Origin of the sequence: Megasphaera sp. UBA4233, assembly GCF_002395615.1 — a bacterium.
GTDB classification, from domain to species: domain Bacteria; phylum Bacillota; class Negativicutes; order Veillonellales; family Megasphaeraceae; genus Megasphaera; species Megasphaera hexanoica.
This window is the reverse complement of record NZ_DGXL01000027.1, coordinates 1-57,671: the sequence shown is the minus strand read 5'-3', so window position 1 is coordinate 57,671 and position 57,671 is coordinate 1. Positions and strand designations below refer to the sequence as shown.

At 49.7% G+C, this 57,671-nt stretch carries 48 protein-coding genes, 2 CRISPR repeat arrays and 1 other annotated feature (1 of these 51 running past the window's edge); of the genes, 7 read left to right on the top strand and 41 right to left on the bottom strand.

Annotation, left to right across the window (positions count from 1 at the left end; all coding sequences use genetic code 11):
* Positions 1 to 1,550: a CRISPR direct-repeat array (repeat unit 28 nt; unit sequence TTTCTAAGCTGCCTATACGGCAGTTAAC); it reaches 101 nt to the left of the window's first position.
* Positions 1,551 to 1,679: 129 nt separating this feature from the next.
* The 6 genes from cas6f to cas1f form a co-directional block, all read right to left on the bottom strand.
* Complete coding sequence (cas6f, locus tag B2U90_RS10110) at positions 1,680 to 2,261, bottom strand: type I-F CRISPR-associated endoribonuclease Cas6/Csy4 (RefSeq protein ID WP_292017701.1); 582 nt, start codon at positions 2,259 to 2,261, stop codon at positions 1,680 to 1,682.
* Positions 2,262 to 2,266: 5 nt separating this feature from the next.
* A complete protein-coding gene (gene csy3, locus B2U90_RS10105; protein WP_059077312.1) occupies positions 2,267 to 3,289 on the bottom strand; it encodes a type I-F CRISPR-associated protein Csy3 in 1,023 nt (340 codons plus the stop codon).
* Positions 3,290 to 3,291: 2 nt separating this feature from the next.
* Positions 3,292 to 4,257, bottom strand: a complete 966-nt coding sequence (csy2, locus tag B2U90_RS10100) for a type I-F CRISPR-associated protein Csy2 (protein WP_292017700.1) — start codon at positions 4,255 to 4,257, stop codon at positions 3,292 to 3,294.
* Positions 4,254 to 5,453, bottom strand: a complete 1,200-nt coding sequence (locus B2U90_RS10095; RefSeq protein ID WP_292017699.1) for a type I-F CRISPR-associated protein Csy1 — start codon at positions 5,451 to 5,453, stop codon at positions 4,254 to 4,256. Before B2U90_RS10095 ends, csy2 begins: the two co-directional genes overlap by 4 nt.
* 202 nt (positions 5,454 to 5,655) lie before the next feature.
* Positions 5,656 to 9,015: a type I-F CRISPR-associated helicase Cas3f gene (cas3f, locus tag B2U90_RS10090; RefSeq protein WP_292017698.1), complete on the bottom strand. Its 3,360-nt coding sequence runs from the start codon at positions 9,013 to 9,015 to the stop codon at positions 5,656 to 5,658.
* Entirely contained in the window at positions 9,012 to 9,989 is a 978-nt protein-coding gene (cas1f, locus tag B2U90_RS10085; protein WP_170087730.1) for a type I-F CRISPR-associated endonuclease Cas1f, read from the bottom strand. Before cas1f ends, cas3f begins: the two co-directional genes overlap by 4 nt.
* A gap of 202 nt (positions 9,990 to 10,191) precedes the next feature.
* A CRISPR array of direct repeats spans positions 10,192 to 11,001; the repeat unit is 28 nt; unit sequence TTTCTAAGCTGCCTGTGCGGCAGTTAAC.
* A 561-nt stretch (positions 11,002 to 11,562) separates the two neighbouring features.
* On the opposite strand from cas1f, the gene B2U90_RS10080 reads away from it, so the two are divergent.
* Positions 11,563 to 12,279, top strand: coding sequence for a hypothetical protein (locus tag B2U90_RS10080; protein ID WP_292017697.1), 717 nt, complete (start codon positions 11,563 to 11,565; stop codon positions 12,277 to 12,279).
* Positions 12,280 to 12,351: 72 nt separating this feature from the next.
* Here the strand turns inward: B2U90_RS10080 and B2U90_RS10075 are convergent, their stop codons facing one another.
* The 10 genes from B2U90_RS10075 to B2U90_RS10030 all read right to left on the bottom strand — a co-directional run bounded on the left by B2U90_RS10075 (position 12,352) and on the right by B2U90_RS10030 (position 25,720).
* Entirely contained in the window at positions 12,352 to 13,254 is a 903-nt protein-coding gene (locus B2U90_RS10075) for an NAD(P)-binding domain-containing protein (protein WP_150824291.1), read from the bottom strand.
* A gap of 1 nt (position 13,255) precedes the next feature.
* Entirely contained in the window at positions 13,256 to 14,053 is a 798-nt protein-coding gene (locus tag B2U90_RS10070; protein ID WP_170087708.1) for a ribonuclease HII, read from the bottom strand.
* A complete protein-coding gene (gene ylqF, locus B2U90_RS10065; protein ID WP_059077319.1) occupies positions 14,053 to 14,919 on the bottom strand; it encodes a ribosome biogenesis GTPase YlqF in 867 nt (288 codons plus the stop codon). Before ylqF ends, B2U90_RS10070 begins: the two co-directional genes overlap by 1 nt.
* 154 nt (positions 14,920 to 15,073) lie before the next feature.
* On the bottom strand, positions 15,074 to 16,981 hold the full coding sequence (thrS, locus tag B2U90_RS10060; protein ID WP_075582161.1) for a threonine--tRNA ligase: 1,908 nt from the start codon (positions 16,979 to 16,981) through the stop codon (positions 15,074 to 15,076).
* A 38-nt stretch (positions 16,982 to 17,019) separates the two neighbouring features.
* Positions 17,020 to 17,236: a binding site (T-box leader), on the bottom strand.
* A gap of 181 nt (positions 17,237 to 17,417) precedes the next feature.
* Positions 17,418 to 18,425, bottom strand: coding sequence for an electron transfer flavoprotein subunit alpha/FixB family protein (locus B2U90_RS10055; protein WP_075582160.1), 1,008 nt, complete (start codon positions 18,423 to 18,425; stop codon positions 17,418 to 17,420).
* A 21-nt stretch (positions 18,426 to 18,446) separates the two neighbouring features.
* Positions 18,447 to 19,262: an electron transfer flavoprotein subunit beta/FixA family protein gene (locus B2U90_RS10050; protein WP_292017696.1), complete on the bottom strand. Its 816-nt coding sequence runs from the start codon at positions 19,260 to 19,262 to the stop codon at positions 18,447 to 18,449.
* Positions 19,263 to 19,332: 70 nt separating this feature from the next.
* Positions 19,333 to 20,484: an acyl-CoA dehydrogenase gene (locus B2U90_RS10045; RefSeq protein WP_059077323.1), complete on the bottom strand. Its 1,152-nt coding sequence runs from the start codon at positions 20,482 to 20,484 to the stop codon at positions 19,333 to 19,335.
* 440 nt (positions 20,485 to 20,924) lie between these two features.
* Positions 20,925 to 21,536, bottom strand: coding sequence for an NUDIX hydrolase (locus B2U90_RS10040; protein WP_059077324.1), 612 nt, complete (start codon positions 21,534 to 21,536; stop codon positions 20,925 to 20,927).
* A 54-nt stretch (positions 21,537 to 21,590) separates the two neighbouring features.
* The gene (gene leuS / locus B2U90_RS10035; RefSeq protein ID WP_113856195.1) at positions 21,591 to 24,077 is read right to left on the bottom strand and encodes a leucine--tRNA ligase; all 2,487 of its coding nucleotides are present in this window, start codon (positions 24,075 to 24,077) and stop codon (positions 21,591 to 21,593) included.
* Between the two features lie 74 nt (positions 24,078 to 24,151).
* A complete protein-coding gene (locus B2U90_RS10030; protein WP_292017695.1) occupies positions 24,152 to 25,720 on the bottom strand; it encodes a glycosyl hydrolase family 18 protein in 1,569 nt (522 codons plus the stop codon).
* Positions 25,721 to 25,836: 116 nt separating this feature from the next.
* Here B2U90_RS10030 and lgt point away from each other — a divergent pair, with 116 nt between their 5' ends.
* Positions 25,837 to 26,631: a prolipoprotein diacylglyceryl transferase gene (gene lgt / locus B2U90_RS10025; RefSeq protein ID WP_075582158.1), complete on the top strand. Its 795-nt coding sequence runs from the start codon at positions 25,837 to 25,839 to the stop codon at positions 26,629 to 26,631.
* Between the two features lie 205 nt (positions 26,632 to 26,836).
* Here lgt and sufU read toward each other — a convergent pair whose 3' ends face one another.
* From sufU to B2U90_RS09980, 9 genes are all read right to left on the bottom strand, one after another.
* A complete protein-coding gene (gene sufU, locus B2U90_RS10020; protein WP_059077328.1) occupies positions 26,837 to 27,274 on the bottom strand; it encodes a Fe-S cluster assembly sulfur transfer protein SufU in 438 nt (145 codons plus the stop codon).
* 14 nt (positions 27,275 to 27,288) lie between these two features.
* The gene (locus B2U90_RS10015) at positions 27,289 to 28,509 is read right to left on the bottom strand and encodes an aminotransferase class V-fold PLP-dependent enzyme (RefSeq protein ID WP_075582157.1); all 1,221 of its coding nucleotides are present in this window, start codon (positions 28,507 to 28,509) and stop codon (positions 27,289 to 27,291) included.
* A complete protein-coding gene (locus B2U90_RS10010) occupies positions 28,472 to 29,608 on the bottom strand; it encodes a SufB/SufD family protein (protein WP_170087711.1) in 1,137 nt (378 codons plus the stop codon). The genes B2U90_RS10015 and B2U90_RS10010 overlap by 38 nt, the downstream gene beginning before the upstream one ends.
* Before the next feature lie 15 nt (positions 29,609 to 29,623).
* Positions 29,624 to 30,988 carry a Fe-S cluster assembly protein SufB gene (gene sufB / locus B2U90_RS10005; RefSeq protein WP_206085032.1) on the bottom strand — a complete coding sequence of 455 codons (1,365 nt, stop codon included), beginning with the start codon at positions 30,986 to 30,988 and terminating at the stop codon, positions 29,624 to 29,626.
* 104 nt (positions 30,989 to 31,092) lie between these two features.
* On the bottom strand, positions 31,093 to 31,839 hold the full coding sequence (gene sufC / locus B2U90_RS10000; RefSeq protein ID WP_059077332.1) for a Fe-S cluster assembly ATPase SufC: 747 nt from the start codon (positions 31,837 to 31,839) through the stop codon (positions 31,093 to 31,095).
* Between the two features lie 186 nt (positions 31,840 to 32,025).
* Complete coding sequence (locus B2U90_RS09995; RefSeq protein WP_154662689.1) at positions 32,026 to 32,187, bottom strand: hypothetical protein; 162 nt, start codon at positions 32,185 to 32,187, stop codon at positions 32,026 to 32,028.
* 4 nt (positions 32,188 to 32,191) lie between these two features.
* Positions 32,192 to 33,586, bottom strand: a complete 1,395-nt coding sequence (gene scfB / locus B2U90_RS09990; RefSeq protein WP_292017694.1) for a thioether cross-link-forming SCIFF peptide maturase — start codon at positions 33,584 to 33,586, stop codon at positions 32,192 to 32,194.
* A gap of 65 nt (positions 33,587 to 33,651) precedes the next feature.
* Positions 33,652 to 33,792: a six-cysteine ranthipeptide SCIFF gene (gene scfA / locus B2U90_RS09985; protein ID WP_059077334.1), complete on the bottom strand. Its 141-nt coding sequence runs from the start codon at positions 33,790 to 33,792 to the stop codon at positions 33,652 to 33,654.
* Between the two features lie 65 nt (positions 33,793 to 33,857).
* Entirely contained in the window at positions 33,858 to 34,253 is a 396-nt protein-coding gene (locus B2U90_RS09980) for a hypothetical protein (protein ID WP_059077335.1), read from the bottom strand.
* A 278-nt stretch (positions 34,254 to 34,531) separates the two neighbouring features.
* On the opposite strand from B2U90_RS09980, the gene B2U90_RS09975 reads away from it, so the two are divergent.
* The 3 genes from B2U90_RS09975 to B2U90_RS09965 all read left to right on the top strand — a co-directional run bounded on the left by B2U90_RS09975 (position 34,532) and on the right by B2U90_RS09965 (position 37,131).
* Complete coding sequence (locus B2U90_RS09975) at positions 34,532 to 35,710, top strand: cation diffusion facilitator family transporter (protein WP_059077336.1); 1,179 nt, start codon at positions 34,532 to 34,534, stop codon at positions 35,708 to 35,710.
* A gap of 158 nt (positions 35,711 to 35,868) precedes the next feature.
* On the top strand, positions 35,869 to 36,357 hold the full coding sequence (locus B2U90_RS09970) for an HD domain-containing protein (RefSeq protein WP_075582154.1): 489 nt from the start codon (positions 35,869 to 35,871) through the stop codon (positions 36,355 to 36,357).
* Positions 36,358 to 36,402: 45 nt separating this feature from the next.
* Positions 36,403 to 37,131: an NAD-dependent protein deacylase gene (locus B2U90_RS09965; RefSeq protein WP_059077338.1), complete on the top strand. Its 729-nt coding sequence runs from the start codon at positions 36,403 to 36,405 to the stop codon at positions 37,129 to 37,131.
* A gap of 108 nt (positions 37,132 to 37,239) precedes the next feature.
* On the opposite strand, the gene B2U90_RS09960 is transcribed toward B2U90_RS09965, so the two are convergent.
* The 8 genes from B2U90_RS09960 to B2U90_RS09925 all read right to left on the bottom strand — a co-directional run bounded on the left by B2U90_RS09960 (position 37,240) and on the right by B2U90_RS09925 (position 48,087).
* Entirely contained in the window at positions 37,240 to 38,631 is a 1,392-nt protein-coding gene (locus B2U90_RS09960) for an amino acid permease (RefSeq protein WP_075582153.1), read from the bottom strand.
* A gap of 193 nt (positions 38,632 to 38,824) precedes the next feature.
* A complete protein-coding gene (locus B2U90_RS09955; protein WP_059077340.1) occupies positions 38,825 to 41,191 on the bottom strand; it encodes an endonuclease MutS2 in 2,367 nt (788 codons plus the stop codon).
* Between the two features lie 49 nt (positions 41,192 to 41,240).
* Positions 41,241 to 43,439 carry a DUF3656 domain-containing U32 family peptidase gene (locus tag B2U90_RS09950; protein ID WP_292017693.1) on the bottom strand — a complete coding sequence of 733 codons (2,199 nt, stop codon included), beginning with the start codon at positions 43,437 to 43,439 and terminating at the stop codon, positions 41,241 to 41,243.
* Positions 43,440 to 43,665: 226 nt separating this feature from the next.
* Complete coding sequence (locus B2U90_RS09945; RefSeq protein ID WP_059077342.1) at positions 43,666 to 44,874, bottom strand: acyl-CoA dehydrogenase family protein; 1,209 nt, start codon at positions 44,872 to 44,874, stop codon at positions 43,666 to 43,668.
* Positions 44,875 to 45,376: 502 nt separating this feature from the next.
* Entirely contained in the window at positions 45,377 to 46,465 is a 1,089-nt protein-coding gene (locus B2U90_RS09940; RefSeq protein WP_292017692.1) for an iron-containing alcohol dehydrogenase family protein, read from the bottom strand.
* Positions 46,466 to 46,477: 12 nt separating this feature from the next.
* Positions 46,478 to 47,014 (bottom strand): gamma carbonic anhydrase family protein, encoded by a 537-nt coding sequence (locus B2U90_RS09935; RefSeq protein WP_292017691.1) that lies wholly within the window; start codon positions 47,012 to 47,014, stop codon positions 46,478 to 46,480.
* A gap of 80 nt (positions 47,015 to 47,094) precedes the next feature.
* Positions 47,095 to 47,736 carry a sugar O-acetyltransferase gene (locus B2U90_RS09930; protein ID WP_170087715.1) on the bottom strand — a complete coding sequence of 214 codons (642 nt, stop codon included), beginning with the start codon at positions 47,734 to 47,736 and terminating at the stop codon, positions 47,095 to 47,097.
* A 12-nt stretch (positions 47,737 to 47,748) separates the two neighbouring features.
* Positions 47,749 to 48,087, bottom strand: coding sequence for a hypothetical protein (locus B2U90_RS09925; protein ID WP_292017690.1), 339 nt, complete (start codon positions 48,085 to 48,087; stop codon positions 47,749 to 47,751).
* Between the two features lie 92 nt (positions 48,088 to 48,179).
* Here B2U90_RS09925 and rnhA point away from each other — a divergent pair, with 92 nt between their 5' ends.
* Positions 48,180 to 48,869, top strand: coding sequence for a ribonuclease HI (rnhA, locus tag B2U90_RS09920; RefSeq protein WP_292017688.1), 690 nt, complete (start codon positions 48,180 to 48,182; stop codon positions 48,867 to 48,869).
* Here the strand turns inward: rnhA and B2U90_RS09915 are convergent.
* The 8 genes from B2U90_RS09915 to B2U90_RS09880 form a co-directional block, all read right to left on the bottom strand.
* Positions 48,866 to 49,360, bottom strand: a complete 495-nt coding sequence (locus tag B2U90_RS09915) for a hypothetical protein (protein ID WP_113856208.1) — start codon at positions 49,358 to 49,360, stop codon at positions 48,866 to 48,868. The two genes, rnhA and B2U90_RS09915, sit on opposite strands and share 4 nt — an antisense overlap.
* Before the next feature lie 91 nt (positions 49,361 to 49,451).
* Positions 49,452 to 50,405: a 2-hydroxyacid dehydrogenase gene (locus B2U90_RS09910; RefSeq protein WP_292017687.1), complete on the bottom strand. Its 954-nt coding sequence runs from the start codon at positions 50,403 to 50,405 to the stop codon at positions 49,452 to 49,454.
* Positions 50,406 to 50,574: 169 nt separating this feature from the next.
* Complete coding sequence (locus B2U90_RS09905; protein WP_292017685.1) at positions 50,575 to 51,513, bottom strand: NAD-dependent epimerase/dehydratase family protein; 939 nt, start codon at positions 51,511 to 51,513, stop codon at positions 50,575 to 50,577.
* Between the two features lie 121 nt (positions 51,514 to 51,634).
* A complete protein-coding gene (locus B2U90_RS09900; RefSeq protein WP_292017684.1) occupies positions 51,635 to 52,423 on the bottom strand; it encodes an HD domain-containing protein in 789 nt (262 codons plus the stop codon).
* A gap of 66 nt (positions 52,424 to 52,489) precedes the next feature.
* A complete protein-coding gene (gene nth, locus B2U90_RS09895) occupies positions 52,490 to 53,128 on the bottom strand; it encodes an endonuclease III (RefSeq protein ID WP_059077350.1) in 639 nt (212 codons plus the stop codon).
* Positions 53,125 to 53,958, bottom strand: a complete 834-nt coding sequence (gene larE / locus B2U90_RS09890) for an ATP-dependent sacrificial sulfur transferase LarE (protein WP_292017683.1) — start codon at positions 53,956 to 53,958, stop codon at positions 53,125 to 53,127. Before larE ends, nth begins: the two co-directional genes overlap by 4 nt.
* Complete coding sequence (locus tag B2U90_RS09885) at positions 53,955 to 54,776, bottom strand: ADP-ribosylglycohydrolase family protein (protein ID WP_059077352.1); 822 nt, start codon at positions 54,774 to 54,776, stop codon at positions 53,955 to 53,957. Before B2U90_RS09885 ends, larE begins: the two co-directional genes overlap by 4 nt.
* Before the next feature lie 124 nt (positions 54,777 to 54,900).
* Positions 54,901 to 56,352 carry a nicotinate phosphoribosyltransferase gene (locus B2U90_RS09880; protein ID WP_059077353.1) on the bottom strand — a complete coding sequence of 484 codons (1,452 nt, stop codon included), beginning with the start codon at positions 56,350 to 56,352 and terminating at the stop codon, positions 54,901 to 54,903.
* A 219-nt stretch (positions 56,353 to 56,571) separates the two neighbouring features.
* On the opposite strand from B2U90_RS09880, the gene B2U90_RS09875 reads away from it, so the two are divergent.
* Positions 56,572 to 57,474 (top strand): DMT family transporter, encoded by a 903-nt coding sequence (locus B2U90_RS09875; protein WP_292017682.1) that lies wholly within the window; start codon positions 56,572 to 56,574, stop codon positions 57,472 to 57,474.
* Positions 57,475 to 57,671 lie beyond the last annotated feature (197 nt).

The window sequence follows — 57,671 nt, the reverse complement described above, 5'->3', positions numbered from 1 at the left end:
CGGCAGGGGCGTATTTTTTTTTTCTAAGCTGCCTATACGGCAGTTAACGTACAAGCCGTTCTACGATATGACATGCTGATTTTCTAAGCTGCCTATACGGCAGTTAACATTTATACTTTTTGGATGGAATACCACATATATTTCTAAGCTGCCTATACGGCAGTTAACTCGCTAAAAACAGATGGTCTAAAAACAGTTTTTTTCTAAGCTGCCTATACGGCAGTTAACGTTATGTAACGGCCAGAAAGTGGTATTTTGCCTTTCTAAGCTGCCTATACGGCAGTTAACTAGTGATACGTGCTGTTAATAAAAGGCCGCTATTTCTAAGCTGCCTATACGGCAGTTAACAACGGGCGTTGAAACTAGGGAGTGCTTTAGCTTTTCTAAGCTGCCTATACGGCAGTTAACTATATATCATTCTAAGCCAGTTATCTTCCGTATTTCTAAGCTGCCTATACGGCAGTTAACTGCTCCTCACATCTTTTCAGCCTCCCGTAGAATTTCTAAGCTGCCTATACGGCAGTTAACTGAACTGCTGATACTGCAATTGGTACTGTACCTTTCTAAGCTGCCTATACGGCAGTTAACAGATACCCGACTAATTGTATGTCATGACTAAATTTCTAAGCTGCCTATACGGCAGTTAACGCTAGATGCTCACGACATGGACGGCTGCAACTTTTCTAAGCTGCCTATACGGCAGTTAACAAAAACGCCTTTTGGAATTATCAAAACCTGCCTTTCTAAGCTGCCTATACGGCAGTTAACGGCATATATTGCGACATATGTCTAAAAGTCCTTTTCTAAGCTGCCTATACGGCAGTTAACAAAGCAAGCGTAAAGCATTTACACGATATTATTTTCTAAGCTGCCTATACGGCAGTTAACTGTTAAAAACGAAAATAGGAAGTTCTCAATTAATTTCTAAGCTGCCTATACGGCAGTTAACGATTTGAAGTACGAAGAATGCGAACGACTGGTTTTCTAAGCTGCCTATACGGCAGTTAACTATGTGGTCATCGGCACATCGTTGCCGTACTTTTTCTAAGCTGCCTATACGGCAGTTAACAATCTGGCAGAGTGCCATGTTGACACCCATAGATTTCTAAGCTGCCTATACGGCAGTTAACCCGAACAGGTCCACGTTGCAGACAACCTGTATTTTCTAAGCTGCCTATACGGCAGTTAACGTACCGGACAAGGAATATCTTCTTGTGTATCTTTTCTAAGCTGCCTATACGGCAGTTAACGACTCAAATCCATAGCTGCCCTGCTCCATTTATTTCTAAGCTGCCTATACGGCAGTTAACAAAAACAAGTCTGCTATCTTTTTATCCGTGTATTTCTAAGCTGCCTATACGGCAGTTAACTTCCAGTTAATATATGTGTAAAATGGGATAATTTTCTAAGCTGCCTATACGGCAGTTAACAGAAACGCCTTTTGGAATTATCAAAATCAACCTTTCTAAGCTGCCTATACGGCAGTTAACGACAGCGGATAGCAAGCAAATATGGAGCATATTTTCTAAGCTGCCTATACGGCAGTTAACGTAGGCTTTTATGCGAATATCCTGATGCTACCTAAGCTTGCATCAGTCTACTCTTATTTAACCAAAATTTTATGCGCTTGTCAAAACCCTTGATTTACAAGGCTTTCCGATACATAGTAAAAACTTTGGTCAGAAATCAGGAACAGACGATTTCTTGCTGAATCCATAGGCAGAAAAACCGTTGCATGGCTGCTCTACAGCTTCCTGTTTCTGGATGAACAGGCTGAAACAATGGTGATTGGTCATGCTCTCCAGCTGGATATACGGGTAGCGATTCTTACTGACAGCCGTGGGAAAAAGTTTTTGCGCTTCTTCTATTGAAATACCGTGTCGCTTTGCATAGCGTCTAGCTTTCTGCATAACCGTAGCTTCCGGCTGATATCGGCTGTATGTCACGTATCCCTTACATTTTCTGATAGGGACCTGACGGATTGTCGTAATCTTCACGTAATCTGGGACAAAACGCATCAGTGCATCGGTCAGATTCAAACGCTGCAGATCTGATTCTTCTGGAGCGAGCAAACGAAGTCGATGACCCAGTGTCAGATTCTCCTCGGAATACTCAGGAAAGGCGACACCACATCGGATTATCCCCTGTTCATCCTTGCTGTTGACAAGTGCCAAATGAACTTGCCGGAAGACTCTGGACCAAAGGAAGGAAGCGGATATGTCTTCTGTGAGCTGTAATATAATATCTTGGAAGAACCACATACCTATCATTCCTTTCCGCTTGCGCCAAATACGCCGCCGCGAATCAGCATAGCCATGACGTAATGAGCAGCTTCCGGACTGTCAAAATCAGCACCCAGTGAATACTTATCAAACAGCGTATAAAAATCGCATTTTTCTTTTGGATTGCGGAACGCCTTGCCAAGATTCGTCACAGCCCCATATGGTTCTACAGAAATGGGACCTACACCGTTTCCCGTTTCATATTCGTTATACCAGGTATCAATCGTGCGAATTGCATTGCCGAGCTTCTGAGAATGCATTGCTGCCGTACCGTTCACTTCATATAACACTTTGCTCTTCTTACCTTTCCCTTTGTCAAGAATGAGCTCTTCACTTGGATAGACTTCCTGTCCCTTGCCAATCTTAGCAAACGCCGTGACTTCCAACAGCAAGTACGGAAGCTTACCATCCAGTGCCGACTCAAGCTGTTCCGATAAGGCTTCAACCTTTTCGTCAACATGATCAAAATCCTTCAGGGAATAATCATATGAATGAAACAGCCACTGCGTATTTCCAGATTTTACCTGCACTTCCAATTCTTCTGCGCCGACGCGATTTCTCCAAAGAAATCGCCCGTTAGCAAGATTCAAAGCATATCGTTTGGCTAATTCGCCAAATCCATATTGCTCAACATAGCGCTTCCCCATTTTCAAGATTTCTTCCTTGTGGTTTTCCACATTGCAGGCTGCGGGAACAGCTGCACCCGGCAGGACTTTCATCGTAAAAGTGACCTTTAGCGTATCCTGTTCCATGGTCAACGATGCTGCATCAACAGTCTGCAGATTCGGCTTTTCGACTTCTGCATTGAGCTTTGCAGGATCATTGGCAACTGCCGATTTCAGGCGATTGGAAATCGTGCCGCGAACAGATTTTTCATGCAACGGCAGGGCGGTCGCTTGTGTCTGCCGATTTTCCCAAGTTGTCCCATACATCAAACCATCTGAGAGAACGATTTTTTTCTCAAAAGATAGTACGGTTGCTAACCCTTTCGTGCTTGATTTTGCCATGATTAATCCTCTCCTTTAGCCTCTTCATCTGATTCCATCTGCTCATTCACACAGACGTATAAACCTTTATCCTCATCATAATGGTACTGCCACATCATATCATCCACACAATCAAACCGATGTGCCATCTTGAACTCGCCGAGGGTCAGCACAGGTTCTGCAAAGCGATGCAACGTACTCGCATCGCGCTGATTCGCAACGTGGCCAAGTGGTGTCAGCCCTTTAAATCCTGTAACAATCGGCACCAACCAGCCTTTTTCCTTGCGCGGCTGTACATTCCATGTATCGTGTTCGTCATCGTATTCATAGTGCAGAGCCAGCAAATCCAGCATCGCCTGCAGGGTATCTTGATGATTGAGTTCTTCCTGTCTTTGTTGCAACAACTGGCGACGCTCTATTAGGACATATCCCGGCATGAGACTGCGAATGGCACGACGTTTGTCTTCCTCATTTTTTTCATCCACCAAGAGGATTCTGGAGTGGCGCGTCGAAGTTAAATTTATAGCGTCTTGTATCGGCGAAAAACCAAGGACATCTCCGCCGGCAATCTTCATCCTCTCCAAAGCCTCTTTAACCTTCTCCTCAAAAATCGGAAAGTCGCCCGGCATGAGCCCATCGATTTCGATAAGAAGTGACACATTCAAATGGACTCTCGCTTCTTCAATAAATGGTGGCCGCTCAAAGGAAGCACCTTTTTTTCGCAAGGGATTCGCAGTGATAATCACTGAGTTCACATAGTCACCTGGTCCCTTATAGGTCTGTAAATCAAAGTCATGACAGGAGACAGCCAATTTCTTCAAGCGAATGCCTGACAGCGCTTCATGCTGACGAAGCTTTCTTTCAAGCGCGTGCATGGCACCTAACCACGCTGTCATGGCGGGGAAGCCAATCGTGAGAGGGCTGCTGAATGCATTCGCATTATGAATCTTGACCTGCCGCAACAGCAAATACGTTTTGATTCTATTCATCCTTCTCTCACCTCCTGCTTCAGGACGCTCTCCAACGTCGATGCAAAGGAGTGCAGCTCTGCATTCGAAAGCGAAATCTCTTTCCGCTTCTCTATGCGACAGAACCTCCCGTAGGCATTTACGAGCCAGCGAGAAAAATCCAAGCAAACCGGCCAAATCCAATCCGTATCGGCTTGCCGCTGTCTTCCATAGGCTTCATCCAGCCAAGTTGCCTGCTCATCTGACAGCTCGGTTTCCTTGCTCCATCCAGCAGGAAGGATCTGCAGACGATTTGCTTCGTACAAAATAGCTTCAACAAAATCCAGGATAATATCCTCCCGCCGCTTTCGCATTGCAAGATTGTGACGCTGATCGCGAAAGAGAGCATCGAGATCAGATAACGTGTCACTGAATCTGCGCCAATAAAGCGAATCAGAGAAGAAATTTCTCTTCGGCAACTTTATTTTGCGTCCACTAAGTATTGGTGGTTGTGAAGGCAAAATATCTACTCCAAGGGATGTATTCCGACAACTCATGTTTTGCGGCTGTGATCCCCCAAATGCAGCACGTGTGATATCCGGAAATATGAAATATGATTCTCCATAATGTTCTGACTTTTTATCACGGCACCTTCTCTGTGAGCGTGATGCAGTTTCAACCTGCTCCGTTAAAGAAAACATCATCGACACGGGCGGGATGACTGTCAACAAATGATAGTCATCTTCACCTGTCGGAAAGTACACTTGCCGCAAACGAGTATCCGTCATCTGTGGCACTTCCTGTGGCCGAATCTTAAGGATTTTCTCTCGCAGCGGTTCATACTCAACCCCCAAAGATTCAATCTCTTTGCGAATGAACGGTGAATCTTCACGGAAGTATTGCCATGCCGTCTTTGCCGCAAGATCTGCTTTTTGCTCTTCTGCCGTTTCTTTTTGAGAGAATTTTCCTACCAAGAATGAAGCAAACGCCATATAGGCGGCACCGCCATTCACGATCAAATCATCTTCGGCTGTCATGTCGGTTGTTGTCAAATATCCCTGGCCAACAGGCTGACTCGTATCGTGTACGCTGATGGCAACATCCGGATTGGTATAGCGAGCAATATGTGATACAGTTCTACAGCGCTCTAAATTCTGTAGATTCTTTTGTATCCACTCTGCCGGGGTCTGTTCTTTCTTTGCCGCTTTATCGGTGATGTAAGTTGCTATGGATCCCATATTTATCCCTCCTTTATTTTTATTATACCACATTTTTTAATTTCCTCAAGATTTTAATATGGATTTATTAATACAATCCTAAAGAAAAATCATATGAGCTGCCTATACGGCAGATTATGCTTCCTCAGGATTTAAATATTTACTAAGCTGCCTGTGCGGCAGATATTATCAAATTCATTATAGCAGAAACAGATTCGACTGACTATCCCTTTCTTTCATTCAATAAGGTATGGAACGCTCCAAGCTGGTCATCATACCAGTATGTCCTGCCGGATTCATCTGCATAGGCCGGAAGAGTCAGCTGACCGTATCGTTCTGATATCCGCTGCAGAACCTCTTCCTCGTCTTCATCGTCATACGATTTTCTGGCAACTTGAGCCTGAAGCGACGCCATATAATCACGTGGCAGCCAAAAGCGCTCCCTATGCGCATCTAGTTTCTCCTTGGGATATGGTTTCAAATTGTACATATCCCCGCAAAGCACGTATTCGCCGCTGTTTCTTTCGTAAAAGCCCAGCATTCCCTTGCTCGCATCGTATCGATAGCACAGGTCTCTATCAGGAACACCTGCACGGAACGGGCACAGATACTGTGCTTGGCCCGTCATCCACCAGCCAGTCTGCTGCCAACCACCCACTTGGTCCGGATATTCGTCATCGAGTCTACGCCAGTCCGCCAGTCTCTGATGCTCCAAATCGATCAGCCTCGAATGTGGACGAAGCGGTTTTGGAATCTGTACACGGGGAATGGCATCGATATGGTTCCAATTATCATCTGGAATCAGATCGTTCATATCATGACTATCCAACAAATAATCCGGATTTTTTTCGAAGCCCGGTCTGCAAAAGACAGCGTTCCTCCCAGAATCAACCATCCCCCTCCAATTAAATTCCATGACACCGATATTCGGGACCGATACATCTTGCAGACACGGACGGTGACGATGGACGCGCCCTGCCAGCTGAATAATCGAGCGATATGAAGAAGGTTCTACGACAGCCCAATCAAAATCATGGTCGCGTCCGATTTCTTCTACTGGAGTAGCCACCACCAAGAAAATACACCGCTTCATCTGGCCATGGTCCAAATGGCGGCGAAGGACAACATCTTGAAATGTCACCTTTGCGCCGCGTTCTTGCTTGCGGCGCAAGACATGGTCAAGATACACTTCCTGCTCATGGCGAAGCAGCAAAACCTGGCGACTATGATAACACATAATGAAAACTGCTGTATCCTCCGGCCAATCAGCCGACAACAGGGAAAGTGTCATATTGACGCATGGATTGATATTCGCAAATCGCATGAGACCAAAAGATACTTTCTTGCCCGTCTTCTCATCTACTACATGATGAGCGTCATGCAGTTGCAGGACGGCTTGCTTAGCTGCTGCAACATACGATTGCCATGATGTTTCTTTCGTTGTCTGCGGCTGGCAAGGAATCACGAACGCCTTCCGCTTTACGACCTGCATCTGTAAATTTTTGACGCGTTGCTCAACAAATTTCTCATGAGCAAACCCGTACTGCTTTGACTGCTGCAGTGGTATCACAGCGGATGCAGAACGGAATTCATCGACCCAGACAGCGTTTATCGTCTTGGCGCGATTCGAGAATGCATTGTAGCTGCACAGGCCATCCTGATAGGCTTGATACAGCCCTTGTGCCAAGTCCGGTGGAATCGTTGCAGAAGACAGGATGACATTGCGTCCGAGCATGCCCGCTAAATGGACGAGCCGGGCGACGGCTGTCAAATCTTCCGGCGAGAAATCATCTACTTCATCGATGACGAGATCCGATGACATCATCCGAAGGAAAGGCAGCAAGCCTTTTCCGCCGCGCGTCACCTCTGTCGCACGGATAATCTGATCGATGGTCGCAACAAGTATGGGTTTGAACAGGAAAGCACCATTTTTCTTCGCCTGCGGATTCTTACGCCCATCCAGGTAAATATCCAGATACTTCAACTGCTCATGCGTGAAATTATCTTCAAAAGAAATCATGTCTTCCAGGAGTTCTTCTTCCCCAGATCCGCCGATTTCGCAACGAGATGATTCTTTCCCCGGATCCGCATCATCCACTTTCTGTTTCTGGTGATACAGTTCTGCAATGGCCTGAGACCCAATGATTACGGCCAATTCATCTTTTGTCAAATGCATACGTTCCCGATATTCACTACCCGTCTGGAGTGTCAACGAGCGCAGCCCCAGAGCTAACGTATATCGCATAGTCTTGCCATCTGGTGACAAGGCCTGCATCAATTTGGCATTGGCCGTGGTCTTGCCGCAGCCTGTACTTGCCATATTCAAGATAAACCAAGCTTGTTCTATCCCATCCTGTTTGGTCGATTGGATTTTGCGGACTGCCTTGTCCTGCCACTGATAGGGTGCCTTCGCAGGTGTGAAGCGCACGGTATCAGCCACATCCATCTCACTGGCAAAGAGTGGCAACTGGTGCGCGATATTGACAGCTTGCGCAGCCACCCGAATCAAATGGGAGGATAGTTTATCACAGAGCTTATCTCCATCCGTATTGGCATATAAAACCTTCTTCTGCTCATCGACCGGTACATCTGTCTGACACTTCTGGGAAGAAACGAAATGATCTGCCAGCATCAAGGCTTCCCGCGCATATAAAAGAAGTGGACGCAGAGCTGAGTTCGCTTCCAAGCATAGCTGCTGCAACTGTGCTTTTTCCCGAAGCAGCCGTGCCAGCCACTTTTTGATCGCTTTATTCCAATCATCATCCAGCAAGAACCCTTTCGAAAAGGAAAAACAGGAATTTCTCTTTTCTGGAATGACGCCTTCATACCCCCATCCAGCTTTGACGGCCGAAAAAAGCCCTTCCAGCGACAGGGGCGGCTTCTCTGCACACATTTTACACTCCATATCATTCCGCGTCACGGGCATACGGTGATGGGACAGGATGAGCCAAGCGATTATACGCATGATGGGCGGCATACTCGGCAATGAATGTGCCTGTTCGCCCTGTTTCTTCATCTCATTCTTCAAGGTCGTCTTTTTCAGCTTTCCCTCCAAAAAAAGGCGTATCCAGGCATCATCATTCTGCGTGTCTCCACTGATATTTGCTATAGCTGCTAACAATTGACAAGAAACCCACTCATGACGATACGGGTCTTTCTCCATCGATGACGACCGGAGTTTTTGCTGGAAGTGATCCGAGGCTTTGCCCCAATCGTGAAAAAGTGCTGCCACAGATACCAGTGCTTTGAGCACAGACAAATACGGCCAACCGCCTTCCCATTCCTTGTGCAGGATATTTTTTCGCGTTGTATTGACAGGCACCCTTCCATCTTCATTGAATTTATCGCGGTTCCCTACTACCCAGAGAAGCTGGCTGCGATTGCGCGAGCGGATCCATCGACAAGACACTGCCGTACTTTTCGTCGCACTCCGGCGCAAGAGCGTCCTGACTTCCTGTACGCCTTCCTGGGTCATAATGGTCTGCCACGTATCATTGCCGATGCGGTCTGCAAATTGATCCAATATACGGCGAACCGTCAACAAGGCTTTCTTTTCACTGCGGCTAGTAAACAGTACCATCATGATACAGGTCCCTCCTTTCCCCACAGCTGACTTACGCGCTTCACTTCGTCAAACAAAAAGTCAAGAACCTTGTGTTCCGTGAATTTCTGCAGGCAATACGAACGAAATTCCTGATCTCGAAGATCATCTTCGGCGCAGATGAATGCGCCCGGCAGGACAATGGCATCTTTTACGAGATCTGCAACATCGAAGACCAGGGCACCGCGCCGCGTCTTCCCGTGCATGACGGCAAAGCCATGTGGTATCCCCAAGACCCATAGGGTGACCGCAGCCAAGCCATAGGCCAAGTAATTACCATGATTCAGGAAGATATTGGCCTTGTCACCCGCAGGGGCATCATGAAGGCGAACAAAATCCGTCCTATTGACACATCCACTCGCATATTTATAAAGTGCTTTCGTAAAGACTGCCTCGCCTGCCAGCAGCTGTTGGATATTCACAGATTGTCGAATCACCCGGTGGAATCGATGCATGGCTGATTCGATTTCATCGTCATCTGCATAAAAACCCCAGCTCTGCAAGTCCCGGTCCTTCTGCCAGACCCGCTCGATGAACTGGCATCGCTTCAATTGGAACTCTTTCGCTGCCGCTAACCGCTTCTCTGCCTGGAACCAAAAGGAGAGCCATCCCTGCACATATTCCGTTGGCCGGTATTCGCTCTGAGGGCTGAGCCATTCGATTTCCACACCGGAAAGCAACGGCGTTCCCCCATTGCCGCAAAACCCGACCAGGACGCCCGCCATAGCTAACATCCGCATAGCGGCCTGCGTGATGGATGTACCTGTTCCCAACAGCAGCACCGTCGTATTAGCAATCGGTATATTCCAGTACTGATTTTCCCGCTTCCCTTCTGTCAGATAAAGTACACGTCCATCTTTCTGCATGACTCGGCACTTTTCCAGGTAATAGATATTGGCCCTTTTGGAATGTAGAATAACTTTTAAACTCGATGCTTCAATTTCTGCTTTTGTCATGACATCACCTTCATTATTTCGTATAATAATTCGTTCATTACATTTCAAAAGTGCCATAAAAATCACACACAGCCAGCGTTCTTGTGCATAGGAACTGTCCCAGATAACACATCCTAGGGTATTTCCACATGACCATAGCAGGCACGCCCCTACCATACAAAACTTGGTTTGCAATAGCACAAAATTAATTGCCATCGATAACTTTCTAAGCTGCCTGTGCGGCAGTTAACCATAGATAACAGAGAGAGCCTAAACGAAAAAATTTCTAAGCTGCCTGTGCGGCAGTTAACCTATGGTGGCAACAACCTATCAGGGCGCGTTTTTTCTAAGCTGCCTGTGCGGCAGTTAACGATTTAATTATAAATTTTTTGATGAATACCAAATTTCTAAGCTGCCTGTGCGGCAGTTAACATTTTACAATTTCCCGGGGGGATTGCGATTACTTTCTAAGCTGCCTGTGCGGCAGTTAACTCCCACCAGTTGTGAACCGCATCATAGATAAATTTCTAAGCTGCCTGTGCGGCAGTTAACTACGCGACGTGTTGATGGCGGCAGACGCTACTTTTCTAAGCTGCCTGTGCGGCAGTTAACCATCAAAAGATGTATTGTTATACAGGCGTATATTTCTAAGCTGCCTGTGCGGCAGTTAACTGTCAGCTGTTGGAATGATCCCCGGTTATCCATTTCTAAGCTGCCTGTGCGGCAGTTAACAATAGGCGATGGGATAGCATAATATTTGGAAATTTCTAAGCTGCCTGTGCGGCAGTTAACGCCGAACTGTTTTATCTGGCCTAACGGCTTCCTTTCTAAGCTGCCTGTGCGGCAGTTAACGATAAAATCGCAAAGTCGGCATGGAAAGATAATTTTCTAAGCTGCCTGTGCGGCAGTTAACTTTTAGAGAAAGCCGGCATCGTAGAGGACGATTTTCTAAGCTGCCTGTGCGGCAGTTAACATCATCCAGCGTGAAATCAGACGAGCCGCCGATTTCTAAGCTGCCTGTGCGGCAGTTAACAGTATTCTTTTGTGCGAATATCCTGATTCTATCTAAGCTTGCATCAAGTTACTCTTATTTAACCAAAATTTTATACGCTTGTCAAAAGCCTTGATTTACAAGGTTAGTGTCAAGAAGTTTTCAGTCTTTCCTTTAATGCACGCCTTTATGAAGCTATATAGGGACTCGCTTCATCACTTTACCTTTGGTGCGGTAAAATGCAGCCGTTCTTTCACCTTGCGGTGTGTATGATATACATCCCGCTGGTGCTCATGCCATTTGCCCTCTGCTGCCAGTTCCTGAAATGCCTCATAGCCATATCCCGTTTAATAACTATATCGGGGTTCTTTATTGTTCTGGTGATTTCTGCTACAATAGTTTTCATAGAAGACCCTGATAATAATGAAATCGGTGCAATGGCCTCTCATTATCATCAGGGTCTTCTTTCTTTTTGGCAAGTCTTACCGAGAACTATTTTGCACTATCCCGGAAATCGATAGAAAAATCTGGCCAGTTCTTTGCTTCTTTGTAAAAATCATGTAAAATAGATACAGTTCTCTTTTTTGGGATGGAGGTACCACTATGTATGACAGGGAAATGGAAAAAGCTGCCCGTATGGCCATGGATAAACAGCCGAAGAAGCGGGTTCTGTCTTTTACCTATCAGGATACATCGTATTTTATCAAGCGCAGCCTGTCCAACGGGCGCAACCGCTTTGCCAAGCAGAACGCGCACACGGCCTATCTGACGGAGGTCTATAAAATCGGACTGGTGAACAGCCGGATTCCTCTGGCGCCGGCCATCGTCTTCCTGGGTCCCGATTATTTCGTCATGAAAGCCAGCGGCCGGCCGCTGCAGCGCATCGTAAAGGAATATCCGCAGGACGCGGCCGAAGCCTATCACAAGGCAGGAGTGGCCCTGGCCCAGCTCCATTCATACGGACTGCATCATGGCCGGCCCGCCCTGCGCGATATTGCATGGAATCCCGCTACCCGTTCGATTACCTTTCTCGACTGGGAAAATGAAATGAAATTCTTCCATATCGATGGCCGCGTCCTCGATCTGTTCTTATTCATCCACAGCTATTTCCGTGAAGGATGGCCTGGAAACAATCTGCTGGATCAAGCTATAGAGGGGTATCGCTCTGTTCCGGGATGGGAAGCGCGGCTGAGTGAACTCCAGCACTTCATCACAGGCCACGGCATCGTCTTTGGCATCTGCCGGCACCTGATAAAGACCGGCTGGATCGACGTCGTGTCGGTCAGCAAGGCTGAAGCGTATATACGGGGGCTTTCCTGAGTGTTACGGAAAAGGGACTGGATAAGAACGCATATTTCACAGAAGTATGCTGTCATGCCCAGTCCCTTTTTCTTATTCTTTTGTCTGTACGGTTATACCGGCCAGTTTTTCATAGAAGGTCACCATGCAGCTGTTGTCTTCCCGGCCGCGGCCTTCCTGCATGAGGCTCTGGGTAATCTGCTGTACGATTGGTGCCAGCAGCAGGGGGACGTCCAGTTCCTGTGCCGTTTCCATGACGTGATTGATATCTTTCATCTGACTTTCCAGGAATCCGCCGGGAGCAAAATCGCGGCCATAGATACGGGCTGCTTTTTGTTCCAGTATGGCACTGCCAGCCAGACCACCCCGCACAGCTTCATACACTTTCTTAGGATCCGCACCGGCTTTCTGGGCCAGCACCAGGGCTTCGGAGACGGCAGCGATATTGATGAAACACATGATCTGATTGCACAGTTTCGTCACCGATCCGGCCCCGTTAGGTCCTGTTACGACGGCCGATGAGCCCATGGCCAGAAAGACGTCCCGGACCCCTTCTGCTACCATTTCGTCGCCGCCAATCATGAAAGCCAGCGTGCCGGCTATGGCACCGGGTTCGCCACCACTTACGGGTGCATCGAGGAAGGGACAGCCGGCTTTTTGTGCTAGGGCGGCAAATTCCTGCGATTCGACTGGAGCCACCGAGCTGGAGTCGATGAGGACCGTACCGGGGCGGATGCCGGCCAGTACGCCGTCGGGACCGGTGAGGACATCTTTTACAATGCGCCCGCTGGGGAGCATGGTGATGACCACATCCTGATTCCGGGCCGTTTCCCTGCCCGTCAGTGCCGTGTGGACCCCTTGCTGTTTTAGTTCCGCTATGGCTTTCTGGTTGCCGTGTCCATTGTCTATGATTGTGACATCCATCCCTGCCTTGCACAGGTTGCGGACCATGGGGACACCCATGATGCCCAGTCCGATAAATCCGATTCGTTTCATATCATTCATCTCCTCTGTGAAAGTGAGTCATCGTCCGTATGGGTTCAAAACTACGCCGGTGAATCGGGCAGGGCCCGTAGGTTTCGATGGCCTCTTTGTGTAGTCTGGTCAGATAGCCTTTGTGCACGGCAAAACCGTATTCCGGGTAAGTCTTGTCGTACTGTTCCATGAGCCGGTCCCGGGTCACCTTGGCAATAATCGATGCCGCCGCGATAGATGCGCTGAGGGCATCGCCGTGGACCAGGGACTGATGGGTCACCGTAAGGGCCGGCAGAGGCATGGCATCGACCAGGACGGCTTCTGCCGGGACGGACAGGGTCCGGACGGCATCGTACATGCCCTGTTGGGTCGCGTGATAGATATCAAGGTCATCAATTTCTTTTTCCGATTTGGCGATGCACGAGACGGCGACGGCTTCGGCCATGATTTTGTCGTAGAGCCGTTCCCGTTTGGCCGGCGGTACTTTTTTGCTGTCATTCAGGCCGGGACATTCCCAGAAGGGAGGCAGGATGACGGCAGCGATCATAACCGGTCCTGCGACGGGTCCCCGCCCCGCTTCGTCAATGCCGGCCACGTGATAGATGTTTTCATTATAAAATCTGGTTTCGTAGGTATACATAGAAAGCAGCCGTTCCCGTTCTTTTTCTTCCCGCACTTTGCGGCGCATAAAGGCGGCGGCTTCTTTTTGTACGGACACGCGGGAGTCTTCCTTCATAGCCTGCAGTAGGGCCGGGATGTCGGTCTGTCCGTCTTTCAGCATAGCTTTCAGCTCTGCCAGTTTATAGGCTGCCGTTTCCATTACGCATCCTCCCCGCTGAGTTCTTCTACCCGGTCGAGGGACAGGGCACCAATGCGGCCTTCGCGGAACTCTTTCAGTATGAGCTTGTACGTTTTTTCCATATCGACGGTGCCGCCCGATACGATACAGCCCCGTTTGCGGCCGATGGCTTCGACCGTGGCAAGTGGAGCTTCGTCCAGGCTATCGAGCTTGAACCGGCCTTTTAGTTCTTCCGGATACCACTGACCCAGTTCCCGGATCAGTTCGGAGATAACCGTTTCCATGTCAAAGACCGTATCGGAAATGGCTCCTGTCGCGGCCAGCCGGCAGGCATAGGTCTGATTTTCCAGTTTCGGCCAGAGCACGCCCGGCGTATCGAGCAGTTCCAGCTTGTCTCCCAGATGGACCCATTGCTTGCCCTTGGTTTCGCCGGGCTTATCGGCCGCTTTGGCCACGTTCCGGTGTGCCAGGGTATTGATCAGTGTCGATTTACCTACGTTAGGAATGCCCAGGATCATGGTACGTACCGACCGGGTCCTGAGCCCCCGCATCTTCCACCGTTCCAGCTTGGGAGCGGCCAGCTGGCGTACCTTGCTGAGGAGCTGTTTGACGCTGCGACTGTCTTTGCTGTTGAGAGCCAGCACGAGGCGGCCCTGCTGTTTATAATAAGTCAGCCACTCCGCCACACAGTCCGGATCGGCCAGATCAGCTTTATTCAGAACGACCAGAGACGGCTTCTGCCCGATGAGCTTTGCAATCATAGGATTGGTACTGCTCATGGGAATCCGGGCATCGACCAGTTCGATGACGACGTCGATGACTTTCAGATTGTCTTCGATGAGCCGGCGGGCCTTGGCCATATGGCCGGGAAACCAGTTGATAATCATATATACTACCACCTTTCTATCTTCTATTCTACTGGATTCGGCAAAAACCGTCAAACACCTATCCGAAGATGGTCCGTGCTCTGCCTGATAATCGAAAAAACAGGACCCGCGTGGAGCGGATCCTGTTTTTGTCTATCCTATGCCGTTGTATCGATCAGCCTTTACGGGTTGCCGTTAATTCCTGTACATGGGCAATGAAGTCGTCTACCGGCTGTGCACCGATATCACCTTTGGCGCGGTCGCGGATGGAGAGGGTATTGTTTTCCATTTCCTTATCGCCGATGACAGCCATGTAGGGAACTTTTTCCATCTGGGCCTTGCGGATCTTGTAGCCAATTTTTTCATTGCTTTCGTCTACTTCTACGCGGATACCCATCTTCTTGAATTTCTTGCGCAGTTCCTTGGCATAGGCCAGATGTTTGTCCGAAATGGGCAGTAATTTGACCTGTACCGGAGCCAGCCATACGGGGAAGGCACCGTTGTAGTTTTCAATGAGGATGCCCAGGAAACGTTCGACTGAACCGAAGACGGTACGGTGAACCATGACCGGACGATGTTTCTGGCCATCTTCGCCGATGTAAGTCATGTCGAACCGTTCCGGCATGAGCATATCCAGCTGGATAGTACCGCACTGCCAGGTACGGCCGATGGAGTCTTTGACATGGAAGTCCAGTTTCGGGCCGTAGAATGCGCCGTCACCTTCGTTAATCTGGAAGGGAACGCCTTTTTCTTCGATGACTTCACGCAGCGTCTTCGTAGCCAGATCCCAGATTTCATCAGAGCCCATGGAATCTTCCGGACGGGTGGACAGTTCTACGTGATAATCGAGGCCAAAAATCTTGTAAGCTTTATCAATGAGATCCATGACGCCGGAAATTTCCTGTTTCATCTGGCTCGGCAGCATGAAGATGTGGGCATCATCCTGCGTGAAGCAGCGGACGCGGAACAGGCCGTGGAGGGCACCGTGGAGTTCGTGACGATGGACGAGGCCCAGTTCAGCCATCCGCATGGGGAAATCACGGTAGCTGTGGACGTTGCTCTTGTAGACGAGGATGCCACCCGGGCAGTTCATCGGTTTGATGGCGTACGGTTCATCATCAATAGTGGTGAAATACATGTTTTCCCGGTAATGATCCCAGTGACCAGACTGTTCCCAGAGATGACGGCTCAGGATGGTCGGCGTACTGATTTCGTCGTATTCGGCTTCATCATGGAGTTCGTACCAGAGTTTGAGCAGTGTCTTGCGAAGGACCATGCCTTTGGCGTGGAAGAACGGGAAGCCCGGGCCTTCTTCGTGGAAGCTGAACAAGTCGAGCTGTTTGCCCAGTTTACGATGATCACGCTTTTCGGCTTCTTCCAGCATGTGGAGGTAATCATCGAGGTCAGATTTCTTTTCAAAAGCCGTACCGTAAATACGCTGGAGCATCTTGTTGTGTTCGTCACCGCGCCAGTAGGCACCGGCAACGGTCTGCAGCTTGAAGGCTTTAACAGCGCCCGTAGAAGCTGTATGGGGGCCGGCACAGAGATCGACGAAATCGCCCTGGCGGTAGAGGGAAATTTCAGCGTCTTCCGGCAGGTCCTGGATCAGTTCTACTTTATAATCCTGACCGGCTTCTTTAAAGAGTTTCAGCGCATCTTCACGGGATACGACTTCTTTCGTAAGAGGCAAGTTTTCTTTGACGATCTTGGCCATTTCGGCTTCGATTGCCGGGAAATCTTCCTGTGTGAAGCGGTGTTCTGTATCGAGGTCATAGTAAAAGCCGTTTTCAATGGACGGGCCAATAGCGAATTTTACGCCCGGGAAGAGATGCTGGATAGCCTGGGCCATGACATGGGATGCTGTATGGCGAAGGGTATCTTTGCCAGCCTGATCGTCAAAGGTGAGGAATTCAACAGTCGAACCGTCGGTAATCGGTTCACGCAGGTCTGTTACTTCTCCATTTACCTTTGCGACTAATACTTTTTTTGCCAGGCTGTTGCTAAGCTGTTTGACGGCTTCGGCAAGAGAAATGCCATCGGCAAATACTTTCTTGCTACCATCTTTCAAAATTAATTCTGCCATAAAAAACATCCTCCTTTGTAATACAAAAGCTCCCGTCCTCAAGGGACGAGAGCTTACTCACGTGGTTCCACCCTAGTTCAGCAGACAATACCTGCTGTACTCGAACGCGGTAACGGTGCGACCGGACATCCATACTCTATTCCGGATGCCAGTTCCAAGGCGGTAACAAAGTCGTGTCTTATGGGGTACTCTCACCACCGTACCCTTCTCTGGTATAAAACGAACAACCAGTCATGTCCTTGTCAAAACTGTTTTCTTATCACTAGGTATGCGTAAATTATACGACCGCCTTTGCCGCTTGTCAAGGGGGAATAGGGTTTGAAGTTTGAAGTTTGGGGTTTGATGTTTGGGGTTTGATGTTATTGCCTCAGACAGAAAAAGGACTGTGCATGACAGCCTTTGCTTTCATGCTACAGTCCTTTACCTATCTCAGCTATTAGCCTTTGATTTTTTTGATAGCAGCAGTCAGGAGCGGAACGATCTTGAATGCGTCGCCTACGATACCATAATCGCAAACTTTGAAGATAGGAGCATCTTCATCTTTGTTGATGGCGATAACGCAGTCAGAACCACTCATGCCAGCGAGATGCTGGATAGCACCGGAAATACCGCAGGCAATGTAGATTTTCGGACCTACCGTTTTACCTGTCTGGCCTACCTGATGGAGAGCATCGATCCAGCCAGCGTCAACAGCAGCACGGGAAGCGCCTACAGCACCGCCGAGAACGTCAGCGAGGTCTTTCAGCATGCCAGTGAACGGTTCAGGACCATTCATGCCACGGCCGCCGGATACGATAACGTCAGCTTCTTCGATTTTGATGCCTTCGCCGCCCATTTTGATGAGTTCAACGAATTTGGTCATGAAATCAGCGTCGCTGAGGTTAGCAGTCTTTTCGATAACTTCACCTTTGGCATTAGGATCAGCTTCCGGTTTTTTGAATACGTTCGGGCGAACGGTACCCATCTGCGGGCGGTTGTCCGGGCAAATGATTTCAGCCATGATGTTGCCGCCGAGAGCCGGACGAGTCCAAACGATGGTCTTGCCGTCGTCGTCAACAGCCAGGCCCGTGCAGTCAGCCGTAAGGCCGGTCTGGAGGGAGTTGGCAATACGGGGGCCGAGGTCACGGCCGATGTTCGTAGCGCCTACGAGGAATACATTCGGTTTTTCTTCATGGAAGAAATCGCAAATGACTTTTGCATATGCCGTCGTGTTGTAGTTTTCCAGTTTCGGATCGTCATATACATATACTTTATGTGCACCGTGGGCAATCAGTTCCTGTGCCAGCGGTTTTACATCTTTACCAATCAAGATAGCGCCAACTTCGTCACCGATGGTGTCAGCCAAAACGCGGGCCTGACCCAACAGTTCGAAAGATACGTTGCGCAATTTGCCTTCGAATTGTTCAGCAATGACATAAATGCCTTTGTATTCTGCTAAATCCATTTTCACTTTTCCTCCTTAGAATTAAATGATTTTCTGAGCAGTCAGTTTTTCCATCAAGGTATCAACAGCTGCCTGGTCGTTGTCATCTTCAACAGGAATGATGAGGCCCTGTGTTCTCTGAGGCGGTGTGAAAATCTTACGAACTTTCGTCGGGGAGCCGTTCAGGCCGATTTTGGTTTCGTCAGCTTTAACGTCATCAGCGGAGAGTTCAGGAATTTCGCGACGTTTTGCTTTCATCGTGCCACGGATGGTCGGGAAGCGCGGTTCGTTCAATTCTTTAACAGCCGTAATCAGGACAGGGAAGTTAGCTTCCGTAATGATGTAGCCTTCTTCGTTCTGCTGTTTTACTTTTACGCATTTAGCTTCTTCGTTTACTTCGATAGCTGCTGCATAGGTAATCTGCGGGATGCCGAGTTCGCAGGCGATCTGCGGGCCTACCTGTGCCGTATCACCATCAATAGCCTGTTTGCCGCAAAGAATGATATCGAACTGTTCGATGCCTTTGAGTTCAGCTACTTTTTTAACAGCCTGAGCCAGGCAATAACCTGTAGCCAGCGTATCGGAACCGCCGACTTTGCGGTCTGTGAGGAGGTATGCTTCATCAGCGCCCATAGCCAGACCTTCACGGAGAACGTCTTTAGCCTGCGGGGGCCCCATGGAGAGCAAAGTTACCTTTGCGCCCTGGTTATCTTTTAACTGAAGAGCAGCTTCCAAAGCGTTCTGGTCGAACGGATTGAAGATGTTCGGTACACCGGCACGAATGACGGTATGTTTTACGGGATCAATTTTTACTTCTGCTGTGTCCGGAACCTGTTTGACACATACCAATATTTCCATATTTCTGTTGCCTCCTAAAAATAATTTTTATGTCAACAGCGCTAATGGCTGCCTCATAAACAAGGATAGGTTATTTGAGCAGGAAGCCCGATGTAACCATGAGCTGTACTTCGTTGGTGCCTTCATAGATCTGCGTAATCTTGGCGTCGCGCATATGACGGGCAACGGGGTAATCTTCGGTGTAGCCATAGCCGCCAAAGATCTGGACAGCTTCTGTCGTAACTTCCATAGCGATATCGGAAGCCATTCTCTTGGCAATGGCAGCTTCCAGAGAGAAGCGGCCGCCGGCCTGTTTGGCTTCGGCTGCTTTGTAAACCAGGAGACGGGCTGCTTCGATCTTCATCTTCATATCAGCCAGTTTGAAGGAAACGTTCTGGAATTTGCAGAGCGGACGACCGAACTGTACACGTTCTTTCGAATAGGCGACAGCGTCGTCAAGGGCAGATTCAGCGATGCCGAGAGCCTGGGCAGCGATGCCGATACGGCCGCCGTCGAGGGTCTGCATAGCGATGATGAAGCCTTTTCCTTCTTCACCGAGCAGGTTTTCTGCCGGAACTTTGACATCCTGGAAGATGAGTTCCATAGTCTGGGACGTATGAATGCCCAGTTTGTCTTCTTTCTTGCCAAAGGTGAAGCCTTCCCAGCCTTTTTCAACGATAAAGGCGGAAATGCCTTTCGTGCCTTTGGATTTATCCGTCATGGCAAATACGATGTACGTATCAGCCTTGCCGCCGTTGGTGATGAAAATCTTGTTGCCGTTAAGGATGTAATGATCGCCATCCTTGACAGCCGTCGTCTGCTGCATAGCAGCGTCGGTGCCGGCACCCGGTTCGGTCAGGCAGAACGCACCGAGTTTTTCACCCGTTACGAGCGGTTCGAGATATTTTTTCTTCTGTTCTTCCGTACCATACTGCCAGATGGGGTTGGTACCGAGGGAAATGGAAGCGGAAACGGTTGCTGCCATACCGGCATCATATTTGGCAATTTCTTCCACGCAGAGGATATACGTCAGTACATCGCCGCCGTCATTGCCCATTCCACCGTATTCTTCAGGATAGTAAATACCGGCAATACCCATGTCCTGCATCAGAGCTTTTACATGTTCTTCGCCAAAATCACCTGCGTGATCGCGTTCGCCGATATCCGGTTTTATTTTCTTTTCACAATAATCATGGACGGTTTTAACGATGTCTTTCTGCAGATCATTCAATTTAAAATCCATACTGTTCCCACTCTCCTTAAACATCTATTACGTATACGTAAAAACTAAAAGGTCTTCTTTCCTGCCATTGATACTGCATAAATACAAAAATTTTACACTATCTATACGGAACGTCGCTTGCAACAAGGCAAACGTATCCGACCTGCAAGCTCTTACACTTGCATTGTACAACTTTTCACGTATTTAATCAATAGAAAAAGGCGCTATTTATACAATGCATTTATTCCTTTTTTTCATGATTGAATAGTTATCATTGCAAACGATAGTTTACAAAATATTTATAAATGATTTATGAATACACGTTTGAATTATAAAGTAACATTTTTAAAGGCCATATATAGCTATATTGTATATCCGTACAAAAACGTATAGCCGTACCAGACTAGTGGTCCTGCCGATACAAATACATGTGGCATCATCTTCCTTTATTCTCTTTCCTCTCATGCCTCGTACAGGGACAGGAAATGTCGCAGGATATGAGCTGTAATGCCCCATATGGGCCACTTCTGATACCGATAAATATAAACGGAATATGTTTTGCGCCGCTTCCAGCTGCGGTCACCGCGAAAGCTGTTGTACAAGACGTCTTCCGGGAAATCAGCTCCGGGACGGGTGGCGATTTCCATATGCTTTTCCTCTGGCCGGACCGAGCGAAGGTAGGAAATGGGGGCCGTAAATATTTCCGCTATTTCTCCGCGGCTCAAAGTGAAATCCTGCGTATGAATCCGGGCCGCAAAAGGCCAGACAGTGACGCCCGCCATGGATTCAATATAATCTAGGGGGCCCAATATGTCTATATCGCCGCGGCATACCCCCAGTTCCTCCATCGTTTCCCGTATGGCCGCATCGAGGGCGCTGGCATCGCTTTTTTCTATACGGCCGCCGGGAAAACAGATATCCCGCGGCTGCCAGGCCAGTTTGCTGCTCCGGACTTCAAAGAGTATGTGTTCTTCCCCGCCAATGGTGAGAATTGGCAGGATGACAGCACAGGGCGTATTATTCAGGGACGTAAGGTGATGCACCGTCCGGTTGGGAGTGAGTTTATCTTTCATGACACGGCTCCTTCTGCAAAAAAAGGGATGCCCGGCGGCACCCCTTTTCCTATATTATTTTACGACGATATTGATGATTTTCTTCGGTACGACAATGAATTTGACAACCTGCTTGCCATCGGTAAAGGTCTTGACGTGAGGACGGGCGAGAGCCAGTTCCTTCAGTTCGTCTTTCCCCATTTCGACAGGAACGGTGATGCGGTCACGTACTTTGCCGTTGACCTGGATTGGCAGTTCGATTTCATCGACCTGAAGGGCGCTTTCATCGACTTTCGGCCAATCCTGTTTGTGGACATCGCCTTCAAAGCCGACTTTCTGCCACAATTCCGCTGTGATATGAGGTGTAAACGGTGCCAGAATCTTGAGCAGATTTTCTACGACTTCTACGGCCACATCCTTGCGGATGGACGTATTCTTGTCCACGTAGTTGTACATGGCGTTGACGTATTCCATGATGGAGCTGACCGCCGTATTCAGTGCATAGTGGTCATCGGCCCCTTTGACATCGACCGTTACTTTGCGGATGGACGTGTATTCGACGAGACGCAGTGCTTTTTCTGCTTCCGTGTACGGACGGCTGCTGTCGTCGCCGGCTTTCGCCAGATCCATGTACTGGAAGACGATGCGCCATACACGGTTCAGGAAGCGGTACGAGCCTTCTACGCCCGTATCCGACCAGGGCAGATCCCGTTCGGGCGGAGCGGCGAAGAGGATGAACAGGCGGGCCGTATCGGCACCGTATTTCGATACAATTTCTTCCGGCGATACGACGTTACCTTTGGATTTACTCATCTTGCTGCCATCGAGGAGTACCATCCCCTGGGTGAGCAGGCGTTCGTACGGTTCGACTTTATCAACATAGCCGGCATCGTACAGGACTTTCATGAAGAAGCGGGCGTAGATCAGATGGAGGATGGCGTGTTCAATGCCACCGATGTACTGATCTACATTCATCCAGTAATTGGCTTTCTTCGGATCGAAAGGCATTTCCGTGTTGCGCGGATCGGTATAGCGCAAATGATACCACGACGAGCACAGGAAGGTATCCATCGTGTCCGTTTCGCGGATAGCCGGGCCACCGCATTTCGGGCAGGTCGTGTGGAGGAATTTTTCGCTCGTTTCCAGAGGAGACGTAGCGCCCGCCGTAAATTTGACGTCTTCCGGCAGTTCGACCGGGAGCTGGTCTTCCGGTACGAGCTGTTCGCCGCATTTTTCGCAGTAGACGACCGGAATCGGAGCACCCCAGTAACGCTGACGGGAAATCAGCCAGTCGCGGAGACGGAAGTTGACCGTCGCGTGACCATAGTCGTGATCGACGAGCCATTTCGTAATGGCTTTCTGCCCTTCTTTAATGGACAGGCCGTTGAATTCACCGGAATTGATGAGGTAGCCTTCGCCCGTGTAGGCTTCGGTGATGTCATCGTGTTCGTAGTCGATCTTGCCTTCCGGATCCTGGATGACATATTTGATGGGAATATTGTATTTCTTGCAGAATTCAAAGTCACGCTGATCGTGGCCGGCAACGCCCATGACGGCGCCGGTACCATAATCGACGAGGACATAGTTGGCAATCCAGATAGGCACCTTGGCCTGGTTGAGCGGGTTGATGGCATAGGCACCGGTGAACATGCCAACCTTTTCGGCGTCATCGGACGTACGTTCAATATCGCTCTGATTGCGCATCTTTTCGATGAAGGCGCGCAGTTCGGCTTCATTGGGCTTACCTTTGATGATCCGTTCCACAAAGGGATGTTCCGGAGCCAGGACGACGAAGCTGGCACCAAAAATCGTATCGACACGGGTCGAGAACAATTCTACACGTTCACCGATTTCCGGGATGTCAAAGAAGAAGTTGGCCCCTTCGCTGCGGCCGATCCAGTTGCGCTGCATGGTCTTGACCCGTTCCGGCCAGCCCGGCAGCTTGTCCAGATCGTCGAGGAGACGGTCTGCATAATCGGTAATCTTGAAGAACCACTGTTTGAGGTCTTTCTTGACGACCGGGTTGTCACAGCGCCAGCAGACGCCGCCTTCAGCCTGTTCGTTGGCAAGGACGGTGTGGCAGTGTTCGCACCAATTGACCTTGGCTTCCTTGCGGTATGCCAAGCCCCGTTTATACATCAGTTCGAACATCCACTGTGTCCATTTATAATATTCTTTATGGCAGGTGGCAACTTCCCGGTCCCAGTCGTAGGACAGGCCCAGGGATTTCTGCTGCCGTTCCATGTTGGCTATGTTGTCATAGGTCCATTTTGCAGGCGGGATATTATGCTGGATAGCCGCATTTTCTGCCGGCATGCCGAATGCATCGAATCCCATAGGATGGATGACGTTGTAACCAATCATTCTTCTATAACGGGCAATGACGTCACCTATAGCGTAGTTGCGGACATGGCCCATATGCAGATTGCCCGACGGATACGGGAACATTTCCAGTACGTAGTACTTGGGCTTGTCACTTTCGTCCGGGCATTTATCTACTTTATTATCAAGCCAGATTTTCTGCCATTTCTTTTCTATTTCTTGTGGAATATATTTTTCCATTCTTCGACCCCCCACGTCGCAAATAAAATAGAAGGTAAGGTTGTTGACCTTTCTATTATAAAGGGGTTGTAACGTCAAGTCAATTCATGTTTTGCAAATCCGTGCCAAAAGTTTTCCGGTTCAAAGCCTTTGCGCCAGAAGGAAGCCCCGGCCAGCTGATAGGTGTGAATGAGGTCTTTTTTTTCTTTGAGAGACTTTTCATCTTCGAACCAGATGCGCAGTCTTCCCTTGGGAAGGCGGGTATCGAGGTAATACAGTCCCAGGTCTGCATCCCAGGTGATGGAAGAGGCATATTTTTCGCGGACGCGGTGGCTATCTGCCATAGTAAGGGTACGGACGAATAATTTCGATTTTGCCTTTGCCGTACCTGTCCGGGCGGGTGCTGTACCTGCCGGGGGGACGGTTGCTTTGACAGATTCAGGCCAGCTTTCTATGTCTTTGGGAAGGTCTTTACCATCATCTGCTTCATACCAAATCCGCATGTAAAGGGGCATGCCCAGGACGACTTTATGGGCGGGAACGAATTTCAGCGTATTCTGTATGGCCGTCTGCACCCACGGGTATGTGGCCGTCGGGCCCGGCACGGGGCTGGTGCGGCCCACCTGGTCATAAGCCATGAGCATGACGTAATCGACGCTCTGTCCCAGGGCCGCCCGGTCGTACACGAGGGACCAGTTGGGGCTGTCCGAAAGAGGCGTCACATCGATGGACGTTTTCAGGCCATACGCCCGGGCGGCGTCGGAAAATTCGCCGACAAACCGGGTAAGCAGGTCTTTATCGCCGTAGTTGACGTTTTCAAAATCAATATTATACCCGGAAAATTCATAGAGGATGCCATAGCCGATGAGTTCCTTGATAAGCTGTTCCCGCAGCTCTTTCCGGCTCAGTATGTCGTGGGTCTGGCCGGGATTGAAGTTATTATCGACCAGCGGCCAGACAGCGTATCCTTTGGCTTTCCATTCCATGATAAGCGTATCGAAGTCGGGATTACGCAGGAGGACGCCGTCTTTGGTAATACGGAAGGCACAGGGGGATACGACGGGCTGCTTCGTCCGCAGGGGCGGTACCTGGGCGTTTTCATCCATGACCGGATCCCAAAGCAGCACCATGCCCAGGGCGTCGCGGCCATATTTTTTCATGACTTCTCCTTCAGGCAGAGGCTGCTGGCGCAGTTCCAGGGCAGACCGTTCCTGCCGCGCTGCCGGGAGCAGTTCCATATGATCCGGTTCGAGGACATAGCTGATGCCCAGGGGGCGGCGTACATGGGAAATGCTGATATTGCGGCCTTCTTTGCTTTCTGCGCCGGGCAGGGTCAGGCTCACATTGCGGTCCTTCCACAATTCCCTTCCATCATCAGCAGCGGGAAGGCGGAACCAGTACTGCCCTTTCTTTGACCGGTTGGGATAGATGCCGTATTGCTGCAGTGCCTTGTCACTGACCAGCCATCGCCGGCCATCTTCTACAATCTGCAGGTCCCTGATATTCTGATTGGAAATGGGATTTTCCACGACCGGGACGGTAAAAACGGGATCGGCTGCTTTTCCTGCCGGGCTTTCCCCTTTCGGCGCAGCCCAGGCACCGGTAGTGGCCGCACAGGTCAGGAATGCGGCAAGGCAGATTTTTTTTATGTTATGTCTATGCATGGTATGTTCTCCTCATCGTTGAGTACGGCTTCCCTAATGACCGCCTCTGTTGTATAATGAATCAGCTGTATTCATTGCAGCAGTCTTCATTATATCACAAAGGAGCGGCATTTTTTATGCATCAATACTTATTTTTTATCGGTTCCTTCCCAATCCGGGCCTATGGTCTGTTATTTATGCTGGGAATCATTTCGGCTGGCATCACGGGATATTACATCATGAAGAGGGACGGACGCGGCTGGCATGTCCATATCTTCGACTTTACCATGTACTGCGGCCTGTCAGGCATCGTCGGCGGCCGGCTGTGGGATGTCTTCTTTTTTGACTGGGCCTATTATCACAATCATCTCACGGAAATCCCCTACGTCTGGCAGGGCGGCATGGCCATCCAGGGCGGCCTCTTATTCGGAGCCATTGCCGGTATCCTCTACACGAAGTATCATCACATCGACACCTGGGCTTTTGCCGATCTCCTGGCACCGGCCATCATCCTGGGCCAGTCCGTCGGCCGCATGGCCAATCTCATGAACGGCGACGCCTTCGGTCATCCTACGGGCGGGAATTTTGGCATCGTTTACCCCGATACGACTCTGGCCTACCATACGTACGGGAACCAGCCTCTCTGGCCGGCTGAAGTCTGGGAAGGACAGGGAGATATCCTGATTTTTGTCCTCCTCCTCTTTTACAGCGCCTTTCCTCACAAGAAAGGGCAGGTATTCTGCCTGTACGTCATGCTCTACGCCATCGAACGGTTCTTCCTGGAATTTCTCCGTGGCGACTACGTCAACCTGACACTGGGCCTGAAATCAGCCCAGATGACCAGCGTCATCGCCTTTATCATCGCTCTCATCGCCTTCATCATCCTCCAGTGGAAAGGAAGCCGGGACACTGGAGATGCCATGCAGAAATGATGGATATTTGATGTTTGACGTTTGATACTGGCTGTCTGACTTATCACGTAAATGCCAAAACAGGCTGTTCCATTAAGCAAATTTGCTTAATGGAACAGCCTGTTTTTCATATACAGCACTGCTAACAGTCAGCCGCTGACTGCTAAATGCTAGCCGCTAGCCACGAATCACTGGCCACTAATCACGGCCTGCGGACTGCTAGCCACTACTTTTCTTCCCGTTCCAGGGCATCTTTCAGCGTATGCCATGCCAGGACGGCGCACTTGACACGGGCCGGCATGTTGGAAATGTTCTTGAGGGCAATAGCATCTTCCAGTTCTTCCAGCTTGTCATCGTCAGTCACTTCCCGCTTGATCATTTCCAGGAAGAGGTTGACCAAGCGCAGCGCTTCTTCGACGGTCTTGCCCTTGATGAGGTCAATCATGATATCAGCCGAAGCCTGGCTGATGGCACAGCCATGGCCTGTATAGGCGGCATCTTTGATGACCCCATCCTGAATATCAGCCTGCAGGGTAATATCGTCGCCACAGCTCGGGTTATGGCCGTGTTCGCTGAGGTTGGCACCATCGAGGGGATGCTTGTTTTCCTGACACTGGTTGTGTTCCAGGATGATGTCGGAATACAATTCATTCATATTTTCCATGACTTTTTATCTCCTTAATCGTTGAAGCCCATCTGCTTGCGGACGAGAGGCAGTTTTTCAAGGAAGTAATCCACTTCTTCGAGGGTATTGTAGATATAGAAGCTGGCGCGGTTGGACGCTTCTACGCCGAGATGAGCACCGAGCGGCTGGGCACAATGGTGGCCCGAACGGATGGCAATGCCGAAGCTGTCGAGGATGGTAGCCGCATCATGAGGATGGACACCGTCGATGGTAAAGGTAATGACGCCCGTCTTTTCTTCCGGATCGGTGCTGCCGATAATGTGGATATGGGGAATCTTCTTCATCCCTTCCAGGCAGTGTTTCGTCAGTTCGTATTCATGGGATTCGATATTGTCCATGCCGATGTCTTCCAGATAATCGATAGCGGCGTGGAGGGCGACGGCACCTTCTACGTTCTGGGAGCCGGCTTCGAATTTAAAGGGCAGTTCATTGAACGTCGTGGACTGTTCCTGAACGTATTCGATCATATCGCCGCCCAGGAGGAACGGTTCCATTCCTTCCAGGATGGCTTTCTTGCCATAGAGTACGCCCGTGCTGGCCGAGCCGCACATCTTGTGGCCGGAGAATACGAAGAAATCACAATCCAGGTCCTGTACGTCCGTCTTCATATGAGGCGTGGACTGGGCGCCATCGACGATGGCAATGGCTCCTACGGCATGAGCTCTGGCCACGATGTCCTTTACAGGCCGTTTCATGCCAAAGACATTGCTGACGGCGGCAAAGGAAACGATTTTCGTCTTGTCATCGATCTTAGCCAGGTCTTCTTCCGTAAAATGGCCTTCCTTGTCGAGATACATATAGACCAGTTCAGCTCCGGTCTTCTGGCAGACGCGCTGCCAGGTAACCAGATTGGAATGATGTTCCGAAATAGGAATGACGATTTTATCGCCTTTTTTCAGTTTCGGTTCGGCGTAGCTGCGGGCAATGAGGTTCAGGGCTTCCGTCGTATTGCGCACGAAGACGACTTCTTCACTCGATGCGGCATTGATGAAGCGCCGTACGGCTTCGCGGGCTTCATCATAGACTTCACCGGCTTCGATGCTCAGGATATGGGCACCGCGATGGGGATTGCCATTGTGATGTTCCAGGAGATCCACGATGGCATGAATGACCTGATAGGGCTTCTGCGTCGTTGCCGCATTGTCAAAATAAACAATCTGATGACCATTGTGGACTTTAGTCAAGATGGGGAAATCTTTGCGTACATTTAGCATGGCAATCACCTTTCTTATAGCAGAACTGCATCTTTTCCCGTACAGCCTGCAGAACTTTATTTTCTAAATCAGTATCACCCAGTTTATCGATGACCGGGCGGATATTGGATTCGACGATGATCAGCTGGGCTCCTGCTTCATTGAAGCCGCGGCTCATGAGGTAGAACAGCTTGTCCTTATCGATCTGGCCGGCACTGGATGCATGGTTGCCGACGACGTCGTCTTCCTTGCAAAGCAGCAAGGGAACCGAAATGGAATGGACGTTGGGGCTCAAAAGGATGCATGTATCCGATTCGGACCCGACGGCCTTTTTGCCACCGCGGAGGAAATCAATGGTACCACGGAAATACTTCTTCGACGTATCGAGAAGGGCACCCGTCGTCACGATATCCGTGTTGGTCTTGACGCCTTTTGTCGGTACCCAGTAGGAAAAATCGACAATCTGGTCATCATTTCCCAGATACATGGCCTGACTGTTGAAATTGCTTTCATCGTGCATCAGGTCTGTCTTATAGTAGACGATAGCCGCCTTGGCACCGATTTCCGCACTGACATAATCGATTGTGCTTTCCTTACCGGCATCGGCATAGCGGTGTTCCACATGGCGGACGTGATGGCCGTGGAGCTGTACTTTGCTGACCTTGACGTGAGCCTGTTCGCCTGTCTTGACATAAGTCAGGAAATTAACATATCCACCGGCTGCATCGCCGTCAAAAATCAGGTATACGGTGAGGTCGCTGTGATCTCCGGCCTGAATGGTGAGCTGGCCCGTAATCTGCGGGACGGCAGCACTGACCGTATAGTCAAGCCATACGGCACCTTTCTGGCCTGCACCGACCGTTACGGCACAGCCCGTATTGCTTTCATCGAGGGCCTTGTTCAGGTCTTTTTCATTGGATCCCTGGAAGTCCCCCAAATCCGGTACCTGCCGGCCCGTATAAAAGGATACGGCAGCATCGCCGGTATGACGTTCAGCCGGTGTATAGGAGGGCACGGATTTCTGTGCCAGTGGTTCTAAATCGAGGTGATTGACTTTCATCCAGCGGAAGGTAGGACGCGGAAGCTGATTATATTGTACGACTACTTTATCTTTTGCCATTCTTCTCCTCCTCCCTTATTTCAACGAACCTTTGAGTTCGAGGTTGATCAGGTTATTCATTTCAACGGCATATTCTAATGGCAGTGCCTTGGAAACCGGTTCTACGAATCCCCGTACGAGCATGGCCCGGGCTTCATCTTCGCTGAGGCCACGGCTCATGAGATAGAAAATCGCTTCGTCGGAAATACGGCCGATAGAGGCTTCATGGCCCAGGTCGATGTTGTCGTTCTTGACGACGATAGCCGGGATCGTATCAGACTGGGACTGTTCATCCAGCATGAGCGATTCACAGCTGACGTTGGCCTTGGCTCCTTCTGCCTTGGGATTGATGACGACGCTGCCTCGGTAAATGCAGACACCGCCGCTCTTGCTGATGGATTTGGAATTGATGTTGCTCGACGTATGAGGCGCATTGTGGACGACCTTGGAACCCGTATCGAGATATTGTCCCTTACCGGCAAAGGTTACGCCCGTGAATTCGCAGTGTGCCCCTTCTCCCTGGAGGATACTCATAGGATAGAGACAGGACGTATGGGATCCAAAGGAACCGGTGACCCAGTTGATGGTCCCGTTCTTGCCGACAATGGCCCGTTTCGTATTGAGGTTGTACATATTTTTGGACCAGTTTTCGATTGTCGAATAGGTCAGCGTAGCATCGTCACCTATGAAGAGTTCGACGCAGCCGGCATGGAGGTTGGCCACGTTGTATTTCGGTGCCGAACAGCCTTCGATGAAGTGGACTTTGGCACCTTTTTCGACGATGATCATGGTGTGTTCGAACTGGCCTGCTCCCGGTGCATTGAGACGGAAATAGCTCTGCAGGGGAATGGACACATCGACACCGGCCGGTACGTAGACGAAGGAGCCACCAGACCAGACGGCGCCGTGGAGGGCAGCGAATTTATGATCCGTCGGCGGCACGAGTTTCATGAAATGGGCCTTGACGATATCTTCGTACTTTTCCAGTGCCGAATCAAAATCCGTATAGACGACGCCCTGCTGCACCAGTTCGTCCTGGATGCTGTGGTAGACGACTTCCGAGTCGTACTGGGCGCCGACGCCGGCCAGGGATGTCTTCTCCGCTTCGGGGATGCCCAGGCGGTCGAACGTATCTTTGATATCGTCGGGAACGTCATTCCAGTCGGCTTTCATCTGAGCGTTCGGGCGGACGTAAGTGACGATATTGTCCATATCGAGTTCACTGATATCCGGACCCCAGTCGGGATATTCCATGTGGTTAAAAATATCGAGTGATTTAAGACGGAAATCGAGCATCCACTGCGGTTCGTGTTTCTTTTCCGAGATTTCACGGACGATATCTTCCGTAAGACCCGCTTCCGTCTTATAGGAATAGTTGAAATCCTTTTTAAAATTATACATATTGCCGAAATCGGAGAAGGTATCGATTTTCTGACGTTCTGCATTCAGTTTTTCTTCCCGTTCTTCGACCAGCTTTTCTTTTTCATCAGCCATAGTCCTACCTCCTATTCAGCCTGTCCTCTGAATGATTCGTACCCGTTGGCTTCAATGGTCTGGATGAGCGAGGCGTCGCCACTCTTGACAATGCGGCCGTTGATGAGGACGTGAACGAAATCCGGTTTGAGATGCTGCAGGATTTCACTATGATGAGTAATGACCAGGATAGAATTGTTTTCGTTATGATACTGGGATACCGTTTCCGAAACGATGCGGACGGCATCGACGTCGAGGCCCGAATCGATTTCATCGAGCATAGTCAGCTTGGGTTCGAGCATGCACATCTGCAGGATTTCCGTCTTCTTCCGTTCGCCGCCTGAAAAGCCGTCATTGACATACCGTTCGGCATAGGATTTATCCATTTTCAGCTGATCCATCTGGGCATGCAGTTTTCTACGGAACGGCATGATGCGCTGCTGCTGGCCGGAAACGGTGCTCTTGGCATTACGGATGAAATTTTCAACAGAAATACCCTGTACAGCGATAGGCTGCTGAAATGCCATAAAAATACCGGCCTTAGCTCGTTCATTGACGGGGGCATCGGTAATATCATTTCCTTCAAAGAAAATCTTTCCTGCTGTTACGACGTATTTCGGATTGCCCATAATCGCATTGAAAAGCGTCGATTTGCCGGCGCCATTGGAACCCATGATAACGTGGGTTTCTCCTGTATTAATTGTTAAATCGAGACCTTTCAGGATTTCTTTGCCTTCTACGGCGATGTGTAATCCTTCTACTCTCAGTAATTCGCTCATGTTGTATCACTCCTATGAAACTTCTTGAACCGTGTCAGAGCTAATTTGTAATGTATACTGTTTAGCTACACATAAGATTACTCCAATACGGAATTAAAGTCAACTCTTTTGGTGCATTTTATCATGCAATTTGGAAAAAAACTATGTCCAGCAAGAAAACGGAGCTGCCATCACAGCCCCGTCTACTTATTTCTTTTTCCGACGCCATCCGATGATCTGAGCCAGGACGGCAAGAACTGCCAGCACCAGCAGACCGATCATCTTGGCCGTCGGCCCTTCCATGACCAGCGCGTAAATCAGATAAAAGAATACGACAAGCCAGAGAAATATGTTTATCTTGCGGACCATATCATCACTCCTGTGCAGCTTCCTGCCGCTTCATGGCCAGTTTCGCCTGGATATACATGGCGCATTCGATGCGCTTCTTCTGGATGCGGCAGCTCAGTTCGTACGGTGTCTGGATGTTGCCGCCATATTTGATATTGTTGGCGTGACATCCGCCACTGCAGAAAAACTTGGCCCAGCACTTGCAACACTCCGGTTTATTGAGGACATGCATATCGCGAAACAGGGCCGGAATAGTATCATTCGTCACGCCATCGTAGACGTTGCCGATGACATAACCGTCCTGGCCTACGAACTGATGGCAGGGATAGATGTCACCATTGGGGACGACACACATGTATTCGTGACCGGCACCACAGCCGCGCAGCCGTTTGGCGATGCAGGGGCCGCGGTACAAATCCATAATAAAATGATAATAAACGAACGGACGACCTTCATCATAACGCTGAAGATAAAAATCCGTAAGGCGGTCGTATTCATCAAAAATCCTGGGAAGATCGTCGTCCGTAATGGCATAGGATAAATCGTCGCCTACGACAGGTTCCATGGAAAGACCTTCAAAACCCAGATCCGCCATATGCCGGACATCTTCTGTAAAATCCAGATTATATTTGGTATACGTACCGCGCACGTAATATTCTTCGCCATTGCGGTGTTTGGCTGCATAAACCTGATTCCGTGCACATGTGTCGTACGAGCCGTGACCGCCTGCATCGGGACGCATGCGGTTGTGGACTTCCGGACGGCCATCGAGGCTCAGGATAAGACTGATATGCTGGTCGGTCAGGTATTTCACTTTGGCCGGATCCAGGAGCATACCATTCGTCGTGAGCGACAGCTTAAATACCTTATCGTGGATTTTTTCCTGTTCGCGGATATATTCAATAGTCTGTTTCACTACATCGAAATTCATAAGCGGTTCGCCGCCAAAGAAATCGATTTCACAGTGCTGCCGCTTGCCTTCTGTGCTTTTAATAAGCAGATCGACGGCCCGTTTTGCCACATCGAAGCTCATGAGTTCCCGTTTATGCGTATCATAATCACCCCGGGATGCAAAACAGTATTTGCAGCGCAGATTGCAGTCGTGGGCAATATTGAGGCACAACGATTTGATGACCGGTTCTTCCTCAGCCACGACTTTAAAATTATCACACATGGGTGCGAAGAGCATTTCTTTTTCTATCAGTTCATCCAGTTCGGAAAGAGATTCATCTAGTTCACTCCGGGAATACGTCGTCCCCAGTCCTTCATAGACGGCGTTTTTATTCGTGCCGTCATAAATGTCGAGGATATCGTAAGTCACCTTGTCGATGACATTGATGATGCCGCTATTGACGTCGAGCAGCATGTACGTTCCGTTCTGGCAATATTTATGGATCATCGGATTAATTTGTTCAGACATAGTTCCTCCATACAAAAAGAATACCCTTTACCTTCCGGTAAAGGGTGTCCCCTCAGTGTTCAACCTTATTTTGTGCAGACCTGATTGCCTACCGTGCAGGATGTCTTGCAAGCGGACTGGCAGGATGTCTGGCATTCGCTGCAGCCAGCGTGCTGCGCCGTCTTCTGGATAGATTCTGTATTAATAGTAATGATGTGTTTTGCCATGATATTCACCTCTCATAATTATAACTGGTATTATTGTAACATAGAACCGTATTTTCTACAATGTCTTATAAAAGACTGAATCCTTCAAAAACAAAATTTTTCCCAACCCGCACGACGATGGATCGTTCCTGGAACAGCTCATTCGTGTCAAAGAAAATGTCGAACCCGCCACGATAGGTGACATAGACGGAGTTGATATGTTTCAGATATCCCCGGATTTCTTCAGCGGAAATTTCCGGTTCCCCGTCGGACCGCCATTTCTTATTCTTAAAATTGGCAATGAGCGGTGCATGGGCCAATACACGGACATGATGCTGATGAATCCAGTCCCATATTTCTTTGCTATACCGTTCGGCTTCTTCCTTCTGGTCTTCACCGAGACCTTCCAGCGTAAATAATACAGGCTTGTCACCGTACATGACTTCATCCATATAACTGCCTTTTACATATTGTAAACTCATATCGATTGAACCCTCCACCGTACAAATTCACAGACACATATCAATCACTGTGCCCTTTTATACTACAAAATTCTACAACATTTGTCAAACTGAGATAGCAAAAACAGGACAATATATTTTATATTTTTCAATTTCAGTACGTTATATACAGATACCCCGTCAGATGTTCAGGCCCCGTTCCGGTTCATAAATTCACCTTTTTCAATCTATCTCTACACAACCCATTCTTTTCATGCTACAATGATACCAATCTTGAGAATACCAAAGAGGCGATACGTATGATTGAATATATCATCCGTCATACTGTAAAGAATTACAGCAATACAACTGACAAAAAGGTCCGCGAGCAGTACAGCATCGTCGGCGGCATCCTGGGTATTATCTGCAATCTCTTCCTGTTCATCGGGAAGTTTCTCGTCGGCATGACCAGTGGCAGCATCGCCATCATTTCCGATGCCTTCAACAACCTGAGCGATATGGGATCGTCTTTTATTTCTATAATAAGCGCCAAGCTGAGCAATCGTCCTCCTGACGAAGACCACCCTTTTGGTCACGGGCGGTTTGAATACCTGGCATCCCTTACCATTGCCATCCTGATTCTCATCGTCGGGTATAAGCTCTGTGAAGCATCGGTTACGAAATTCTTTGAACCGGAAACATTGGATTTCTCGTTGTGGGGAGTCATCATCCTCGTCGCATCCATTGCCGTCAAAGGATGGATGTGCCTGTATAACCGCTATATTGCCAGGCAGATTCACTCCAGTGTCAATGAGGCGACTGCATCCGACAGCATCAACGACGCCATCGCCACGACGGGTGTCCTGCTGGCCACCATTGCCCAGCAGTTTACGACTCTGCCCATCGATGCCGCTGCCGGTACGCTCATCGGACTGCTCATTCTCTATTCCGGTGGCAGCCTGGCAAAGGAAGTCATCAACATTCTCCTCGGCAAGGCACCAGACCCGGAACTGGTACGGGAAATTACCGACTGTGCCCTGCACTGCCCCTATGTCGTCGGCGTCCATGACCTGAAAATCCACGACTACGGCCCCGGTCGTACCTATGCTTCCATCCACGTGGAAGTGCCTGATACGTCCGATATCGTAGAAGTCCATTCGGCTGTCGATGAACTGGAGGATATTCTGAAAGAGAAATTCCAGATCAATATCAATGTTCACATGGATCCGCTCTGCACGGATGAGAAAATCATTTCGGCCATGCGCCACGATATCGACACGTTGATCCAGACGGAATATCCCCAGTATCATACGGATAATCTCCGCTTCACTGCCGGTGCGCGCCATCCGAATATCATCTGCGACCTCCATATCCCGCCGGAAGAATACTCCGAAGAAAACATCATCGCCATCCGTAAAAAAATCAATGCATCCATCAAAAAATATAACGAACGGTACCACGTCGTCCTGGCAAACATCCTGCCAGAAGGAAAACAGTGACCGGCAACAGGCCCGGTGGCAACTCCCATGAGATTGCTGCCGGGCCTATTAGTTCTGATGCTAAAAAATACAATCCTTTTGCCGGCTGTACCGCCTATCCAGCCGAAAATAGTGTATAATAAAAGCGATAGACAGATTCTGAGAAAGGTGGCATATATGTGAACATTCCCAAACTAATAGAAGCAGCTGTTGCCTACGACCATGGCGATCCCCGGCGTATCCAGCATTTCCTCAAAGTCTACGCCTACGCCGATTTGATTGGTCAGCTGGAACACCTCGCTCCAGATACGCAGGAAATCCTGGTAACGGCAGCCGTACTCCACGATATCGGCATCCACGCGGCAGAAGAAAAATATGGCAGTTCGTCCGGCAAATATCAGGAATTGGAAGGGCCGGCTATCGCCCGCAAGCTGTTGGAACCCTTCTCTTCTTCTTCGTCTTTTACCGACCGCGTCTGCTGGCTCATCGGCCATCATCACACCTATACGGGCATCGACGGCCCCGATTATCAGATACTTTTGGAAGCGGATTTTCTGGTCAACGCCTACGAAGATCAGCTGGATGCAGACGCCATCCGCACCTTCCGGGATAAGGTGTTCCGCACCGGGTCAGGTATTTCGCTGCTAAACACTCATTTTGATATATAGATTAGTTCAGAAGTAGTTTTTCGCGTTTGGAAAGGAGCGGTCCTCATGTCTGCTATTGATACGTTTCTCCAGATGGTCCATGATTCGGACAATATTGTATTCTTTGGCGGTGCCGGCGTTTCTACGGAAAGCGGCATTCCTGATTTCCGCAGTAAAGACGGACTCTATAACCAGCACTACAAATATCCCCCTGAAACGATGCTCTCCCATACGTTTTACGAACAGCATACAGACGAGTTCTATCGGTTCTACCGGGATAAAATCCTGAATGCGTCTCTTTCGGCCCAGCCTAATATGGCTCACAAGAAGCTGGCCGAACTAGAACAGGCAGGCAAGCTGAAGGCTGTCATTACCCAGAATATTGACGGACTGCATCAGAAAGGCGGCAGCAAAAATGTTCTGGAACTGCACGGCAGTATCCACCGCAATTTCTGCCAGCACTGTCATAAATTCTTCGATGCCGAATATATCCGGCAGACGACAGGTATTCCTAAATGCGATGCCTGCGGCGGTACCATCAAGCCCGATGTCGTTCTTTACGAAGAAGGCCTCGACAATGATGTCATCGAACAATCGCTGTACTACATCAGTCATGCCGATATGCTCATCATCGGCGGTACCAGCCTGGTTGTCTATCCGGCCGCCGGCCTCGTGCGTTACTATCACGGCCACAAACTGGTACTCATCAACAAATCAAGCACCGATATGGACCATACGGCCGACCTGGTACTCCACGATTCCATTGGCGAAGTCTTTTCCAAGATAAAACTCTAACCCAATCGGGCCCGGGATATACCAGACAGACAAAAACAGCTGCGTTACACAGAATGTAATGCAGCTGTTTTTTTAGTATAAAGACGATAATGGTAGATGTAAACACACCTATTTTCCTGCTTCCTCTTTCTGCAATACGCTATGACGGTTGCCATATACGAGGTAAATCAGCAGTCCCAGTACAGACCATCCGCCAAAGAGGAGGAGCGTATGGGGAGATAATTCCGAGAAGATGAAGGCACAGCAGATAAATCCCAGGGGAGCAATGATGTGCACGGCCGGGCAGCGGAATCCGCGCGGCTTGTCGGGATAGACGCGGCGCAGGATGAGAATGCCCACGCAGGAGCAGAGGAAGGCAAAAATCGTTCCGGCACTGCACGTTTCCGCTACGATGTGTATGGGTGTGAATCCCGTGATACAGGCGACGACTATGCCTATAATGATCTGAATGATATAAGGCGTATGGAATTTCGGATGCACTTTGTAGAGACTCATAGGCATGAGGCCGTCCCGGCTCATAGAATAGAGAGCACGGCTCTGGGCAAAGAGCATGCCAAGGACGACTGTGGAAAGGCCACAGATAGCGCCCGTACCGACGATAGCCGACCCCAGGTGCAGGCCGATGTATTCGAGGACATACGAAGCAGGAGCCGCCGTATCCAGCATCGGATATGGTACGACGCCGGTCATGGCCGCACAGACAGCAATGTACAGGATGGTGCAGATGGCCAGGGCCAGAATGATTCCGATTGGCATATCCCGTTTCGGATTCTTCGTTTCTTCTGCTGCCGTAGATAAGGCGTCAAAGCCAAGGTAGGCAAAAAACAGCACGGCTGTGCCGGCAAATACGCCCTGCATGCCAAAGGGCAGGAAGGGCTGCCAGTTGGCCGGCTCAATGTGCGGCGCTGCCAGGAATAAGAACAGGAAAATCGTGCCGATTTTGACAAAGACGAGAATCCGATTGACCCTGGCACTTTCCCGGACACCGACGACGAGAAGGGCCGTTGCCAAAAGGACGATGAGCACAGCCGGCAGATTGATGATACCACCATCAGCGGGTACGCTGGTCAGTGCCTTGGGCAGGTCGATACCGCAGGAATGAAGGATGCCGACAAAATAGGCAGACCAGCCACCGGCTACGGCACTGGCTCCGACGGAATATTCCAGAATCAGGCTCCAGCCGACCCACCAGCCGAATATTTCACCCAGCGATGCGTAGGCGTACGTATACGAGCTCCCCGATACGGGAAGAAACGATGCCAGTTCGGAATAGGCCAGACAGACAAAGGCGCAGGTAATGGCCGCGAATACAAAAGACAGCATGAGTCCAGGGCCGGCATATTTGGCCGCTCCAATACCCGTCAGGACAAAAATCCCCGTTCCGATGATGATACCCAGCCCCATAAGTGTGATGTCAAAGGCGCCCAATGCCTTGGTCAACTTTTTCTCCTGCGTATGGGCCAGCAAGTCGTCGAATGATTTACGACGTAATAAATTCATATACTTTCCTCCATTTCTTACTATATTTTCCCATTTTACGAGAAAACATAAAAAATATCCCTTTGTGGACCTATTTTATCATATAACAACGCCAAAATCCATGACTATATTTCATCGCCTGTATAAATATTTGTAAATAGTAAAAAGACGCGGAAACAGTCATTACAACGTAATTCCGCGTCTTTTTACTATGCTAAAAATATACTAAGGTGACACCGTCTCCGCCATTTTGGGCATCGTCGAGTTTGTACTGTCTGACAAAGGGCTGTTCATCCAGGAAGGCGTGGACGGCTCTTCGCAGGGCACCACTGCCTTTGCCATGGATGATGCGGACCGGACTGAATCCGGCAGCCAGTGCCTGATCGAGGAACCGTTCGATTTCGGGGATGGCTTCGGGTCCGGTCTTGCCGATAATGTTGAGCTCTGTCGCAACAGGACCGGTCCGGATTGGCCGGAAGGACGAACGGCTCTGTTCCCGTTTCTCTTCCTGCTTTTCTTTCTTAATTTCTGACAAATAAGGGGCACTGATGTCCTGTATCTTGACGCGGACGGTCATGCCGCGCACCGATACGGTCACCTTCTTGCCGTGGATTTTTTCTACTGTTCCCAGCCCGTCGAGAGAATTGATATAGACCTGCTGGCCCGTTTTCAGCTGGGCCGGGTCGATGGGATCGCGGTGCGGCTTTTCTGCTTCGGGCAGGGAAATCTGCTGGATGGCGCGGCGGGCCTGTTCGATGGCCTTCATCCGTTCCTTTTCACTCAACGATTCTTTCGACTGGGCTTTTAACTCCCGGATGATTTTTTCTGCCTCCAGCCGCAGATTGCGTTTCATATCGACGGCCTGACGCCGGCTGGAATCGATAATATCCTGCCGCTTGGAAGTGACTTTTTCTTTTTCCCTGCGCAGTGCCTCTTCTATCTGGCGCGCGCTGGCCAGTTTCGCCTCTAGTTCCTGTTCTTCTTCATCCATGCGTTTGGACTGGGCATTTAGTTTGGTCAGGATGGCTTCCATATCGACGTCCTGAGCCCTGCTACGCAGTTCTTTCGCTTCGTCGAGAATCTCTTTGGGCATGCCCAGCCGTTCACTGATGCTGAAGGCATGGGAACTGCCTGCCGAACCAATGCGCAGCTTGTACGTCGGTTTCAGTGTATTCACATCGAATTCCACATGGCCATTTTCGATGCCCGGCGTATTATAGGCAAAGTTTTTCAAATCATTATAGTGGGTCGTCACCATGACATAAGAGCCCTTGGTGTACAAATTCTTGAGGATGGCGATGGCAATAGCACTGCCTTCAGCAGGATCCGTGCCAGATCCCAGTTCATCTGCCAGGATCAGATCGTCGGGACCACAGTGTTTCAGGATATAAATGAGCTGCTTCATGTGGCTGGAAAAGGTACTGAGATTCTGGGAAATATCCTGTTCGTCACCAATATCGGAAAAAATGTCGCGGAATATGGGCAATTCCGACCCCTCCATGACGGGCAGGAACAATCCGGACTGATGCATGAGAGCCAGAAGGCCCAAGGTCTTCATGGAAACGGTCTTGCCGCCCGTATTGGAGCCCGTAATAAGGAGTATGCGGTATTCTCCCCCTATGACAATTGTATTGGGTACGACCTTGACCGCATCAATTAGAGGATGACGGGCCTGGATGAGTTTTACCATCCGCCTTTTGGAAATAACCGGCCGCGTCGCTTTCATAGAAAGAGCCAGCTGTGCCTTGGCAAAGATAAATTCCAGCTTTCCTACGGCATAGGTACTGTCGTAGAGATTTTCATAATCTCCGGCGATAAGGGCCGTCAGGCGGCGGAAAATTTTTTCGATTTCCCTCGTTTCTGCGATACGGGCCGCCTGCAGGTCGTTATTGGCGTTGACGATGGCCATGGGTTCAATATACAATGTAGCCCCGCTGGCGGAGGTATCGTGGACAATGCCGGGGAAGGCATGCCGGTATTCCTGCTTGACAGGAATGACGTAGCGGTTGTTGCGGACCGTTACCAAGGCATCCTGGAAATACTTCTGATATTCTTTATTTTGGAGTACATTGTGGACGTACCGTTTCGTCTGCCGTTCCAATTCAGAAATCCGCGTTCTCAGGCGCAAAAGCTCGACAGACGCATTGTCGCGGATCTGGTGGTTCTGGTCGAATACCTGGGCGATTTTGTGAATGATGAGGGAAAAATCGCCGATGTGGGAGGCCTGACCGGACAGACGTGGATAATCGCCTTCTTTTTCCGCAAAATACACCCTGATTTCTCCGTACCGCTGGGCATTGTGCCAGATATCAATGCAGTCCTGCCCGTCGAGTGTCACATCGCGCTTTGCCTTTTCCAATGCCGGACGGATATCGGTGATTCCTCCGAAGGGCACAGAGGCTTCCCGCTGCAAGCAGTGCCAGGCTTCTTCCGTATCAGCCAGGCGCGCTTCCACTACATCTGCATCGGATTCAGGACGCAGACGGCGGGCTATTTCCTTGGAAAGACGTGACGGAGCCAGCCTGACGAGCTGGTTCTGCACCTGATAAAATCCCAAAATCCGCATACTACGTTTATTCATATAGGGTAAAACTCCTTTTATTTCGTTTACTAATCGCTATCTTTATTTCTTATATAATGCCATGGAAGAAATGCCCCCGCGTGACATGCTGGTCTTCTTTCCCCAGAAGCATTGTTTCCCGGCCTTCCCATAACCGTACGTATCGAGCTGTCTGCACCGATACCCAGTCTGCACTGCGGCCCCGGCCTTCGATACGCAGCCGGCTGATATGGGCTGCCCGGAGATCCTTATAGTACGGAGCCATGTCCAGATCACGGTTATTGAGGATATGATTGCGGCAGAACGGGTCAGTCACGACAGGAAAATGCATGCCATGGCGGTCTTCCAGTGACAGATGGCGGCCGCTACAGGCACCATTGCAATGCCCTTTCCCTTCTTTGCTGAGACAGGCCGCCGCCTGGCAAAATTCGGTAATCATCATTTCCAGCCGGCCTTCTGCCAATACTTCTATGGAAACGGGTACCTGCCGGATAATCCGTCCAATCTGCCTCAATGTCAGTTCCGGAGACAGAGTCAGTTCACTACATCCGACATGAATGTAGGCCTGAGCGCTCTGGTTGTTAAAAATATTGAGTGACCAGTCGGCACTGCAGGGAAGGGACAGGCCTTCTAATTCCAATAACGGAAATATCCCCATATTGCCAGCATAGATGCCAGATATACCCGCTTCTACTGCCAGGCGGAGTTCCGTCCGCACGGCAGCCACCTGACGGGGCCACAGGACCCGCGGCGTCGCGGCCCATAATTCACGGCCATACGATGCGGTCAGGGCCGATACCCGTTTCCATTCCTCTGCCGTCACGAAATGATGATCGTACGTTTCTCCTCCATATATGATACGGCCGGCTCCTGCCCTGAGTGCCGCCTCGGCCTGAGCGGGCGAGTCACAACGCACGGTAATACAGGGTGCCGTATCCGCTATAGATGCCGCCCTTACAAAAGTCGTATCCGTTTCTGCCCTTCCCGCAGAGGGGCGATCATAGCCGGATAGGATATCCTCTTCTAGCCGGTCTGCCGCCTGACGGCGCAGTTCATTCAGGATACTGGCCGGAATCATGTGCGATTCATTCCAGACAGATGCATCTGCCAGAGTAAAACAGGTGTCACCCAATCGTTCCAGCTGCCCTTTGACCCAGTCACGCGTCGCCGGCCGTCGTGTTGCCCGTTCCGGCTGAAAAGAAGAGACGGCTTCAGCCGTATGGCCGTCTTCGTCCCACAGGGTCAGGCGCAAATTTCCCTGGTCAGTGCAATCTACATGACCGTAGACGGGTATATGACGGGTCAGGCCCGGATCTCCGCCTCCCGTATTGGGCACGCGGTTTCCCGGTATACCTGCCGTGATGGTGTGCCGGCCCAGATGGTCCTTCAGAAAATCGGCCTGATAGGTGCGGTTGAAACTCTGTTTCAGCTGTTCTTCCGCTTCACGAAGACAGTGTTTCTGCTCTGTCGCAGGCTGATGCCAGCTATCCAAAAGGCTGCGATAGGCTCCCACAACGGTACGCACGTAACCGCATCCTTTCATGCGCCCTTCAATTTTGAGCGAGGAAACGCCGGCAGACAGGAGTTCATATATCTCAGAAGAACTGTTCAGGTCTTTCAGGCTCAGTATATAAGACGCTTCTCCGGTCAGGAGATCATCGCCGTCATACAGCTGATACGGCAGGCGGCACGGCTGGGCACAGGCGCCGCGATTCCCGCTGCGGCCGCCGATAAAACTGCTCATCAGGCACTGTCCGGAATAAGCCATGCACGATGCGCCGTGAATGAAAACTTCAATGGCAGCGTGAGCATGGGCACAGATATAGCGGATTTCCGAAAGAGGCAGTTCCCGCGCCAGTACGACCTGGGTGAAACCGAGCCGTTCCAGGAAACGCACGCCATTCAGATCGGATACGGTCATCTGGGTGCTCCCGTGAAGCGGCAGCTTTGGTACGACGCGCCGGGCAATCTCCGCCACAGCCAGGTCCTGCACGATGATGCCATCGACAGACAAATCATCCAGATTTTTCAGATAGGCCGTCAAATCAGATAGTTCCGTGTCTGCCACGAGAATATTTACGGTGACATAAATCTTAACGCCCATCAGATGGGCTATCCGCACGGCCTGAGCCATTTCCTCATCGCTCAGATTGTGAGCAAATTTGCGGGCATTAAACCCTTTCCCACCCAGATAAATCGCATCGGCACCGGCGTCGATTGCCGCCCGTACCGTATCCAGTGAACCTGCCGGAGCCAGTAACTCTGCCATAATTCCTCCTTATATTCTCCTTCGTATGCCAGCTATCCTGCAGAGATACCTGGACAAACTAACTCTATATTCTGAAGTGAAATATACTCAACTATCTTGTATACGTGACTTTTATTGTACCACTTCTGTTTTATCCTTAGCAATGTCTTTTATTCGAGCCATCAACGTTCTCCCAGAAAAAAACGGCCACATGCCAAAGCATGTGACCGTTGTACGACCTGTGAAATTAGTGTTTCTTTGTAATCTGGCCGGAGATAACGATTCTCTGTACTTCGTTGGTGCCTTCATAGATCTGCATGATTTTAGCATCACGAACGAGTTTTTCAACCGGATATTCACGGCTGTAGCCGAAACCGCCGAGGATCTGGATAGCATCGAGAGCTACCTGTACGCACATATCGCCGCAGAAGCATTTGCAGATAGCAGCTTCACGGGAGTAGTTGTAACGGCCATTCTTTCTTTCGTCATAGTATTTGTTGAGGAAGTTGATGATGGAGGAACGGCCAACTTCTGTCTGGATATCCATATCAGCCAGTTTGAAAGCGATAGCTTCGTGTTTGATGATCGGTTTGCCGAATGTCTGACGAACCTGAGCATATTTAACAGCTTCGTCGATACCGCGCTGAGCAATACCAACTGCCAGGGCACCAATCATAGGACGGGCGAGGTCCAGCGTCTGCATAGCATAGATGAAGCCTTTGCCTTCTTCGCCTACGAGGTGATCAGCCGGGATATGAACGTCCTGGAAGATAACTTCTGTCGTGTTGGAGAGGCGGATGCCCATCTTGTTTTCTTCAGCGCCAATGGAAACGCCTTCGCGGTCACGTTCAACGATGAAAGCAGAGATGCCTTTTACGCCCTTCGTCTTATCCGTTACAGCGAATACGGTGTAAACGGAAGCAACGCCGCCGTTGGTGATGAAGCATTTCGTGCCGTCGATAATATATTCGTCACCAACTTTTTTAGCTGTCGTCTTGCTGTTGGAAGCATCAGAACCAGCATCCGGTTCGGTTAAGCAGAATGCGCAGAAGCCCGGTACCGGAGCTTTTTCAGACGTCTTTTCGCCGTTGAGGAAATCGGCATAGAGTTTTTTCTGTTCGTCATTGCCGTGCTGGAGGATCGGTTTCAGGCCGAGGGAAGAAGCGGCTACTGCTGTAGCAAAGCCAGCATCAACTTTGGACAATTCTTCGTATGCAGCGGCTACAGTGTAGTAGTCCTGGCCAAGGCCGCCGTATTCTTCCGGAATTTCCAGAGTCGTCAGGCCGAGGTCAACAGCGCCCTGATAGAGGTCGAGAAGTTTTTTGCCTTCTTCTGTTTCCGGTGTCAGTTCCGGAGCGTTGTCCAGTTCCGGTACGAGCGGCATAACTTTCTTTACTGCATAGTCTTTTGCCAAATTAACGATGTCCATCTGGTCTTTGTTAAGAATATAACCCATTTTACATCTCTCCTTTGATTAAAGTCATAGCCAGAAAATAGTATAGTACAGGCTATGCCATTTGGGGCTATTAATTATATCATACAGCTACCCGTTATGACGGTAGCTGCTGAAATCAATGATAGGTACTCGGGTGTTTCACGCTTTATGTTCATTATATCACATAATATCTGTTTTGTAGACTCTTTATTTAAATATTTACAAAAATATTTAGCGATGGCGCCGTATACTGGACACAGGGCCCTTTCCTTACTGCTTGCAGGCCAGAAATAAGGGAGAGCAGCGGTCTCCTTTATGTTATTTCCATCACATACTCAGTATGATATACTTTTTTTTCGCAATTGTCTATCCCTTTATGCCAATAATTTCAAAATATTATGCTTGTATTGCATTTTCTTAGTTATGGCTTATCATGTACATAAAAACCGGCTCTGTGTGAAGCTATCCATCTTCACACAGAGCCGGTTTTCATCCGGTACGGCACTCACGGTACCCGTCTGGTTCAGGCCAGTTCCCGGTACAGACGGGCAATGACTTCACCATTCACTTCATAAGGTGTGGACGCAACTGCTCCCGTAGGCAGCGTCAGCCGGACATACTCTTCTATTTCCTCTACCGTAAGGGAAACCCGTTCCGGCATGAGACTGTGCAGGCAGTCCGCAAAGTCCTGCAGGCCGGAAAATCCCAGGATGTCCCAGATTTTTTCCACCTTATCTTCCATCGTTTCTGTCATGAGCCGCATATACCCCGGCAATAACAGGCCATTCGCCCGGCCATGGGACAATCCTTTATAATAAGTCAGCTGATAACCCATGCCGTGTACCAGAGTCGTTCCCGTCTGGGCGATGACCATACCGGCAGTCGTCGCGCCGTACATCAGGTCTTCTCGGACGACATAAGGGATATTTCCTTCCAGATCAGTCAGATGGGGACCGAGGAAGCGCATCGCTTCTTCTGCCCATACGTCACTCATGGGAGTCGATTTCCGCGACATATACCCTTCTATGGCATGGGATAGGGCATCAACGGCCGTATCCATAGTCACAGTCGTACTGACGCTTTCTGTAAAGGATGGATCCGCATAGGACAGTACGGGGAAAATAAGGGGTGTATTGACCGATTGTTTCGTCCCGGCATGGTGATTGGTCAGCACGCCTACTTTCGTCACTTCACTACCCGTTCCGGATGTCGTCGGAACGGTCACGATAGGCAGCGGCCGGACATAAGGACCGGTAAATAACGCCGCATCATCCAGGTCATTCGTACATAGAAGGGCTATGACTTTCGCCGCATCCATAGGGGAACCACCACCGATGCCGATAACGAAATCGACATGCTGGGATTTGCCAAAGTCAGCGGCCCTGCGGACGGTGTCGATAGAAGGATTGTTTTCTATCTGGTCAAACAATACCCAGGCTACACCCTCTGATTCCAGTGCATCCGTTACGGCCTTCTGGGACCCATTGATTTTTGCGGAATGGCGTCCCGTCACGATCAGTGCCTTTTTTCCCAGCTGCTTCAGATTCTTCCCTGCTCCCTTCAGACAATCTTTGCCAAAATACAGGCGGGTCGGCATTTCATACATAAACATGAGTAATCCCTCCTATTTTTTCTGCTGCATCGTTTTCTGCATGGCCTTGTATTCCTGCCCCAGCGCCTCGTATTCCAAGATATCTTTACGAACGGCATCGACTTCCTCCTGCCGCAGAGACCGGACGAATTTAAAGGGCGTCCCATACACCATGGAACGGGGCTGGATAACTTTATTCTGCGTAATCATGGTTCCTGCCCCAATGATGCATTCTGCTCCGATATCGGCATTAGCCAGTAAAATGGCACCCATGCCAATCAGTGTACCACTGCCGATATGTTTGCAATGGATGACGGCACTGTGGCCAACCATGCAATAATCGTCCAGGACGAGCGGATCGCCGGGATCCACATGAATCACCGTATTGTCCTGTATATTGACGCCTTTACCGATGATAATTTCGTTATCATCACCACGGACGAGGACGCCAGGCCACAGGTTTGCTCCTTTTTTTATGGTAACCTTGCCGACAACCGTTACATTATCTGCCAGATAGGCGCCGGGATCAATATCCGGCCACTGGCCGCGGAAGGGATAAATATATGCCATACGAATTCCTCCTGTACTATTTCATTATGTTACACGCATCTATTATATACCATTTCGATGGCAGGCACAAAAGGTACTGCCTATTTCAGATTGTTCCGGAAAAACTCCCGGTCCTCCGGCAGGATGCGCCAGGCCTGGGAATCGTCAACTGTAATGGGCCGGATGGGCTTGCAGGGAACGCCAAAAGCCAGATAATTGTCAGGAATATCCTTTGTCACGACCGATCCGGCTCCGACGACCACGTTGTCACCGATATGAACACCGCCCAGGACGGCTACATTAGCAGCAATCCAGACATTATTCCCGATATGGATATCCTCGGCAAATTCGGCCATAGTCATCCGCCCTTCTTCACTCAGGCCCAGCCGTTCCTGTGGAAGAAGGGGATGATTCGTTGCCAGAAGTGATACATTGGGGCCGATACATACGTTATCGCCAATGAATACGCGGGCATCGTCCATGACGACCAGATTGAAATTAGCAAAAAAATTTTCCCCGATAAACGTATGGCAGCCATAGTTGAACTGGAGCGGTCCCTGAAAATAAAATATCCGGCCGATGGATCCCATGACCTGACGCATGATATCCGTTCTTGCGGGGTCAGTCTCATCGAGGCGATTATATTCCCGGCACAGCCGGTGGGTGCGCCGCTTGATTTCTACCAGTTCACTACAACGGTTGTTAAAGATATGACCTGAAAATATTTTTTCTTCTTCTGTCATAATATACCTCCATTATTCTACTCCGGGAAAACTATGGACAAAACGGATACGGATATCAGGGAACGAATCGACAAACTGGATGGTAAAATCTTCCCCATAACTTACAAACTGCCACTCACCAATGCTATCGGGAAAGGAATCGACAACTTTAACGCGTAAATCAGGAAAGCTCTGAACGACCTGTACCCGTATATCGGGAAAAGAATCGACAACCCGTACTTTTCCTGCAAGGCGGATATCTTTATAATAGCCATCGCTGTTGATGATAGTCGCTGCCTGCACTCCAGACAGGACAAAGAAACAACCAAAAATTAGTAAAATAAAGCGCATGAGGGACATCCTGTATTTCATAGTACGAACATCCTTTCTATGGTTTTCTCTATTAAATCGGTTCATTCCATGATACAATCAGTACGATAATAATTCTGAAATGAGGTGTTTCTATGCCAAAAAAAATATATGCCGTACGAAACGGCCGCCAGACTGGACTGTTTACCACCTGGGCTGAATGCCAGAAACAGGTAACCGGCTATGCCGGAGCCCGTTTCAAAGGATTTACCAGTGCAGAAGAGGCGATGCGCTGGCTGTCTGGTGATGATTCCGCCGGTTCTCATACGGCACAGTCCTCCGGTCATCGCCTGTTCCACGGGGAAAAGGTGCCCCAGCTGCATCAGGAACAGCCGGCAGATACAGATCAGGACTACATCATTTATACCGACGGGTCCTGCCTGAGAAATCCCGACGGTCCCGGCGGCTGGGCTATGGTTGCCCGTACTATTGCCACAGGGGCCGTTTCCGAACAATCTGGCGGTCATCCTTCTACGACCAATAACCGGATGGAACTGACAGCAGCAATCAAAGCCCTGCAGTGGGCCCCGGCCGGTTCACGGGTCGCTCTCTATACGGACAGCCAGTATTTAAAGAACGGCATCACCCGCTGGCTGGCTGCCTGGAAGCGCCGGGGCTGGAAAAAGGCCGATGGGACTCCCGTACTCAACCGGGAACTGTGGATGGCTCTCGACGCTCTCTATGGCAGTCATCACGTAACGTTTCACTGGGTCAAAGGCCACGCCGGTGTCGATCTGAACGAACGATGCGACCAGCTGGCAAAAAAAGAAGCCATGAAATACTAAAGCCGCCGCCAGACGATACCGGCCAGGACGATTCCCACACAACCCGTTACTATCTGAGGCCAGCTCATCATAAAGCTGAGTGTCTGCCCCACTACATCCGGTAGTGCCACTATGGCGAGGACGATGTTTGTACCTCCATAGAGGATGCCCGCTTTCACGAGCGGCCCGGCAAAAAGGGCAGCCCGGCTGCGGCGGAAGCGATATACCCAGGCCATGAAGCAGGCATTGCCCAGACCGATGACAGGAATCAGGAAAACCAGTGGCAGTTGTCCCTGCAGAAATGCCCCCATAGGCAGTATCAGACCGATAATACAGGCCCGGTACGAACGAGTCTGCCAGATAGACAGAATCATGACTGCATTGAGCAGACTGCCAATAAAAAACATATTTACCGGTCCCGGCAGCGGTACGACCAGGCGGATGCTCTGCAATACCAGCGCCAGTGCCAGAAACGATGCCAGCCGGACCGAAACTTTCCAACGATCTTGCATATCCAGTTCTCCCTGCCTGCTTCTGTCTTGTCAGAAGCAGGCATTTTTCTATGACCTCAACGCCGGAACGACGTTCTTGTCTGAAACGATTTTATTGACTAACTACATTGATAGGATTCCCATCGAAGAAATGACGGACGTCATCGGCTATGATATGAACCAGCCGCTGCCGCGTTTCCAAGCCTTTCCAGCCCATATGAGGTGTGAGGATTACATTGTTCATCGTATAAAGCGGGCTGTCCGCTGCCGGTGGCTCCGTTTCCTGCACATCCAGTCCTGCCCCCGCCAGACGATGCTCCTGCAGGGCTTCTATGAGTGCCGGTTCATCAATGATGGCACCGCGGGCCGTATTGATGATGCAGGCTGATGGTTTCATCAGTGCTATGGCGTCCTTATCGATAAGATGACGCGTCTTGTCCGTCAGAGGGCAGTGAATAGATAGATAGTCGCAGGTCCGGAGAACCGTTTCCAGATTCGTATAGGTAATGTGATTTTCATCCGGCCGGGGCGTACGCGTATACACGACGACTTCCATTCCGAGAACGATGGCTATGTTCATGACTTCCCTGCCAATATGACCGGCTCCAATAATGCCCAGTATTTTTCCATTGACTTCTCCATGGGGCACCATGAGATGTTCCGTAAAGTTGCGCCGGTCTCCCTTTGCCAGCATAGCCATCTGCTCTCTCATGGACGATGCCAGATTCAGGAGAAGCATAATGGCCGTGTGGGCCACGCGCTGTGTGCTGTAGGCCGGGATATTGCATACGGTAATCCCTTTTTCTCTTGCTGCCTCTATATCAATATTGTTATAGCCCGTCCCTGCTTCCACGATGAGTTTCACGCTGTCGGGAAACCGTTGTATAATATCAGACGGAACGGGCATTTCCTTCGTGATGACGGCCGCCGCCCCGTCAATCCGTTCCACGATTTCGTCCGCCTGAGTGTCATCATAGACGACCGTATCGGGTGAAAGGACGGAGAAATCCAGTTTCCCATCATAATTCATCTTGGCACCATTCAGTACGACTACACGTTGGTTCATCATCATTCACTCCTTTATACCGGCTGGAATCATGCTGCATTTCTCCTATGCAGCTGCCGTATATTTCTACTACTACATAATATTATTGTATCCCAAAGCAGATAAAAAACAAAGAATCAAAGCAAAAAAACGGAAGCCATCCTCTGGGAACAGCCTCCGTCGTTCATTTCTATTTCCATTCTGATTGCTGGCTCTGATACCAGGCATACGTTTTTTTAATTCCCTCAGGAAGTTCCATGGCCGGAACGATACCCAATGTCTGTTTCAATGCATCATGACTCAACACGGAACGAAGGATGTCTCCCGTACGCGCTTCGGTGTAGTGCACGTCGGCAGAGTGTCCGATAGCGTCTTCAAAGCAGCGGATCAAATCATTGATGCTCGTTTCTTTTCCCGTCGATACATTGAACGTGTGAAATCCTTTGAGCGGCAACGCTTGTATGATGGCATCGGCTATATCCCCGGCATAGACAAAATCCCGGGTCTGCCTGCCGTCGCCGTATACCGTAATGGCCTTGCCCATCGCCAGGAGCTTGCAGAAAATGCTGACTACGCCGCCCTCTCCTTTTTCTCCCTGACGTTCGCCATACACGTTGGCAAAGCGGAAGACCGTCGCATCAAGGCCGTACAGTTCATGATAGACCCGCAGATACTGTTCTGTCGTCATCTTCGTAATCCCATACGGCGAAGAAGGCATAAGCCGTTCCGTTTCCACCAGAGGAACATGCGGATTATCCCCGTACACAGCAGCACTGGAAGAAAACAGCACGTGATGTACATGGTAGGTCCGGCAACATTCCAGAATATGCAGGATTCCTTCCAGATTAACCTGAAGATCCATCACGGGATTGGCAACGGAAGTCGGCACTAATGTTTGTGCAGCCAGATGGATAACTGCATCAAAATCATGGCTGGCAAACAAACTTTCAAGGGAATCCGTATCCCGTACATCTCCCCGTACCAGTTCCATACCCGGCGGTACATTATCGGGTGAACCACTCGTCAAATTGTCAAAGACTACGACCTGCCTGTCTACCATAGCATGAAGTTTTTCCAATACGTGGGAGCCAATAAAACCAGCCCCACCTGTCACTAAAAGCTTCATCATATCCCTTTTCCTTATATCAGTTTTATTATCTGATAAAATTACCAATATTTTATCATTACGAATTCTATTATACACCTCTTATAACGTAAATGGGATATGCGCTAATAAAATTTAAATTTATTTAAAGACCATCCTGATTCTGCTGATTTCCGAGGCACTTTACGAGACTGCGGATTTCATCCAGCCGAGCTTCTGTCTGCCGATTGCGGGAATGGAATTGGAGGAGTTTTTCATAATAGCCCTGTTCCTTTACCAGTTCCCGGCTTACAGCATATGACAGTTCAAAATATAGGCAGAGTACGCCTGCATAAAAATCCATGCGGGTCTTTTTGTCTTCTGTACGGATAGTCCGCATCCTTCGGGCCTGTGCCATGACAGCATCCGATATGGGCTGCTCTTTCAGCCGGGACAAATCGGTATGCCAGACATTATCCGGTTTCTCCAGATGCGTTGCATAGACGCGGAAAATGTCAATCTTATCGGCATCCCGGATGAGCTGGCAGAACTGCCTCTGCCGGGGTGTGAGCTCACAGGGGAGCTGAAAGACGTTGTGCAGTCCCACGGCCAGCCGGATTACGTCGTCTTCGGACGCATCAGTCAGGAAATCCCGGATATGGCCTTCGCCGAATAAGTACTTTGCGCCATATTTTGCATGGTCTACAGAGCGGTAATCAATGAAGGTATGATATTCCCGGAGCTGTTCAAACCGCCCGATATCATGGAGCACCCCTATGCACCAGGCAAGATTTACATCCCCGTCAGACAACGATATACCACGGGCAATATCCTCTATAATCCGGCTCACCCGCATGGAATGCTCATATTTGAGCACGACGCCGGCATCGGTATGATCAAATTTCTGAACGTATGCTGTAAAGCGCTGGATGACGCGATGGCGGTCTATGTTCATGTTCCCGCTCCTTCATAATCGCTGTGTCTGAAACAAGTCTGGTCCATAGCCTGTCCCCGGTCCATCTTATTTACCCTGTTCCTTTCCCGGGCACAGATCTTGGAGGAAACACTGGTCACAAAGTGGTTTCCTCGCCTTGCAGACACGGCGTCCATGCCAGATAAGCCAGTGATGGGCCCGGCTCCACCACTCTTTTGGAATGGCCCTCTGAAGCCCTTTTTCCACTTCAAGGGGCGTACTGCCAATGGCCAACTGAAGCCGGTTCGCCACGCGGAATACATGGGTATCAACGGCGATGGCCGGCGTATCGTATAAAATGCTTACCAGTACGTTGGCCGTCTTGCGGCCCACGCCGGGAAGTTTGACCAGTTCATCAAATGTGTGCGGTACCTCTCCATGATATTGTTCACAAAGAATGGCACAATTAGCCAGAATATTTTTTGCCTTGCTGTGATACAACCCACAGGTACGGATTTTTTCTTCCAGACCTTCAAGTCCCAGTGTCAGTATTTTTTCTGGCGTATTGTATGCAGGAAACATTTCTGCTGTTACTTTATTGACCCGTTCATCCGTACACTGGGCTGACAGGATGACGGCTATCATCAGTTCAAAGGGCGACGTATAATGGAGAGCCGGTTTCATGATGCCATATTGATCTTGAAACCGCTGCAGCATTTCCTGTTTGATTTGTTTCGTTACTTTCATTTATCTTCCTCATCTGTTTCAATTACTTCATTGAGACTTCCCATTTCGTAACCGCCCAGATCGAGCGACACATAGGTAAATCCACAACGGCGCAAAGCCTGTACGATATCCTTGCGGTGAGCCAGGATAGCCGGGATTTCATCTTCTCTCACCTCGATGCGTGCTACATCGCCGTGATAGCGGACGCGCAGCGACCCTGTGATATAGGGCGCAATGTATTGTTCTGCTTTATCAATCATGGAAAGGCGCTGCGGTGTCAGTTCCACACCATAAGGAATGCGGCTGGCCAGGCAGGCGGCACTCTGTTTATTCCAGGTCCTGAGGCCCAGTTCCTGCGAAAGTGCCCGGATATCGGCTTTGGTAATTCCCGCTTCTATCATCGGACTGCGGACGGCATCAGCCATTTCTTCCAGAGCTTTCATCCCCGGCCGGAAATCGCCCAGGTCATCGACATTCCCTCCATCAACAACCCAGTGAAAGCCCTCCTGTTTTGCCAGATTTACCAATGCAGTAAAACGGATTTTCTTGCAGATATAGCAGCGGTTCTTAGGATTTTTTACAAACTCCGGATCAGAAAATTCCGTCGAATGGACGACGAGATGACGGATACCAATGCTGGCAGCCATATCACGGGCATCCCGTTCTTCGCTTTCCGGCAGCGTCGGTGAAACGGCGGTTACAGCGAGGGCCTGGTCCCCCAATACATCGTGCGCCGTATAGGACAAAAATGTACTGTCTACGCCGCCGGAAAAGCCGATGACGACGCTTTCCATTTCTTTTAATATAGCGCGTAATTTTTCATATCGTTCTTTCATTTCTGGTTCTATCATGATAGCCCCCTCTTTCTGTTATGTATATAGGCATACAGCCGCTCAACCTGTTGATGAATGTCTGCTGGCAAATAGGATGTCGCTTTCTGGCACATCCTTTCCGGTATGCCATAATATGCTTCGGCCATACTGCCGGCTATGGCGGCCTGTGTATCCGTATCTCCCCCGAGGGAAATAGCATTGCGGACGGCATCTTCATAATCGCTGCTTTCGAGAAATGCTTCGATGGCTTCGGGTACGCTCCGGGATGTCCGCGAAGTAAACCCATAATCCCGGCGTATCTCATTGAGGCTGCGGTCCAGCGGATAAAAGTGGTCTTGGAGATACACACGTATGTCATCGCGCCGGATGCCCGCACGGGCCAGATAAATCGCCGACGAAACAGCCACAGCCCCCTGGATAGCTTCTTCCGTATTATGCGTAACTACGGCCGACAGTTCTGCCAGATATTGTGCTTCTGCCAGAGTATCTGCCAGCCATCCTGCCGGAGCGACGCGCATAGCGGCTCCATTGGCCCAGCTTCCATAAGGCCCCATGTCATCACTTTCATACCAATGGATAAAACGCGGCCCGTACCCGACGCCGGGAAACCGGCGGCACCAATAGCGGAGATACCGACAGAGTAGAGGCGTAACCGCCTGTCCTTTCATCCGGCTTTCCATCAGTGCCTGTCCGACCGCCACCGTTGTCACCGTGTCATCGGTAAACCGGCAGCCTGTTCCCCAGAACGGGAAGTCTTTTGTCTTGATGGAAGCAGCCCCATCTACGGGCATTTCATAAACAGAACCGGCTATATCACCGATAATTGTTCCCCACATTTGATGATCACCTCACCGGTAAAGAAATTAGAATCGTATTTATTATATCACAGGGGATAGGAGAAAAAAAAGCATACAAAGAGAGATTTTATCCCCGTTTGTATGCTTTTGAACCAGATTCTAATTATTGAAAATGAGCAGCTTCTTCTGTCAGAATCTGATGACGCAGTTCAGAGAGGCGCGTGCTGCGCTGTACCCACATGGTTTCCGGATTGACAAGTCGCTTGTATTCCGGCCACAAAGTATCAATTTCCTGGTCTGCATATGCCATGATATCCTTCAGCGTCGGCGGCGTATAGACGAGTTCGCCTTTGACGAACACCGGCTGCAACATCGTTCTTACCGTAAAGGAACCAGCCGGAATGATACGGGAGCGCCAGGGCGTCTTATCACTGGAAAGGCGCAGATCTTTGGACGGATCAATCGTTTCTCCTTCGAGAATGATGATATCGGCCTTCATCTTGCCCGTCGTTTTATCGTAAATGCGCAGTACATTCTTGCGGCCCGGATTGGAAATTTTTTCAGCATTATCGCTCATCTTGATTTTAGGTATGAACTTGTCACCTTCATATTGGCCAGCCATCTTAAACACGCCACCCATCGACGGGCTGTCCTTGGCGGTAATGAGATTAGTCCCTACTCCCCAGGAGCTGATAGCACATCCCTGGAGCTTCAGTTCGGCAATCAGGTTTTCATCAAGATCATTGGAAGCGGCAATGACGGCATCAGGGAATCCCGCTGCTGCGAACATTTTATGCGCTTCTTTAGAAAGGTATGCCAGATCACCACTGTCCAGACGGATGCCATAGAAAGAAGGCAGTGTTCCCGCTTCCTTCATTTCCCGGAATACCGTAATAGCATCGGGAACCCCTTGTTTCAGTGTATTATACGTATCGGCCAGGAGGATAAGACTGTTGGGATAATGTTTGGCATACGTGCGAAATGCTTCCAGTTCAGTCGGAAAACTCATGACCCAGCTATGGGCCATCGTCCCCATGACAGGCATGCCAAATTTAGCTCCCGAAAGCATATTGCTCGTGCCATTGAATCCGCCAATCATGGCAGACCGTGCACCATACACACCGGCAGAAGCCCCCTGGGCACGGCGCAGGCCGAATTCCATCAGGGTATCATCACCAGCAACACAGCGGACACGGCGGGCCTTGGTCGCAATCAGGCTTTCGTGATTCATGATCATAGACATGCACGTTTCCAGTAAAAGGGATTCATCTTTTGTCGTTTCTACACGCAGTAATACTTCCTGCGGAAATGCGACAGTCCCTTCTGGCATAGCATAAATGCTCCCCGTAAAATGGAATCGTTTTAGATAATCCAGAAAGGTATCTTCGAAAATCCCCGTACTCTTCAAATAAGCCAGATCATCATCACTGAAATGGATATTCTTGACATAGTCAATGAGGTGTTCCAGTCCGGCCACTACCGTATAACCCCCATTAAATGGATTATGCCGGTAATACCGGTCAAACACGCAGGCCTGATTGTGTTTGCCTTCGAAATACAGTCCCTGCATCATTGTCAGCTGATAAAGATCAGTCAACAAAGCATTTGTATACAATATTCTCGCCTCCCAATCATATTGACTTTATTATACATCAAATTTCAGCCCCATGCCAATGATTCGTTGACATTTTCTTTACATTGATGATTTACACCTGTCATGTCATCTTGTAGTAGGCGTATATGAACAAAACTACTTGCAGAATTATAGTAAATAAATACGCCGCTATATGGTATAATACGTATATTGTAAATTTTTCAAAAGGAATGGATAACCATGATAAAAGACCGTTTTTTCTTGTTAGCCGCCACGTTTTTCTGGGGTTGTGCCTTTGTCGCCCAACGGGTGAGCACCGATACGATCGGTGCCTTTGCCTTCAATGGCATTCGCTTCTGGGTCGGAGCCCTTTCCATTGTGCCCGTCGTCTGGTGGATCAGTCGTAAACAGGCACCGGATTTTGACACGCCTCCTTCCTACTTGTCACTCCCGGCTGCTTGTGCCATCCTCGGGTTCGTATTGTATGCCGGCGCATCACTGCAGCAGATAGGCATGTTTTATACGACAGCGGGCAAAGCCGGCTTCATTACTGCTTTATACATCGTCGTCGTCCCGATTCTCGGACTGTTCCTGCGCAATCCCCTGCGTCTGTCCCATATAGCAGGATGCCTGACCGCTCTGGCCGGCCTGTACCTGTTGGCCTTCCACAGTGACAGCCAGCCACTTAATATCGGCGACGTGCTGGAACTGGCCGGCGTCCTCTTCTGGGCTCTCCACATCCTCATTGTCGATCGCTTCGTCCGCTATTATCGCGGCGTCTACCTAGCTTTAGGCCAATTCATATTCTGTGGCATTTATAACTTCCTTTCTATGCCCCTGGCGGGAGAAACACTGACCCTGGCTGCCGTTGCCGCATCGGCTATCCCCATCCTCTATTGCGGCATTTTTTCCAGCGGTGTCGGCTATACCCTGCAGATTGTCGGACAGGAACACGTGCCACCTACAGAAGCTTCACTCCTTCTCAGCTGTGAAATGATTTTCAGTGCCCTTGCTGGATTCTTTATACTCGGTGAATCGATGACTCTGCGGGAATTATCAGGATGTATCCTCATGTCTATCGGGATTTTTGCCGCCCAGATTCCCAGCCATATCCTGTTTAACCCGGACAGAAAAGAGCAATAGATAGTCCTCATCAGATTTTTCATGCCACACAGTTCCGTATAGCTGTATATACAGACCTGTGTGGCATGAAATCGGCTTTATCTCGTTGCATCTGTATAAATCGAAAAAAAAGACTTGCATTTTTTCTTCAACTGGTGTAATATTATCAATGTGCTCAGCAAGAAGACACATCGCATGGACCATTAGCTCAGCTGGCA

Bases quoted from the DNA above. Each gene is read 5' to 3' on its own strand.
- B2U90_RS09940 (WP_292017692.1), bottom strand. From the start codon at position 46,465: ATGTTTATGTATGAAATGCCGACCCGCCTGTATTTTGGCAAAGATTGT.
- B2U90_RS09975 (WP_059077336.1), top strand. From the start codon at position 34,532: ATGATTGAATATATCATCCGTCATACTGTAAAGAATTACAGCAATACA.
- B2U90_RS09965 (WP_059077338.1), top strand. From the start codon at position 36,403: ATGTCTGCTATTGATACGTTTCTCCAGATGGTCCATGATTCGGACAAT.
- cas6f (WP_292017701.1), bottom strand. From the start codon at position 2,261: ATGTGGTTCTTCCAAGATATTATATTACAGCTCACAGAAGACATATCC.
- B2U90_RS09885 (WP_059077352.1), bottom strand. From the start codon at position 54,776: ATGTGGGGAACAATTATCGGTGATATAGCCGGTTCTGTTTATGAAATG.
- B2U90_RS10045 (WP_059077323.1), bottom strand. From the start codon at position 20,484: ATGGATTTTAAATTGAATGATCTGCAGAAAGACATCGTTAAAACCGTC.
- larE (WP_292017683.1), bottom strand. From the start codon at position 53,958: ATGATAGAACCAGAAATGAAAGAACGATATGAAAAATTACGCGCTATA.
- cas3f (WP_292017698.1), bottom strand. From the start codon at position 9,015: ATGATGGTACTGTTTACTAGCCGCAGTGAAAAGAAAGCCTTGTTGACG.
- csy3 (WP_059077312.1), bottom strand. From the start codon at position 3,289: ATGGCAAAATCAAGCACGAAAGGGTTAGCAACCGTACTATCTTTTGAG.
- B2U90_RS10010 (WP_170087711.1), bottom strand. From the start codon at position 29,608: ATGGCAAAAGATAAAGTAGTCGTACAATATAATCAGCTTCCGCGTCCT.
- B2U90_RS10050 (WP_292017696.1), bottom strand. From the start codon at position 19,262: ATGGAAATATTGGTATGTGTCAAACAGGTTCCGGACACAGCAGAAGTA.
- B2U90_RS10095 (WP_292017699.1), bottom strand. From the start codon at position 5,453: ATGGGATCCATAGCAACTTACATCACCGATAAAGCGGCAAAGAAAGAA.
- B2U90_RS09945 (WP_059077342.1), bottom strand. From the start codon at position 44,874: ATGGGTTATATTCTTAACAAAGACCAGATGGACATCGTTAATTTGGCA.
- B2U90_RS10070 (WP_170087708.1), bottom strand. From the start codon at position 14,053: ATGGAAACGGCAGCCTATAAACTGGCAGAGCTGAAAGCTATGCTGAAA.
- B2U90_RS10040 (WP_059077324.1), bottom strand. From the start codon at position 21,536: ATGAAAGATAAACTCACTCCCAACCGGACGGTGCATCACCTTACGTCC.
- csy2 (WP_292017700.1), bottom strand. From the start codon at position 4,257: ATGAATAGAATCAAAACGTATTTGCTGTTGCGGCAGGTCAAGATTCAT.
- B2U90_RS10075 (WP_150824291.1), bottom strand. From the start codon at position 13,254: ATGAAACGAATCGGATTTATCGGACTGGGCATCATGGGTGTCCCCATG.
- rnhA (WP_292017688.1), top strand. From the start codon at position 48,180: ATGCCAAAAAAAATATATGCCGTACGAAACGGCCGCCAGACTGGACTG.
- B2U90_RS09995 (WP_154662689.1), bottom strand. From the start codon at position 32,187: ATGGTCCGCAAGATAAACATATTTCTCTGGCTTGTCGTATTCTTTTAT.
- sufU (WP_059077328.1), bottom strand. From the start codon at position 27,274: ATGGAAAATATGAATGAATTGTATTCCGACATCATCCTGGAACACAAC.
- ylqF (WP_059077319.1), bottom strand. From the start codon at position 14,919: ATGATTATCAACTGGTTTCCCGGCCATATGGCCAAGGCCCGCCGGCTC.
- B2U90_RS09900 (WP_292017684.1), bottom strand. From the start codon at position 52,423: ATGAACATAGACCGCCATCGCGTCATCCAGCGCTTTACAGCATACGTT.
- B2U90_RS10015 (WP_075582157.1), bottom strand. From the start codon at position 28,509: ATGCTAAATGTACGCAAAGATTTCCCCATCTTGACTAAAGTCCACAAT.
- sufC (WP_059077332.1), bottom strand. From the start codon at position 31,839: ATGAGCGAATTACTGAGAGTAGAAGGATTACACATCGCCGTAGAAGGC.
- B2U90_RS10055 (WP_075582160.1), bottom strand. From the start codon at position 18,425: ATGGATTTAGCAGAATACAAAGGCATTTATGTCATTGCTGAACAATTC.
- sufB (WP_206085032.1), bottom strand. From the start codon at position 30,988: ATGTATAATTTTAAAAAGGATTTCAACTATTCCTATAAGACGGAAGCG.
- B2U90_RS09875 (WP_292017682.1), top strand. From the start codon at position 56,572: ATGATAAAAGACCGTTTTTTCTTGTTAGCCGCCACGTTTTTCTGGGGT.
- cas1f (WP_170087730.1), bottom strand. From the start codon at position 9,989: ATGACAAAAGCAGAAATTGAAGCATCGAGTTTAAAAGTTATTCTACAT.
- B2U90_RS09935 (WP_292017691.1), bottom strand. From the start codon at position 47,014: ATGGCATATATTTATCCCTTCCGCGGCCAGTGGCCGGATATTGATCCC.
- B2U90_RS09925 (WP_292017690.1), bottom strand. From the start codon at position 48,087: ATGAAATACAGGATGTCCCTCATGCGCTTTATTTTACTAATTTTTGGT.
- nth (WP_059077350.1), bottom strand. From the start codon at position 53,128: ATGAAAGTAACGAAACAAATCAAACAGGAAATGCTGCAGCGGTTTCAA.
- scfA (WP_059077334.1), bottom strand. From the start codon at position 33,792: ATGGCAAAACACATCATTACTATTAATACAGAATCTATCCAGAAGACG.
- B2U90_RS09980 (WP_059077335.1), bottom strand. From the start codon at position 34,253: ATGAGTTTACAATATGTAAAAGGCAGTTATATGGATGAAGTCATGTAC.
- leuS (WP_113856195.1), bottom strand. From the start codon at position 24,077: ATGGAAAAATATATTCCACAAGAAATAGAAAAGAAATGGCAGAAAATC.
- B2U90_RS10080 (WP_292017697.1), top strand. From the start codon at position 11,563: ATGTATGACAGGGAAATGGAAAAAGCTGCCCGTATGGCCATGGATAAA.
- B2U90_RS09905 (WP_292017685.1), bottom strand. From the start codon at position 51,513: ATGATGAAGCTTTTAGTGACAGGTGGGGCTGGTTTTATTGGCTCCCAC.
- B2U90_RS10030 (WP_292017695.1), bottom strand. From the start codon at position 25,720: ATGCATAGACATAACATAAAAAAAATCTGCCTTGCCGCATTCCTGACC.
- B2U90_RS09960 (WP_075582153.1), bottom strand. From the start codon at position 38,631: ATGAATTTATTACGTCGTAAATCATTCGACGACTTGCTGGCCCATACG.
- B2U90_RS09955 (WP_059077340.1), bottom strand. From the start codon at position 41,191: ATGAATAAACGTAGTATGCGGATTTTGGGATTTTATCAGGTGCAGAAC.
- B2U90_RS09910 (WP_292017687.1), bottom strand. From the start codon at position 50,405: ATGAACCAACGTGTAGTCGTACTGAATGGTGCCAAGATGAATTATGAT.
- lgt (WP_075582158.1), top strand. From the start codon at position 25,837: ATGCATCAATACTTATTTTTTATCGGTTCCTTCCCAATCCGGGCCTAT.
- thrS (WP_075582161.1), bottom strand. From the start codon at position 16,981: ATGGCAGAATTAATTTTGAAAGATGGTAGCAAGAAAGTATTTGCCGAT.
- B2U90_RS09915 (WP_113856208.1), bottom strand. From the start codon at position 49,360: ATGCAAGATCGTTGGAAAGTTTCGGTCCGGCTGGCATCGTTTCTGGCA.
- B2U90_RS09930 (WP_170087715.1), bottom strand. From the start codon at position 47,736: ATGACAGAAGAAGAAAAAATATTTTCAGGTCATATCTTTAACAACCGT.
- scfB (WP_292017694.1), bottom strand. From the start codon at position 33,586: ATGTCTGAACAAATTAATCCGATGATCCATAAATATTGCCAGAACGGA.
- B2U90_RS09950 (WP_292017693.1), bottom strand. From the start codon at position 43,439: ATGGCAGAGTTACTGGCTCCGGCAGGTTCACTGGATACGGTACGGGCG.